57 protein-coding genes, 2 pseudogenes and 2 riboswitches (2 of these 61 running past the window's edge) are annotated in these 54,406 nt (G+C 73.2%); of the genes and pseudogenes, 25 read left to right on the top strand and 34 right to left on the bottom strand.

Annotated features, from left to right (window positions below; all coding sequences use genetic code 11):
• From AC3RJ8_RS00560 to AC3RJ8_RS00550, 3 genes are all read left to right on the top strand, one after another.
• Positions 1–286 carry the 3' end of a LacI family DNA-binding transcriptional regulator gene (locus AC3RJ8_RS00560; RefSeq protein ID WP_489714032.1) on the top strand. 884 nt of this gene lie to the left of the window's left edge, so the window shows 286 of its 1,170 coding nt (coding positions 885–1,170); its start codon lies off the left edge, out of view; the stop codon is at positions 284–286.
• Between the two features lie 53 nt (positions 287–339).
• Positions 340–861 (top strand): O-acetyl-ADP-ribose deacetylase, encoded by a 522-nt coding sequence (locus tag AC3RJ8_RS00555; RefSeq protein WP_489714031.1) that lies wholly within the window; start codon positions 340–342, stop codon positions 859–861.
• Positions 862–979: 118 nt separating this feature from the next.
• Positions 980–2,179 (top strand): beta-ketoacyl-[acyl-carrier-protein] synthase family protein, encoded by a 1,200-nt coding sequence (locus AC3RJ8_RS00550; RefSeq protein WP_489714030.1) that lies wholly within the window; start codon positions 980–982, stop codon positions 2,177–2,179.
• A 114-nt stretch (positions 2,180–2,293) separates the two neighbouring features.
• On the opposite strand, the gene AC3RJ8_RS00545 is transcribed toward AC3RJ8_RS00550, so the two are convergent.
• The 8 genes from AC3RJ8_RS00545 to AC3RJ8_RS00510 form a co-directional block, all read right to left on the bottom strand.
• Positions 2,294–5,341: a carbohydrate-binding protein gene (locus AC3RJ8_RS00545; protein ID WP_489714029.1), complete on the bottom strand. Its 3,048-nt coding sequence runs from the start codon at positions 5,339–5,341 to the stop codon at positions 2,294–2,296.
• Positions 5,263–6,234, bottom strand: a complete 972-nt coding sequence (locus AC3RJ8_RS00540; protein ID WP_489714028.1) for a LamG-like jellyroll fold domain-containing protein — start codon at positions 6,232–6,234, stop codon at positions 5,263–5,265. The genes AC3RJ8_RS00545 and AC3RJ8_RS00540 overlap by 79 nt, the downstream gene beginning before the upstream one ends.
• 175 nt (positions 6,235–6,409) lie before the next feature.
• Positions 6,410–8,503 carry a glycoside hydrolase family 31 protein gene (locus AC3RJ8_RS00535; protein ID WP_489714027.1) on the bottom strand — a complete coding sequence of 698 codons (2,094 nt, stop codon included), beginning with the start codon at positions 8,501–8,503 and terminating at the stop codon, positions 6,410–6,412.
• Entirely contained in the window at positions 8,500–10,512 is a 2,013-nt protein-coding gene (locus AC3RJ8_RS00530) for a glycoside hydrolase family 127 protein (protein ID WP_489714026.1), read from the bottom strand. Before AC3RJ8_RS00530 ends, AC3RJ8_RS00535 begins: the two co-directional genes overlap by 4 nt.
• A gap of 11 nt (positions 10,513–10,523) precedes the next feature.
• Positions 10,524–11,342, bottom strand: coding sequence for a carbohydrate ABC transporter permease (locus tag AC3RJ8_RS00525; protein WP_489714025.1), 819 nt, complete (start codon positions 11,340–11,342; stop codon positions 10,524–10,526).
• On the bottom strand, positions 11,339–12,322 hold the full coding sequence (locus AC3RJ8_RS00520; protein ID WP_489714024.1) for a carbohydrate ABC transporter permease: 984 nt from the start codon (positions 12,320–12,322) through the stop codon (positions 11,339–11,341). Before AC3RJ8_RS00520 ends, AC3RJ8_RS00525 begins: the two co-directional genes overlap by 4 nt.
• Before the next feature lie 67 nt (positions 12,323–12,389).
• Entirely contained in the window at positions 12,390–13,670 is a 1,281-nt protein-coding gene (locus AC3RJ8_RS00515; RefSeq protein WP_489714023.1) for a sugar ABC transporter substrate-binding protein, read from the bottom strand.
• Between the two features lie 84 nt (positions 13,671–13,754).
• The gene (locus AC3RJ8_RS00510; RefSeq protein ID WP_489714022.1) at positions 13,755–14,777 is read right to left on the bottom strand and encodes a LacI family DNA-binding transcriptional regulator; all 1,023 of its coding nucleotides are present in this window, start codon (positions 14,775–14,777) and stop codon (positions 13,755–13,757) included.
• A 265-nt stretch (positions 14,778–15,042) separates the two neighbouring features.
• Between AC3RJ8_RS00510 and AC3RJ8_RS00505 the strand changes: the two genes are divergently transcribed.
• The gene (locus AC3RJ8_RS00505; protein WP_489714021.1) at positions 15,043–15,633 is read left to right on the top strand and encodes a DNA-3-methyladenine glycosylase I; all 591 of its coding nucleotides are present in this window, start codon (positions 15,043–15,045) and stop codon (positions 15,631–15,633) included.
• 124 nt (positions 15,634–15,757) lie between these two features.
• Here AC3RJ8_RS00505 and AC3RJ8_RS00500 read toward each other — a convergent pair.
• A pseudogene (locus AC3RJ8_RS00500) lies at positions 15,758–16,276 on the bottom strand (D-alanyl-D-alanine carboxypeptidase family protein); the annotation flags it as partial.
• Positions 16,277–16,363: 87 nt separating this feature from the next.
• Between AC3RJ8_RS00500 and AC3RJ8_RS00495 the strand changes: the two are divergent.
• Positions 16,364–17,059, top strand: coding sequence for a response regulator transcription factor (locus tag AC3RJ8_RS00495; protein ID WP_489714020.1), 696 nt, complete (start codon positions 16,364–16,366; stop codon positions 17,057–17,059).
• Positions 17,052–18,158 (top strand): sensor histidine kinase, encoded by a 1,107-nt coding sequence (locus tag AC3RJ8_RS00490; RefSeq protein ID WP_489714019.1) that lies wholly within the window; start codon positions 17,052–17,054, stop codon positions 18,156–18,158. The genes AC3RJ8_RS00495 and AC3RJ8_RS00490 overlap by 8 nt, the downstream gene beginning before the upstream one ends.
• Here the strand turns inward: AC3RJ8_RS00490 and AC3RJ8_RS00485 are convergent.
• Entirely contained in the window at positions 18,155–18,604 is a 450-nt protein-coding gene (locus AC3RJ8_RS00485) for a hypothetical protein (protein ID WP_489714018.1), read from the bottom strand. The two genes, AC3RJ8_RS00490 and AC3RJ8_RS00485, sit on opposite strands and share 4 nt — an antisense overlap.
• 30 nt (positions 18,605–18,634) lie before the next feature.
• The gene (locus AC3RJ8_RS00480) at positions 18,635–19,096 is read right to left on the bottom strand and encodes a DoxX family protein (RefSeq protein ID WP_489714017.1); all 462 of its coding nucleotides are present in this window, start codon (positions 19,094–19,096) and stop codon (positions 18,635–18,637) included.
• Between the two features lie 53 nt (positions 19,097–19,149).
• Here AC3RJ8_RS00480 and AC3RJ8_RS00475 point away from each other — a divergent pair, with 53 nt between their 5' ends.
• The 3 genes from AC3RJ8_RS00475 to AC3RJ8_RS00465 are packed head-to-tail and all read left to right on the top strand — an operon-like array spanning position 19,150 to position 21,436.
• The gene (locus AC3RJ8_RS00475; RefSeq protein ID WP_489714016.1) at positions 19,150–19,875 is read left to right on the top strand and encodes a ZIP family metal transporter; all 726 of its coding nucleotides are present in this window, start codon (positions 19,150–19,152) and stop codon (positions 19,873–19,875) included.
• 38 nt (positions 19,876–19,913) lie between these two features.
• Entirely contained in the window at positions 19,914–20,996 is a 1,083-nt protein-coding gene (locus tag AC3RJ8_RS00470; RefSeq protein WP_489714015.1) for an App1 family protein phosphatidate phosphatase, read from the top strand.
• Positions 20,997–21,037: 41 nt separating this feature from the next.
• A complete protein-coding gene (locus tag AC3RJ8_RS00465; protein ID WP_489714014.1) occupies positions 21,038–21,436 on the top strand; it encodes a nuclear transport factor 2 family protein in 399 nt (132 codons plus the stop codon).
• Here the strand turns inward: AC3RJ8_RS00465 and AC3RJ8_RS00460 are convergent.
• The 8 genes from AC3RJ8_RS00460 to AC3RJ8_RS00425 all read right to left on the bottom strand — a co-directional run bounded on the left by AC3RJ8_RS00460 (position 21,421) and on the right by AC3RJ8_RS00425 (position 27,847).
• Positions 21,421–22,044: a class I SAM-dependent methyltransferase gene (locus AC3RJ8_RS00460; RefSeq protein WP_489714013.1), complete on the bottom strand. Its 624-nt coding sequence runs from the start codon at positions 22,042–22,044 to the stop codon at positions 21,421–21,423. The two genes, AC3RJ8_RS00465 and AC3RJ8_RS00460, sit on opposite strands and share 16 nt — an antisense overlap.
• Positions 22,041–22,460, bottom strand: coding sequence for a hypothetical protein (locus AC3RJ8_RS00455; RefSeq protein ID WP_489714012.1), 420 nt, complete (start codon positions 22,458–22,460; stop codon positions 22,041–22,043). The genes AC3RJ8_RS00460 and AC3RJ8_RS00455 overlap by 4 nt, the downstream gene beginning before the upstream one ends.
• Before the next feature lie 78 nt (positions 22,461–22,538).
• Positions 22,539–23,087 (bottom strand): DUF488 domain-containing protein, encoded by a 549-nt coding sequence (locus tag AC3RJ8_RS00450; RefSeq protein WP_489714011.1) that lies wholly within the window; start codon positions 23,085–23,087, stop codon positions 22,539–22,541.
• Between the two features lie 85 nt (positions 23,088–23,172).
• The gene (locus tag AC3RJ8_RS00445) at positions 23,173–24,114 is read right to left on the bottom strand and encodes a hypothetical protein (protein WP_489714010.1); all 942 of its coding nucleotides are present in this window, start codon (positions 24,112–24,114) and stop codon (positions 23,173–23,175) included.
• Between the two features lie 231 nt (positions 24,115–24,345).
• A complete protein-coding gene (locus AC3RJ8_RS00440; protein ID WP_489715543.1) occupies positions 24,346–24,507 on the bottom strand; it encodes a response regulator transcription factor in 162 nt (53 codons plus the stop codon).
• A 13-nt stretch (positions 24,508–24,520) separates the two neighbouring features.
• Positions 24,521–25,873, bottom strand: a complete 1,353-nt coding sequence (locus tag AC3RJ8_RS00435) for a sensor histidine kinase (RefSeq protein WP_489714009.1) — start codon at positions 25,871–25,873, stop codon at positions 24,521–24,523.
• A 79-nt stretch (positions 25,874–25,952) separates the two neighbouring features.
• The gene (locus tag AC3RJ8_RS00430; protein WP_489714008.1) at positions 25,953–26,600 is read right to left on the bottom strand and encodes a lysophospholipid acyltransferase family protein; all 648 of its coding nucleotides are present in this window, start codon (positions 26,598–26,600) and stop codon (positions 25,953–25,955) included.
• Positions 26,601–26,614: 14 nt separating this feature from the next.
• Positions 26,615–27,847, bottom strand: a complete 1,233-nt coding sequence (locus AC3RJ8_RS00425; RefSeq protein ID WP_489714007.1) for an NYN domain-containing protein — start codon at positions 27,845–27,847, stop codon at positions 26,615–26,617.
• A gap of 171 nt (positions 27,848–28,018) precedes the next feature.
• Between AC3RJ8_RS00425 and AC3RJ8_RS00420 the strand changes: the two genes are divergently transcribed.
• Together AC3RJ8_RS00420 and AC3RJ8_RS00415 are read left to right on the top strand one after the other, a co-directional pair.
• On the top strand, positions 28,019–28,192 hold the full coding sequence (locus AC3RJ8_RS00420; RefSeq protein WP_489714006.1) for a hypothetical protein: 174 nt from the start codon (positions 28,019–28,021) through the stop codon (positions 28,190–28,192).
• Positions 28,193–28,227: 35 nt separating this feature from the next.
• Complete coding sequence (locus AC3RJ8_RS00415) at positions 28,228–29,250, top strand: glycosyltransferase family 2 protein (protein ID WP_489714005.1); 1,023 nt, start codon at positions 28,228–28,230, stop codon at positions 29,248–29,250.
• A 19-nt stretch (positions 29,251–29,269) separates the two neighbouring features.
• Here the strand turns inward: AC3RJ8_RS00415 and AC3RJ8_RS00410 are convergent, their stop codons facing one another.
• A complete protein-coding gene (locus AC3RJ8_RS00410; protein ID WP_489714004.1) occupies positions 29,270–29,953 on the bottom strand; it encodes a LuxR C-terminal-related transcriptional regulator in 684 nt (227 codons plus the stop codon).
• A 119-nt stretch (positions 29,954–30,072) separates the two neighbouring features.
• On the opposite strand from AC3RJ8_RS00410, the gene AC3RJ8_RS00405 reads away from it, so the two are divergent.
• From AC3RJ8_RS00405 to AC3RJ8_RS00380, 6 genes and pseudogenes are all read left to right on the top strand, one after another.
• Positions 30,073–31,080 (top strand): hypothetical protein, encoded by a 1,008-nt coding sequence (locus AC3RJ8_RS00405; RefSeq protein WP_489714003.1) that lies wholly within the window; start codon positions 30,073–30,075, stop codon positions 31,078–31,080.
• Between the two features lie 11 nt (positions 31,081–31,091).
• Positions 31,092–31,199, top strand: a riboswitch (SAM riboswitch).
• Between the two features lie 5 nt (positions 31,200–31,204).
• Positions 31,205–32,212, top strand: coding sequence for a methylenetetrahydrofolate reductase (locus AC3RJ8_RS00400; protein WP_489714002.1), 1,008 nt, complete (start codon positions 31,205–31,207; stop codon positions 32,210–32,212).
• 102 nt (positions 32,213–32,314) lie between these two features.
• Positions 32,315–34,780: a 5-methyltetrahydropteroyltriglutamate--homocysteine S-methyltransferase gene (gene metE, locus AC3RJ8_RS00395; RefSeq protein WP_489714001.1), complete on the top strand. Its 2,466-nt coding sequence runs from the start codon at positions 32,315–32,317 to the stop codon at positions 34,778–34,780.
• 277 nt (positions 34,781–35,057) lie between these two features.
• Positions 35,058–35,558, top strand: coding sequence for an FBP domain-containing protein (locus tag AC3RJ8_RS00390; RefSeq protein ID WP_489714000.1), 501 nt, complete (start codon positions 35,058–35,060; stop codon positions 35,556–35,558).
• A gap of 223 nt (positions 35,559–35,781) precedes the next feature.
• Positions 35,782–35,871 (top strand): annotated as a pseudogene (locus AC3RJ8_RS00385) (RICIN domain-containing protein); the annotation flags it as partial.
• 164 nt (positions 35,872–36,035) lie between these two features.
• Entirely contained in the window at positions 36,036–36,455 is a 420-nt protein-coding gene (locus AC3RJ8_RS00380; RefSeq protein WP_489713999.1) for an Hsp20/alpha crystallin family protein, read from the top strand.
• Positions 36,456–36,503: 48 nt separating this feature from the next.
• Here the strand turns inward: AC3RJ8_RS00380 and AC3RJ8_RS00375 are convergent, their stop codons facing one another.
• Both AC3RJ8_RS00375 and AC3RJ8_RS00370 read right to left on the bottom strand, forming a co-directional pair.
• Positions 36,504–36,722, bottom strand: coding sequence for a hypothetical protein (locus tag AC3RJ8_RS00375; protein ID WP_489713998.1), 219 nt, complete (start codon positions 36,720–36,722; stop codon positions 36,504–36,506).
• A gap of 23 nt (positions 36,723–36,745) precedes the next feature.
• Positions 36,746–37,309, bottom strand: a complete 564-nt coding sequence (locus AC3RJ8_RS00370; RefSeq protein WP_489713997.1) for an MOSC domain-containing protein — start codon at positions 37,307–37,309, stop codon at positions 36,746–36,748.
• A 42-nt stretch (positions 37,310–37,351) separates the two neighbouring features.
• Here AC3RJ8_RS00370 and AC3RJ8_RS00365 point away from each other — a divergent pair, with 42 nt between their 5' ends.
• Positions 37,352–37,960, top strand: coding sequence for a P-loop NTPase family protein (locus AC3RJ8_RS00365; RefSeq protein ID WP_489713996.1), 609 nt, complete (start codon positions 37,352–37,354; stop codon positions 37,958–37,960).
• Here AC3RJ8_RS00365 and AC3RJ8_RS00360 read toward each other — a convergent pair.
• The 6 genes from AC3RJ8_RS00360 to AC3RJ8_RS00335 form a co-directional block, all read right to left on the bottom strand.
• Positions 37,957–38,376: a (deoxy)nucleoside triphosphate pyrophosphohydrolase gene (locus AC3RJ8_RS00360; RefSeq protein ID WP_489713995.1), complete on the bottom strand. Its 420-nt coding sequence runs from the start codon at positions 38,374–38,376 to the stop codon at positions 37,957–37,959. The genes AC3RJ8_RS00365 and AC3RJ8_RS00360 overlap by 4 nt on opposite strands.
• Positions 38,377–38,491: 115 nt before the next feature.
• Positions 38,492–38,725, bottom strand: a complete 234-nt coding sequence (locus tag AC3RJ8_RS00355; RefSeq protein ID WP_407320004.1) for a LuxR C-terminal-related transcriptional regulator — start codon at positions 38,723–38,725, stop codon at positions 38,492–38,494.
• Positions 38,726–38,970: 245 nt separating this feature from the next.
• Complete coding sequence (gene gcvH / locus AC3RJ8_RS00350) at positions 38,971–39,339, bottom strand: glycine cleavage system protein GcvH (RefSeq protein WP_489713994.1); 369 nt, start codon at positions 39,337–39,339, stop codon at positions 38,971–38,973.
• A gap of 67 nt (positions 39,340–39,406) precedes the next feature.
• On the bottom strand, positions 39,407–40,567 hold the full coding sequence (gene gcvT / locus AC3RJ8_RS00345; RefSeq protein ID WP_489713993.1) for a glycine cleavage system aminomethyltransferase GcvT: 1,161 nt from the start codon (positions 40,565–40,567) through the stop codon (positions 39,407–39,409).
• 7 nt (positions 40,568–40,574) lie between these two features.
• Positions 40,575–43,487 (bottom strand): aminomethyl-transferring glycine dehydrogenase, encoded by a 2,913-nt coding sequence (gene gcvP, locus AC3RJ8_RS00340; RefSeq protein WP_489713992.1) that lies wholly within the window; start codon positions 43,485–43,487, stop codon positions 40,575–40,577.
• Positions 43,488–43,636: 149 nt separating this feature from the next.
• A riboswitch (glycine riboswitch) is annotated at positions 43,637–43,728 on the bottom strand.
• A 139-nt stretch (positions 43,729–43,867) separates the two neighbouring features.
• Positions 43,868–44,776 (bottom strand): LysR family transcriptional regulator, encoded by a 909-nt coding sequence (locus AC3RJ8_RS00335; protein ID WP_489713991.1) that lies wholly within the window; start codon positions 44,774–44,776, stop codon positions 43,868–43,870.
• A gap of 141 nt (positions 44,777–44,917) precedes the next feature.
• Here AC3RJ8_RS00335 and AC3RJ8_RS00330 point away from each other — a divergent pair, with 141 nt between their 5' ends.
• Entirely contained in the window at positions 44,918–45,352 is a 435-nt protein-coding gene (locus AC3RJ8_RS00330) for a CBU_0592 family membrane protein (protein ID WP_489713990.1), read from the top strand.
• Positions 45,353–45,364: 12 nt separating this feature from the next.
• On the opposite strand, the gene AC3RJ8_RS00325 is transcribed toward AC3RJ8_RS00330, so the two are convergent.
• Entirely contained in the window at positions 45,365–46,534 is a 1,170-nt protein-coding gene (locus AC3RJ8_RS00325; protein ID WP_489713989.1) for a pyridoxal phosphate-dependent aminotransferase, read from the bottom strand.
• 18 nt (positions 46,535–46,552) lie between these two features.
• Between AC3RJ8_RS00325 and AC3RJ8_RS00320 the strand changes: the two genes are divergently transcribed.
• Positions 46,553–46,966, top strand: coding sequence for a hypothetical protein (locus AC3RJ8_RS00320; protein WP_489713988.1), 414 nt, complete (start codon positions 46,553–46,555; stop codon positions 46,964–46,966).
• Here the strand turns inward: AC3RJ8_RS00320 and AC3RJ8_RS00315 are convergent.
• Complete coding sequence (locus AC3RJ8_RS00315) at positions 46,958–47,317, bottom strand: MerR family transcriptional regulator (RefSeq protein ID WP_489713987.1); 360 nt, start codon at positions 47,315–47,317, stop codon at positions 46,958–46,960. The two genes, AC3RJ8_RS00320 and AC3RJ8_RS00315, sit on opposite strands and share 9 nt — an antisense overlap.
• Before the next feature lie 71 nt (positions 47,318–47,388).
• Between AC3RJ8_RS00315 and AC3RJ8_RS00310 the strand changes: the two genes are divergently transcribed.
• Genes AC3RJ8_RS00310 through AC3RJ8_RS00295 form a run of 4 tightly spaced genes read left to right on the top strand, consistent with a single transcriptional unit; the run spans position 47,389 to position 50,356 of the window.
• Entirely contained in the window at positions 47,389–47,727 is a 339-nt protein-coding gene (locus tag AC3RJ8_RS00310) for a hypothetical protein (RefSeq protein ID WP_489713986.1), read from the top strand.
• Positions 47,728–47,785: 58 nt separating this feature from the next.
• Entirely contained in the window at positions 47,786–48,370 is a 585-nt protein-coding gene (locus tag AC3RJ8_RS00305; RefSeq protein ID WP_489713985.1) for a DnaJ family domain-containing protein, read from the top strand.
• Positions 48,371–48,380: 10 nt separating this feature from the next.
• Positions 48,381–49,184, top strand: coding sequence for a Nif3-like dinuclear metal center hexameric protein (locus AC3RJ8_RS00300; RefSeq protein WP_489713984.1), 804 nt, complete (start codon positions 48,381–48,383; stop codon positions 49,182–49,184).
• A 50-nt stretch (positions 49,185–49,234) separates the two neighbouring features.
• Positions 49,235–50,356 (top strand): alpha/beta hydrolase, encoded by a 1,122-nt coding sequence (locus AC3RJ8_RS00295; protein ID WP_489713983.1) that lies wholly within the window; start codon positions 49,235–49,237, stop codon positions 50,354–50,356.
• On the opposite strand, the gene AC3RJ8_RS00290 is transcribed toward AC3RJ8_RS00295, so the two are convergent.
• A complete protein-coding gene (locus AC3RJ8_RS00290) occupies positions 50,353–50,847 on the bottom strand; it encodes a low molecular weight protein-tyrosine-phosphatase (protein WP_489715669.1) in 495 nt (164 codons plus the stop codon). The two genes, AC3RJ8_RS00295 and AC3RJ8_RS00290, sit on opposite strands and share 4 nt — an antisense overlap.
• A 130-nt stretch (positions 50,848–50,977) precedes the next feature.
• Between AC3RJ8_RS00290 and AC3RJ8_RS00285 the strand changes: the two genes are divergently transcribed.
• Positions 50,978–51,904: an SDR family oxidoreductase gene (locus AC3RJ8_RS00285; protein WP_489713982.1), complete on the top strand. Its 927-nt coding sequence runs from the start codon at positions 50,978–50,980 to the stop codon at positions 51,902–51,904.
• A 196-nt stretch (positions 51,905–52,100) separates the two neighbouring features.
• Here the strand turns inward: AC3RJ8_RS00285 and AC3RJ8_RS00280 are convergent, their stop codons facing one another.
• The 3 genes from AC3RJ8_RS00280 to AC3RJ8_RS00270 form a co-directional block, all read right to left on the bottom strand.
• Entirely contained in the window at positions 52,101–52,718 is a 618-nt protein-coding gene (locus tag AC3RJ8_RS00280) for a hypothetical protein (protein ID WP_489713981.1), read from the bottom strand.
• A gap of 125 nt (positions 52,719–52,843) precedes the next feature.
• Complete coding sequence (locus tag AC3RJ8_RS00275; protein WP_489713980.1) at positions 52,844–53,803, bottom strand: carbohydrate ABC transporter permease; 960 nt, start codon at positions 53,801–53,803, stop codon at positions 52,844–52,846.
• Positions 53,793–54,406, bottom strand: the 3' portion of a protein-coding gene (locus AC3RJ8_RS00270; protein ID WP_489713979.1) for a carbohydrate ABC transporter permease. 319 nt of this gene lie beyond the right edge of the window; only the last 614 of its 933 coding nucleotides appear in the window; its start codon lies beyond the right edge, outside the window; its stop codon occupies positions 53,793–53,795. The genes AC3RJ8_RS00275 and AC3RJ8_RS00270 overlap by 11 nt, the downstream gene beginning before the upstream one ends.

Below are 54,406 nucleotides of genomic sequence, written 5' to 3'. Positions count from 1 at the left end.
TGCGGACCCGGAGGCGTCGATCGTCGCCCAGCGGGCCATGGAGAGCGGCCTGGCCGTCCCGGGCGACCTGTCCGTCGTCGCCTACGACGACGAGGTCGCCGGCTTGTTCAGCCCGGCCATGACCGCCGTGCGGCCGCCACGGGACGCCGTCGGACGCGCCGCCGTGGACCTGCTCGCCAAGCGCCTCGCCGACCCCGGCCGCCCCGTGCACCGCACCGCGATCAGCCCGCAGCTCATCGTCCGCGAGTCGACCGGGCCGGCGCCGGGGGAACGCGTGAGCCGCTAACGTCGGAGGGGAACGCGCAGGACGCACCCGCCGACCACCGCGAGGAGCACCCGATGGACATCGACCTCGAACACGGCGACCTCACCGCCTCCACGACCGACGCGATCGTCAACGCCGCGAACTCCACGTTGCTCGGCGGCGGCGGGGTCGACGGCGCCATCCATGCCGCCGCCGGCCCGCGGCTGCTCGACGCCTGCCGCCAGCTGCGCCGGACCACCCTGCCGGACGGCCTCGGGGTCGGTGACGCCGTCGTCACCCCCGGCTTCGACCTCCCGGCGGCGTGGGTCGTGCACACCGTCGGCCCGGACCGGCGCCGGGGCGAGACCGACCCGGCGCTGCTGGCCTCGTGCTTCACGGCCTCGCTCGCGGCCGCGGCGGACGCGAAGGCGCGCAGCGTCGCGTTCCCGGCGGTGAGCGCGGGGGCGTACGGCTGGGCCGTCGAGGACGTCGCCCGCGTGGCGGTCGACGCCGTCCGGGCCTGGGACGCGGAGAACCCGGCCGCGGTCGACGAGGTCCGGTTCGTGCTGTTCAGCGCTCCGGCGCTGGCGGCGTTCGAGGAGGCGCGCGGGCGCTGATCGTTGCCCCGAGCAGACCGCGGTCCGCCCGGGGACGCGGCGCTGTGGCGCCGTCCTGTTGCCCGTGAAAACATGCGCACCATCGCGCAGGGGGCACCTGACGAGAGATGGAGCACACGTGCGACGAGCAGTCATCACCGGGATCGGGGCGGTCTCGCCCCTCGGACTGACGGCAACCGAGACTTGGACGAGCATGCGCCGCGGGGTCGACGGGGTGACAGCACTCAAGGAACCCTGGGCGGAGGGGCTGCCCGTGCACGTCGCCGCCCGCGTCGACGACGCCTTCGCGGACGCCCTGACCGTGCGCGAGGTGCGCCGGATGGACCGCGTCGCCCAGCTCACCCTCGTCGCCGGCCGTGCGGCCTGGGCCGACGCCGGCAGCCCGGAGATCGAGCCGGAGCGCCTCGGCGTCGCCGTCGGCACCGCGAACGGGGGGTACGGCACCACGCTGGCCCAGCACGCGCTGCTGGACGAGCGCGGGCACCGGGCGGTGTCCCCGCACGCGGTGACCATGGTGATGGCGAACAGCCCGGCGGCCTGGCTGTCGATCGACCTCGCCGCGAAGGCGGGGGCGCGGGCACCGGTGACGGCGTGCGCGGCGGGCTCCGAGGCGATCGGGATGGGCCGGCAGGCGATCCTCGCCGGCGAGGCCGACATGTACGTGTGCGGCGGGGTGGAGGCCAGCGTCCTCGACCTGGTGGTCTCGGCGTTCTCGCGGGCCCGGGCGATGTCCACGCAGACCGACCCCGCGTCGGCGTCGCGTCCCTTCGACGCCGAGCGGGACGGCTTCGTCATGGGCGAGGGCAGCGCGATGGTCGTCCTGGAGGAGGAGTCGCACGCCCGCGCCCGCGGCGCACGGATTCTCGGGGCGGTCGAGGGCTTCTCCCTCACCTCCGACGCGCACGACATCGTCGGCGGCGAGCCCCGGAACCAGGCCCGCACCATCGAGCTGGCGCTGCGCTCGGCCGGGCTGACGCCGTCGGACGTCGGGCTGGTGCACGCCCACGCGACCTCGACGCCGGCCGGCGACCTCAACGAGGTCCGGGCGCTGCGCTCGGTAGGGGTGAGTGCCCCCGTGACGGCGACGAAGGCCTCGACCGGGCACCTGCTCGGCGGGTCGGGCCCGCTCGGGGTGCTGGCGGCGCTGGGGACCATGCGCGACGGCGTCGTGCCGCCGACGCTGCACACGTCCACGCTGGACCCGGAGGCAGACCTGGACGTCGTCACCGAGGCGCGGCCGACGACGGCGGAGGTCGCCCTGGTCGACGCGTTCGGTTTCGGGGGTCACTCGGCCGCGCTGGTGCTGACCCGCACCTGAGCTCCCCGGAACGCCCGTGCCGCTGTGGGTATGAGATCTCCGAAGATCTCGCCTCGAGATCCGGAGATTTCATACCCACAGCGGCACGGGTGGCGCTTCAGGGGTCAGAGCGCGTCAGCCGGTGGTCAGCTCCCACGGACCCCACGCCGAGGCGCCGGGCTCCTGGTTCCGCGTCCACCACCGCGCCGTGTACCTCTCCCCCTCGTGGGAGACCACGTCACCCTCGACGAAGATCCTCGACGCCGTCCACACGGCCGTGCCGTCCGAGGTCTCGGCGATCTCCTGCCACGACCCCCACGGCGACGACCCCGGCTCCTGGTCCCGCGTCCACCAGGTCGCCTCGAACACCGCGCCCTCGTGCGTCACCCGGTCACCCGCGGTGTACACCACCGAGGCGTCCCACGCCGGGTGATCCGGGGCGACCTCGACCGCCGCCGCGAGCGGCGAGACGGTGATCCGGTCGACGATCGGCGCCCACTGCGAGCGCAGCAGGTAGTCGGCCGGCCAGATCTCGGAGGCGTAGGACCCGCCGTCCCAGTTCGGCATCTCCTCGGCGCGCAGGCTGATTGTGTTCTCGCCCTCGGAGAGGTCGAGCACGATCGTGCGCTCCCAGAAGTTGTTCTCGTGGAACGTCGGGACGAACGCCACCCGCTGTGCCTCGCCGCCGTTCACCGAGATGTCGGCGAGCCGGGCGACGGGGTTGGGGTTGTAGTGGGTGCCGTCGACCTGCTCCGGGTTGGAGTAGCGCACCACGACGGCGTGCTTCCCGGCCTCGGCGGCGTCCACCCGGAACGTGAGCGTGTTGCCGTTGCCGGGCTCGCCGCCCACACCGGTGACGGCGGAACCGCCCTCGGCCAGGGAGTACTCGGCCACGGCCGCGTCGCCCGCGAGCTCGGCGTCCTCGGCCTGGTACTCGGTGGCGCCCAGCACGTCCTCGCCGGGTGCCACCGTCAGGCGGTCCAGCACGAGGCCGTCGGCCCCGCCGGTGACGACGACCTTGTTGACGCCTCCGGCCAGGTGGGCCGCGACCTGCTGGGACGCGCCCAGGTCGAGCACGTCCTCGTCGTTGACGGTCAAGGTGCCGTCGCCGGCGGCGCCGATGACGTCCGCCCCGAGGAGCGCCTCGCCGTCGACGGGCGAGTAGACCCAGAAGGTCGCGGAGTCACCCTCCGCGAGCTCGACGGCCCCCGGCCCGGAGACGTCCGTCGCCTCGTACGTGGTGGTCCCGCCGTCGAGGACGGCGGTCTCGGCCTCGTACACCGAGGTCTCGGCGTCCGGGTTCGGCAGCGCCAGCGTGATGCGGTCGATGAGCGCGTCACCCTGGGTGGCACCGGACCCGTCGAGGCTCTCGGCCGCGAGCGAGATGGTGTGCGTGCCCTCGGTGAGCTCGACCGTGGTGTCGGCGTGGTCCCAGACCACCCACTTGTAGCCGAGCGGCAGGAAGATCTCCTGCTCGTCCTGGCCGTCGACGCGCAGGAACACGTTGGTCGGGCCCTGCTCGGCCACGAGGTCGTAGGTGTTGAGGCTGGAGGCGAAGACCGACAGGTCGTAGGTGCCGTCCTGCGGCACGGTGACCTCGAAGTCGAGGACGCCATCCGAGCCCGTGCGCAGCCCACCGACGTTGTAGCCGCCGGACGTGTAGAACTTGCCGACGTCCTGCGGCGAGCCCTCCGGACCGTTGAGGGAGTAGCCCGAACCGGTGTACTCGGCGTCCTCGGCCTCGTAGCTGCCCTGCCACAGCGTCGGGTCCGACGCGGTGGTCTCACCGGCACCCACGGGCGTGACGATCAGCTCGTACGCGCTGGACTCGTCCAGCTCGGGCAGCTGGTCGCCGTCGAAGCTCACCGTGGCGGTGCCGTCGGTGACCGGGACGGTGAGGTCGGCCAGGTGCCGCGGCTGGGCGGAATCACCGAGCTGACCGGTCCATGGGATCTCGCGGACCGCGACCCGCACCTCGTCGCCGAAGACGTCGGACGGGACGTTCACCAGGTCGATCGGCGCCGTGCCGTCCTGGCCGCCGAGGATGACGCGTGCCTGGCGCTGCTCCTCGTCCAGCGTGGCCACGCCCTGCAGGCTGTAGTTCTGGCCCGGGTAGGGCGGGGTGACCTCGACGGTGTGGCCGGTCATCCGGCTGTAGGCGTTGTACAGCCACCACTGCCCGTTGCCTCGGTTGGTCTGCACCGCGGAGTCGGACAGGTTGCCGTTGATGTTCCAGAACGCGATCATCGCCTGGACCTTGGCGTCCTCGATGGCCGACATCCACTGCACCATCTGGCCGGGGACCGAGGTGTGGTAATTGAACGCGTACTCGTTGACGTTGACCGGCAGCTCGGTGCCCTCGAAGGAACTGCCGGCGAAGATGTCGGCCTCCCACTCGCGGTACTCGGCGACGGACTCGCGGATGGCCTGCGGGTGCGTCAGCTCGTGCCAGGTGATGATGTCCGGCACGGTGCCCTCGGCCAGCGTGTGCTCGAGGAAGCCCTGGACCTGGTCGTAGAGCACGCTGGTGCCGGGCCCGGCGATCCGCATGTCCGGGAAGCGGTCCTTGATGGTGCGGTAGGTCTCGTCCCACGCGGCGAAGTAGTCGGTGGGGTCGTTCAGCCACGACGTGCGGTCGTAGCTCCACTGCCCGGTGCCGAACATGTTGCCCTCGGGCTCGTTGTACGGCTCGATGACCAGGTGCTCGCGCGTGTCGGCGTCGAGGGTCTCGATCATGTCGAGCTGCTCGTCCAGCACCGCGCGGTAGCTGTCGAGCTTGGCCTCGGGCGAGGCATTCGGCTCGTCGGGCGACGGCCACTGGTACGGGAAGCCGCGGTACCAGTCGGTGACGCGCAGGTACACGTCCCCGCCGGTGGTGCGGGCCAGCGGCTCGAGCACCTCGAGGGCGTCGGAGCCGGGGTGCTGGGCACCGTCCTGGGCCTTGGTCGCCACGGACTGCACGCCCATGCCCTCGACCAGGTTGTCGGTCGGCATGCCCTCGCCGTACAGCCCGTACAGGAGCCCGGACGCGCCGCCCTCGAAGGCACCGGTGTCGGTGCCGAGGTCGACCTTCAGCTCACCGCGGGTGACGGTGACCTCGGCGGTCACCGGGTTCCCGGCGGCGTCACCGGCGACCGTGAAGGAGCCGGAGGTCTCGTACTGGGCAGGTCGACGTCGTCCCACGCGATCGGCACGTCGCGATCGTAGCCGTCGGACCACGACGCGCGGACGGCCGCGGGAAGCTCCGGCGCGGACCCGGCCGACGTGCGCACCTCGAACGTGTCGGTGCTCAGCGACCCGAGCGTCGGGACCGTGCCGCCGAGCTCTTCGGTCAGCTCGCCCACCTGCTCGGCGGTCAGCGCCGAGCGGTAGATCCGGAAGTCGTCCACGGCCCCGTCGAACGCGGGGTCCGGGTAGAACGACTTGCCGATGTAGCCGGCCTGCGCGGCGGCGTCGGTGAGCAGGTCGGTGCCCGCCACCGAGGTCTCGGCCGAGCCCACGGCGACCCCGTCGAGGTAGGTGGTGAGCGCTCCGGCCGCGGTGTCGAGCGTGACGGTCAGCGTGACCCAGTCACCGGCCGCGAGCGGGCCATGGCCGGTCACCTGGGCCTCGCCGCTGGCGCCTCCACCGGTGAGCGCGATGCGCAGGTCGCCGCCGTTCGACGGTGTGGTGAACAGGTAGCGGCTGGTGTCGGTGCCGAGGTCGAAGACCCGCTGCCAGGGTCCGCCCGCGCCGTCCCAGCGCACCTGGGTGGAGACGGTCAGGTCCGCGGCGCCGTCGATGGCGTGGCGCGGGATGGTGACGTGCCCGCCGAGCAGGTCGAGGGCACCGGTACCACCGGAGCCGTCGACGACCGCGGTGTCGCCGGAGATCGTGCCGTCCAGACCGTTGCCGGAGGCGTCCGGCACGGTGCCGTCGGCGACGTCGTCCATCGTGTAGTGCAGGTCGGGCTCGGGGGTGGCTGCGGCTGCCGGGGCCGCGACGGCCCCGCCGAGCGCACCGGCAGCGAGCACCGTGGCCGCGGTCAGCGCCGCGGTCGTGCGCCGCGGCGAGCGCCGCGGTGGTGTCGTCCTCATCAGTGAGTCCTCTCGTCGTCGCGCGCTGCGTCACGCGCTTCTCGAACCTCGTCGTACGAGTGCCCGCCGGTGGCGGGTGGTGCTCTCCCTCCTCTCGTGCTCGGTCGGGCCAGTCGACCCGAGGTGTCGAACCGGTTCGACGGTACGGACGACCGGACCGCCTCCGGTGGTCAGGTCACGGGCGCGCCGCTCCGGCCGCGAGCGCCCCGTCGGCGACGCCGGCGGTCCGGCCCACCAGGTGGGTGAGCGCTCCGTCACGCAGGAACACGGGCACGACGTCCAGCGGCGCGTCGACGACGACGGTGGTCCCGCCGTCGTGCACCTCGCCGGTCGCGGCGTCGGTCCAGGACGCGCAGGCCGGCAGGTGCACGGGGCGCTGCCGCGCGCCGGGGGCCAGCACGGGGGCGACGAGCAGGTCGGGCCCGAGCAGGAACTGGTCGTCGACCTCCCACGCCCGGGGGTCGTCGGGGAACTCGTGGAAGAGCCCGCGCATCGCGGGCTGGCCGTCGAGGTGCGCGGCCCGCATCACCTCGCGGACGTAGGGGCGCAGCACCTCACGCAGGTGCACGTAGCGTTCCAGGACGCCGTACACCTCGTCGCCGAAGCTCCACAGCTCGTTCGGCCCGCCGGAGCGGAGCCGCCGGGACCCGTCGGCCGCGGTGACGTCCTCGTACGGGAGCCGGTCGCCGTGCAGGCGCATGACCGGGCTGAAGGCACCGAGCTGGAACCAGCGCACCAGCAGCTCGTGGAAGGCCGGGTCGCTCACGTCCCCGGCGTGGAAGCCGCCGATGTCCGTGGTGAACCACGGGATGCCGGCCACGCCCATGTGGATGCCCGCGGTGACCTGGCGTGCCAGGTCCTGCCAGGTCGAGGAGATGTCGCCGGACCACACGAGCGCGCCGTACCGCTGGCTGCCGGCCCACGCGCACCGCAGCAGGTTGACCACGTCGGTCTCGCCGTCGGCGGCCTGGCCCTCGAAGAACGCCCGGGCGAAGGCCTGCGGGTAGAGGTTGCCGACCTGCTGGTAGGACCCCAGATGGGTCCGGTAGGCGTCGTAGTCGTAGACGCCGAGCTCCGGCTCCGCCTCGTCCAGCCAGAACGTGCGGATCCCGTACTCACCGTAGTTGCGTCGGCACGTCTCCCACAGCCACTGCCGCGCCTCGGGGTTCGTGACGTCGAGGAACGCGCTCGGGCCCTCGAAGGACATCTGGACGTCGAGGCCACGATCGGCGCGCACCAGCATGTTGTGCTGCCGCAGGAACGCGAAGTTCTCCGAGGACAGCGCGACCTGCGGCCACACCGACACCATGAGCTCGACGCCGAGCTCGTCCAGCTCGGCCACCATCGCGGCCGGGTCCGGCCAGAACTCCTCCTCGAACCGGTAGTCGCCCATGTGCGGCCAGTGGAAGAAGTCCGCGACGATCACGTCGAGCGGCAGCCCCCGACGACGGTGCTCGCGCGCCACCTCGAGCAGCTGCTCCTGGTTCCAGTAGCGCAGCTTGCACTGCCAGAACCCGAGCCCGCGCTCCGGCATCATCGGGGCGTGCCCGGTGACGTCGGCATAGTTCCGCGCGATCGCGCCCGGCGTGGCACCCGCCGTCACCCAGTAGTCGAGCTGCCGCGTGGACTCCGCGTGCCACTCGGTGCGGTTGCGGGCGAACGTCGCCCGCCCGATCGCCGGGTCGTGCCACAGGAACCCGTACCCCGCGCTGGAGACGACGAACGGCACGGACGCCTGGGAGTTGCGGTGCGCCAGCTCGAACGTGGAGCCCTTGAGGTCGAGGACGTGCTGCTGGTACTGCCCCATCCCGGCCAGGTGCTCGTCCGGGTCCGCCTCGAACGCCGCGGTCAGGGCGTACCCGTCGCCGCCGAGATGCGGCCGGAAAGCCCGCGCGCGCAGGTCGAGCGAGCCGCCGCGGCCCAGCTCGCGGAACAGCAGCCGCCCCTCGGCGTCGTAGAACGCCAGGTCGCAGCGGAACACCTCGTAGCCGACCGGGTCGTGGAACCACGACGACGCCGTGAGCTCGACCCGGATCCCGCCGTTGACGAGGGTGGCGCCGTCCGGGCGGAGCTCGACCCGCGCGTCGTCGTGCGCCTCCGGGTCCGGGGGCAGCAGCGCCCAGTCGGTATCCTCGACGTCGCCCATGACCGTGGCGCGCACCCGCACGGAGTCACGTCCCCACGGCTCGACGACGAGGACCTCGCCGCCGCCACGCCAGACGAGCCGGTCGCCGTCGGCCCGGACGGGAGGTGCGGGGTGGGTGGTCACTGGGAGCCTCCTTCAGGCACGCGAGCCTCTTCGGGCACGAAGACGCGCATGGTCGACGGGCCGCGCTCGGCCCAGCGGTGGTACGGCACGAGCGGGAGCTCGGGCAGCTCCGCCCCGGGCTCCGCCGACCCCGGCGGGCCGGAGGTGAAGGGCGGGCGTCCGGAACCGCCGTCGGGCAGCGGTGCGGTGCGGGCGTGCACGATCGCCCCGTCCGCGTGCGCGCGCGGCGCGACGCTGGTGTCGAGACGGACGCTCTCCACCGGGACCCCGCCCGGCAGGTCCACCGACTCCAGGCACAGCACGAGCGGGCCGCGCTCGACGGCGACCGTGCCGCGGGCGGCGTCCACGCGCGGGTCCGGCCAGGTCAGCCGCGGCCCGACGGGCAGGTCGAGGACGACCACGTCGCCCACCGCGAGCGCCGCGGGGGCCGCCACCCAGCCCGGGGCCGCGGGACGTGCCGCGCCCTCGCTCCCGGTCGACGACGCGCCCGACGACGTCGCGAGCGTCGCGCCGTCGGCCCAGTGCGGGACCCGCAGGCGCAGCGTCACGGGGGTCGCCGGGACGCCCACGACCTCGACGCGCACCGTCCCCGTCGTCGGGTAGCCGGTGTCGACGCGCAGCGCGAGCTCGCCGTCGCCGACCGCGACGCGGACGTCGCCCGCCGCGTACTGGGCCAGGGTGACGACCGCCGCGCCGTCGTCCGGGCCGCCGACGTCGTCGACGAACGCCGCGTACGTGTGCCACGAGGCGAGGGTGCGGGCCACGTTGGTGGGGCAGCACGACACGTCGAACCACGGCGCCCGGGCACCGCCCTCGGCGCGCGGGTTCACCGCGTCGGGCTGCATGGGCGCGCCCTCCTCGCGCTGCTGCAACGGGTTGGCGTAGAAGAACGCGCGGCCGTCCGTCCGTGGCGAGGTGGCGACCACGTTGAAGAAGGTTCGCTCGATGAGGTCGGCGTACCGCACGTCGTCGGTGGCCAGCAGGAGGCGCCACGAGACCATGACGGACGCGATGCCCGCGCACGTCTCGCAGTAGGCCCGGTCGGGCGGCAGCTCGAAGTCGTCGCCGAACCCCTCGTCCTGGTGGCGCGATCCCATGCCCCCGGTGAGGTACGTGCGGCGCTCCACCGTGCGCGTCCACTGCCGCTCGACGGCGGCACGCAGCTCGGCGTCACCGGTGTCGACGGCGACGTCGACCGCCCCGGCCGCGAGGTACAGCGCGCGCACCGCGTGGCCGCGCCACACGTCGGCCTGGCGCACCGGGACGTCGTCCTGGAAGTACGCGGGGCTGAGCAGCGCGATCGGGGCGAGGGTGCCGTGCCCGCGCCGCTCGACGAACAGGCGGGCCTGCTCGGTGTACCGCGGTTCGCCGAGCGCACGGCCCAGCTCGGCGAGCCCGACCTCGATCTCGGGGTGCCCGCAGATGCCCTGGCGGCCGTCCGGGCCGAACTCCCGGCAGACCTGGTCGGCGGCGCGGCGGGCGACCTCGACCAGCAGGTCCTCGCCGTGGGTCCGCACCCGGGCGACGGCCGCCTGCAGGAGGTGGCCGGCGCAGTACAGCTCGTGGCCGGCCGACAGGTCGGACCAGCGCGCGGGCTGGGCCCTGTGCCCGTAACAGGTGTTGAGGTAGCCGTCGTCGTCCTGGGCCGCGGCCACCCGCGCCACGACCTGCGTCCACAGGGCCTCGACGGCAGGGTCGCCGGTGCGGCCCAGCTCCCAGGCCGCCGCCTCGAGCAGCTTGTAGACCTCGGAGTCGGAGAACTGCCAGCCGGGCCGGGTGACGCCGGGCGTCCCGGCTGTTCCGTCAGTGACTCGGTCGAAGTTGGCGAGCCAGCCGAGCCGTTCCATCCAGTCGAGGCAGTGCTGCAGGGTGGCGCGCGCGTTGGTCTCCTGGAGCTCGCCCCAGAATCCGCCGTCCAGCGCCAGCTCGCCGATCCCGAGGCCACGGCGGCTCCCGCCGGGCGCCACCGGGCGGGCGAGCACGCCGCTGCTGATGAGGGTGTCTGTCACGTCGATGTCCTTCAGTCCTTGACGGCACCGGCGGTCACACCGGCCGCCACGTAGCGCTGGGCGACGACGAGCAGGATCGACGCCGGGATCGAGGCGACGACGGCGGTCGCCATGATCGCGTTCCACTGCGTGGTGTTGTTGCCGATGTAGTTGTAGATGCTGAGCGTGATCGGGATGAGGTCGCCGTTGCGGTTGAGCGTCGAGGCGAAGATGAAGTCCGACCAGGCCCACAGGAACGCGAACAGCGACACGGTGAGGATCGAGTTGCGGCTCATGGGCAGCACGATCGCCACGAACGTCCGCCACGCCCCGGCGCCGTCCACGCGGGCGGCCTGGAGCAGCTCGCGCGGGATGCCGGACATGAACGCCGTGAAGAGCAGCACCCCGAACGGCACCGCGATCGTGGAGTCCGCCACGATGAGCCCCGGGACCGTGTTGAGGAGCCCCAGGTTGTTGTAGACCGCGTAGAAGCCCATCGCCATGACGACCGCGGGGATCATCTGGGCGACCAGCAGCAGGAAGTTGAGGGTGCGCCCGCCCCGCAGGTGCAGCAGCGCCAGCGCGTACCCGGCCGGGGCGGCGATCACCACGGTGAGCACGACCGAGCCGAGCCCGATGAGGAGGCTGGTGCCCAGGGCCGGGAGCTGCTGGTCGAACACCGCCTCGTACCCCTCGAACGTGGGGTTCCAGGGGAACCAGTGCGGGGGGTCGGCCCGCAGGTCACGCGTCTGCGTGAAGGAGACGTTCACCATCCAGTAGACGGGGAACAGCATCAACGCGGTGAAGACGAGGCCCAGGAGCGTCTTCCACCAGATCTTGCGCTCGGTCATGACGAGGCCTCCTGGCGCTGCTGGAGGCGCAGGTGCAGGAAGCCGAACACCAGCGCGATGACGATGAGCAGGTTGCCGACGGCGGCCGCCGGCGAGAAGTCCGGCTGTCCGGTGCCGAAGGCCTCGCGGTAGGACCAGATGGCGAGCGTCGTGGAGGCGTCGCCGGGCCCGCCGGTGGTCATCACCCAGATCACGTCGACGACCTTCAGGGTGTAGATCAGCCCCAGCAGGATCGTGATGGCCGAGACCGGGCGCAGCAGGGGGAACGTGATGGACCAGAACTGCCGCCAGGCGCCGGCGCCGTCGAGCGACGCGGCCTCGTAGACCTCGCCGGGGATGTTCTGCAGCCCCGAGTACAGGATCACGAGGTTGAACGGGATGCCCAGCCAGATGTTGGCGATCGTCACCGACAGCAGCGCCGTGTCCGGCGAGGTGAGCCAGTTGATCTGCTCGCCGCCGAACGCGGTGATCGCCGAGTTGACGATGCCGTTCTCGCTGTTGAGCATCCAGGCCCAGGTCGAGGCCGACACGATCAGCGGCAGCAGCCACGGGACGAGGAACATCGCGCGCAGGGTGCTGGACAGCCGGAAGCTCGACCGGAAGAACACGGCCAGTGCGAGGCCGATCGTGAACTGGAAGGCGATCGACCCGAACGTGAACACGAAGGTGTTCCACAGGGCCGTGGGGAACGTCGAGGAGCTGAAGACGTCGACGTAGTTCTGCAGCCCGACGAACTCGGCGTCGCCCTGCACGAACGCACGGATCGTGTAGTCGTGCACGGACAGGTCGATGTTGCGCCACAACGGGTAGGCGTAGAAGAGCACGAGGTACACCAGGAGCGGTGCGGCGAAGCCCACCGCGGCCCACTGGCTCGAGCTCAGCGTCCGTCGGCGCCGGCCGCCGGGCGGCGCGGCGGGCGTGGTGCCCGCCGCGCCGCGCGGCGCTCCGCGCGACCCGACGTCTGCCGGGGTGCTGGTCATGAGAGGTCCTTCTCGACGGTCGCGCTCAGGACGAGCGCGGGTGGTGTGGCTGAGGGGCGGAGGCCCGTCAGCTCGTGGCGGCCTCGGCCTCGGACTGCGCGGTCTCGAGCGCCTCCTGCGGGGTGGCCGCGCCGGACAGCGCGTTCTGCACGGCGGTCCACAGCGCTTCGGAGATCAGCGGGTAGTCGGTCCCGAGACCGTCGCTGGTGCGGCCCTTGGCGCTCTGCACGGCCTCGACCCAGGGGGTAAGGTCCGGGTCCCCAGAGTCTTCAGTGAGCAGCTGCTCCTGGCCCTCCGCCGTCGGCGGGATGTAGTACGCGAACGTGTTCGCCGTCTCGACGAATCCCTCCGGCGTGGTCATGCACTCGACGATCTCGCGCGTCACGTCGTAGCGAGCCGTGTCCTCCTGGACCGGGGCGACGATGAACTCGCCGCCGGTCGGCGCGGGGGCCACGCCGCCGTCCTTGCCCGGGAGCTGGACGAGGCCGGTCTCGAACTCGGCCTCGGCCGCGCTGTTGACCTGCCAGGTGCCGTTCTCGGCGAAGGCGAAGTCACCGGTGAGGAACTCCTCCCACACCGTGTTCTGCGAGTTGTTGATGACGGTGTTGGGCGCGTAGCCCTCGTCCAGCCAGCCCTTCCACAGCTCGAGGGCCTCGACGGCCTCCGGGGAGGACAGGTCGGTGAGGTCGGCGCCGGAGCCCCAGAACCACGGGAGGAACTGGAACGAGCCCTCCTCGGTGCCGATGCCCGCGAACGTGATGCCCTTGTGGCCGGCGTCGGTGACCTGCGCGAGCGCGGCGGTCAGCGAGTCCCAGTCGGTGATCGACGCCGGGTCGACGCCGGCGTCCTCGAGGACCTCGGCGTTGTAGTACAGCGAGAGCGTGTTGGCGCCGATGGGGATGCCGTACGCGCTGCCGTCCACGACGCCTGCGTCGAGCAGGTTCTGGTCGATCGCGGACGTGTCCAGGCCGAACTCCTCGACCGTGGTCAGCATGCCGGTGTCGGCGAGCGTGGACACGGCGGGGTTGTCGATGAGGATGACGTCGGGCGACGTACCCTCCTGGGCCGACAGCAGCGCCTGGTTGGTCAGCGCCGTCGTGTCGTAGGCGGTGCGCTCGATGGTGACGCCCGCGTCCTCGCCGCAGGCCTGGACGCGCGCCTCCCAGTCGGACGAGCCGTCGTGCTGGGGGTACGGGTCCCACCAGGTGTAGGTGCCGCCGGCGGCGTCTCCGGATGCTCCGTCGGAGCTGCCGGACCCGTCGTCGGACGAGCAGGCGCCGAGGACTCCGACGAGGGCGAGGGCCGCTGTGGCCGAGAGGGCGGTGCGGCGGCGGGTGACGGGAATCATGTGTTCCTCCTTGAACGGAAATGCGTGTCGAACCGGTTCGATGATGGGCGGCGAGAGAGCCACCCCGGAAGGTGGTGCAGAGAATCAGTCCCCTCGCGGGGGCGCTGTGCTCCCCCGGTCGACCAGCTCGGGCGAGACGAACCGGACGACGTGCGGTTCGTCGGGGCCTGCCTGCCCCTCGATGCGCCGGACCAGCTCACGCACGGCCATGCGGCCGAGCCGGTCGGGCGCACTCTCGATCGAGGAGTACGGCAGGGAGAACGTGCGGGCGAACTCGTCCGAGTAACGCCCGACGACGGACAGGTCAGCCGGCGCCGTGAGCGTGCGCTCGTGGAGCACGGTCGGCAGCGCGGCGGCGGCGGCCTCGTTGTTGACGAGCAGCCCGGTGGCGTGGGGGTAGGCGTCCAGCAGACCGTGCAGGTCGCGCCCGACCTCCGGCTGGTGCGCCGAGCCGAACTCGGCGTGCAGCGTGATGCCCCGGGCGCGCGCCGCCTCGACGGCGGCGTTCTGCAGGCGCCACACGTAGGCACCGCCCCGCTCGACGACGTGCTCGGGCTGCGAGACGAGCAACAGCTCGCGGTGCCCGAGCCGGTGCAGGTGGTCCACCATGAGCCGGCCCGCGTCCTCGAAGTCGAGGTCGAAGACGTCGACGCCGGTGCAGTCGGCGGGCAGGCCGACGAGCGCGCCCGGCTGGGGCGCCTCGCGCAGGATCGGCAGGCGGTCGTCGTGCTCGGCGACGTTGAGCAGCACGATCCCGTCGACCATGCGGGAGTTCGTCATCCGCCGCAGGGCGTTGCGGCCGTCGGCCTCCGTGGACAGCAGGATGTCGTAGCCGAGCTCGCGCGCCGTGTTGGAGACGCCGAGCATGTACTGCAGCATGGCCGGGGCGAACTCGTCCTCGAGGAACTGGGCCAGCAGCCCGACGACGCGGGTCTGGGAGGTGGCGAGGGCACGGGCACCGGCGTTCGGCGTGTACCCGAGGTCGCGGACGGCGGCCTCGACTCGGCGACGGACGTCGGCCGAGATGGTGCGCTTGCCGGACAGCGCGTACGACGCCGTGCTGCGCGACACCCCCGCCACGCGAGCGACGTCCCCGATGGTGGCCACCGTGCCTCCAGATCTCCGTTGAACTTTGCGAACCGGTTCGACAGTACATCGCCCTCCCGCGGTCACGCAAGGGTGAGAATCTGGCTTGTTTCCGGCAGCAATCGTTCTCCGTCGTCGAACCGATTCGCGCCTCCCCTTCCGTTGTGGGTGCACGACACGCCGGTGGGCCGGTCGGCCCGACCGCGTGTCGTGCACCCACAACGGGAGGGGGTCGGCCTGTGGACAACCGGCGGCGCGTGTCGGTCCCCTCCGTCAGGCTGTGGGCATGACCCAGGAGACGACGACCCCCGGCGCCCGATGCTTCGGCGACGGCATCCCGCTCTACGCCGAGTACCACGACACCGAGTGGGGACATCCCGTGCACGGCGAGGCGGAGCTGCTCGAGCGGATCGCCCTCGAGGGGTTCCAGTCCGGCCTGTCGTGGCTGACGATCCTGCGCAAGCGCGACGCGTTCCGCGAGGTCTTCGAAGGGTTCGAGCCGGAGCGCGTGGCCGCCATGACGCCCGACGACGTCGAGCGGCTCCTGGGCGACGCGCGCATCGTGCGCAACCGCGCCAAGATCGAGGCCACGGTCGCGAACGGGCGCGCCGTCCTGGCGCTGCACGAGTCCGGACGCACCCTCGACGAGCTCTTCTGGTCCTTCGCTCCCCCGGCCCGTGCCGAGCGGGTCGCCACCTGGCAGGACGTCCCCGCCGTCACGGACGAGTCGAAGGCGCTCGCCAAGGCGCTGAAGAAGGAGGGCTTCCGGTTCTTCGGCCCGACGACGGCGTACGCGGCCATGCAGGCGTGCGGTCTGGTCGACGACCACCTCGCCACGTGCCCGTCCGTCGCAGGGAGCTCACCGGCCGGCTCCTGACGGCGTCACTGCTGCTCGTGCGTCGCGTCCGGGTACGTCGGCGGGGGCACCCGTCCTCGGCAGCCTCGGGGCGCAGCTCGAAGTGCCAGGACTCGTTGCCGTAGACCTGGCACAGGCCGTAGGCGTCACCATGGCGGGACAGCCAGTCGATGGCGTCGTAGGGCGCGATGTCGACCGCTTCGCCGGTCACGTGCGAGGACGACTCCGCCGTGGCCACCCACCGGGCAGCCTCCTCCTCGGAGCCGTGCTCGTCGATCGCCTGCTCGAGGAGGTGGCTCTGGAAGCCGGCGGAGCGCCATCCGCTGTTGATCTGGATCTCGTACTCGTCGTCCGCGGCGTCCGCCGTCGCCCGACGCAGGGCGGCGAGAAGGTCCGCGTCGAGCCCCGCGATGCCCGGCAGCTCCTCGTCGAGGACCGTCGCGCCGTGCGGGAGGACGCCGTCGGCCTCGCCCGGCTCAGTGGTCTCGCCCTGGGCGCTGTCGAGGAACCGGACGGCGTCCGGCAACGCGTCGCCTGCGGACGGCGACGTCGAGAGGGCCACGGCGAGGCCGCCGAGGGCGCCCACCGCCAGGCAGGAGATCGCCAGGGTGACGAGGCCGCTCGTGCTGCGCTTCGACGTCCGTGCGTGCGTGGTGCTGGTCATGCGTCCAGCCAAGGAGGCCGGACGTTGCCAGGGCGTATCCACTTTTCGATAGGCCGGCGATATGCCCTTCCTCGTACCATCGACCGGGTGCGCGCGTTGATCGTCGAGGACGAGCCCTACCTGGCGGAGGCCATCCGTGACGGCCTGCGGCTGGAGGCGATCGCCGCGGACATCGCCGGTGACGGCGACATCGCCCTGGAGATGCTCTCCGTCAGCTCGTACGACGTCGCGGTCCTCGACCGCGACATCCCCGGCCCTTCCGGTGACGAGGTCGCCCGGCACATCGTGTCGTCGGCGAGCGGCATGCCGATCCTCCTGCTCACGGCGGCCGACCGGCTCGACGACAAGGCCTCCGGCTTCGAGCTCGGCGCCGACGACTACCTCACCAAACCCTTCGAGCTGAGAGAGCTCGTGCTCCGTCTCCGGGCGCTCGATCGCCGGCGTGCCCACCACCGACCGCCGGTGCAGGAGATCGCGGGCCTGCGCGTGGACCCGTTCCGCCGCGAGGTCTACCGCGACGGACGCTACGTCCCGCTCACCCGCAAGCAGTTCGCCGTGCTCGAGGTGCTCGTCGCCGCCGAGGGTGGCGTCGTCAGTGCCGAGGAGCTCCTGGAGCGGGCGTGGGACCAGCACGCCGACCCCTTCACCAACGCCGTGCGCATCACCGTCTCGGCGCTGCGCAAGCGTCTCGGCGAGCCGTGGGTCATCTCGACCGTGCCGGGAACGGGGTACCGCATCGAACCCGGCCCGGAGCCGGGCGGGGACAGCGACGTCGATGGCTAGGGCGCCCGGGACGAGCGTCCGCCTCAAGCTCACCCTCAGCTATGCCGGCTTCCTCCTGATCGCCGGCACGCTGCTGCTGACGGTGGTGTGGGTGTTCCTCCTGCGCTACGTGCCCGACGGCGCGATCCCCACCCGGGGCGGCTTCGTCCCCGACCGCTCGGACCTGGTCGACGCGTTCGTCCCCCGCGCCGTGCTCGCGCTGCTCCTGCTCCTGGCGCTCGGCCTCGTCGGAGGGTGGTTCCTCGCGGGGCGGATGCTCTCGCCGTTGGCCCGGCTCACGGAGGGCACGCGGATCGCCGCGACGGGAAGGCTCTCGCACCGCGTCCGCCTGGAGGGACGGCAGGACGAGTTCCGCCAGCTCGCCGACGCGTTCGACTCGATGCTCGCCCGGATCGAGGCGCACATGGCCGAGCAGCGGAGGTTCGCCGCCAACGCCTCCCACGAGCTCCGCACACCCCTGGCGACCACCCAGGCCCTGCTCGACGTCGCCCGCGACGACCCGGACCACAACCACGTCGAGCTCGTGGGACGACTCCGCACCGTCAACGCCCGGGCGATCGAGCTCACCGAGGCGCTGCTGCTGCTCAGCCGCGCCGACCAGCGCTCGTTCACCCCTGCACGGTTGGACCTCTCGCTGCTGGCCGAGGAGGCCACCGAGACGCTGCTCCCGCTGGCGGAGAGGCGCGGTGTCGCGCTGGAGACGTCCGGCGACGTCGCTCCCGTGGCCGGTTCCCGCACGCTCCTGCTCCAGCTGACCGTCAACCTCCTGCACAACGCGATCGTGCACAACAGCCCCGGGCAGGGGACGGTCTGGACCACCACCACCGCCCACCAGGACTCCGTGGCGCTGACGGTCGAGAACACCGGCGACGAGCTCGACCCGCACCTGGTCGCGACTCTCGCCGAGCCGTTCCAGCGCGGCGCGCGGCGTACCCGCACCGGCGACCACGCGGGTGTCGGACTCGGCCTCGCCATCGTCCGGAGCATCGTCGATGCCCACGACGGGACGCTGTCGATCGACCCGCGCCCCTCCGGCGGCCTGCGCGTCGTGGTCCTGCTGCCCGCCGTCCCAGCGCCGGGTGCGGTCCCCGCTCCCTAGCCGCCGACGTCTCCGGGCGACGCCTCGTGACCGGCACGGCCGTGGGTGCGGCGCTCCTGCTTCATCCGCGCCTCGGCCAGGTGCCGCACGCCACCGGCCAGCTCGTCCCGCGCGGCCTTCTCGTGCTCGCGGAACGCGTGCCAGTACCCGTCGTCGTAGTCCTCGACGATCTGGAACGTCCACCGACCGGCGATGACGTTGCGGCCGACGAGGTCCTCGGCGATCCGCCGGGCGACGTCGTCGTGGCCCGCCTCCCGCAGCTTGTCCACCGCGTCGCCCAGGGCGAGGTCGGCTTCCCCGGTGAGCTGGTGGAACGTGTAGAGGTGACCGCGGGCGCGCTCGACGGTCTCGAGCGCCTCGCTCAGCATGCCGAGCGCCTCGACGGTCGCGTCCGACACCCCGTCGGGGGTGGTGTGCCGGCCGTCGGGCAGGTCGGTGTCACTCATCGGAAGCATGCTGGCACGCCGCCGGTCTGCTCACCCGTCGGAGCGGTCGTCCGCCCGTCCGGCCCGGCGCAGCGCCGACCAGGCGCCCGTCGACCACAGCGCGGCGGCGACCAGCACGGCCTGGAACGGCAGGCGCGCCAGCCGCTTGGCGTCGGTGTCCAGCCCGAACCCGTCCTTGCCCTCGAGCCACTGCGCCACGTTGCCGGGGAAGATCACCACGAAGAACGCCGCGGCGACCAGGCCCACGGCCACCTTCCACCGCGAGAGCACCACCAGCGAGCCGCCGATGACAATCTCGACCACGCCGGACGCCAGCACGGTGACGTCCTCGTCGACGGGGAACCAGCCGGGCACCTGGGCCTGGAACTCCTCCCGCGCCACGGTGAGGTGCGTGGCGCCAGCACCCGCGAGCGCCAGCCCGAGCACGATCCGCGTCAGTGTGCGCGGCACGGACGTGCGAGGTGCGGGCCGGGTCAGCACGGAGAGGTCCATGCCGGCGATCGTCGCACCGTGCGGCCGGGGTCGCGACCTGGTCTGATGGGCAGGTGGAGGGCTTCTGGTGGGGACTGCTGGGCAGCTCGTCGCTGGTCGTCGGCGCGCTGCTGGTGCTGTGGCGGACACCGAGCAGGCGGCTCACCGGGCTGATCATGGCCTTCGGCGCGGGTGTCCTCATCAGTGCGGTCGCCTACGACCTCGTCCAGGACGCGGCCGAGTCGGCGAGCGGCTGGCTCCTGCTCGCCGGCCTCGCGGCCGGGTCGCTGACGTTCTTCGTCGGCGACCTCCTGATCGACCGCTCCGGCGGCGACCACCGCAAGCGCTCGTCGGGCGCCCAGAGCCAGGGCTCCGGCGGGGCCATCGCGCTCGGCACCGTGCTCGACGGCGTCCCGGAGTCCGTGGTGCTGGGCTCCACGCTCGTCGGGGGCGGTGGGGTGAGCGTCGCCGTGCTCGTCGCCGTGTTCGTCTCCAACCTCCCGGAGGCCATGGCCGCGACGGTGGGGCTGCGCGAGGCCGGCATGTCGAGGGGGCGCCTGCTCCTGCTGTGGGGCGGCACGACGCTCGTGTCGGCGGTGGCCGCCGGGGTCGGCTACGCAGCCCTGGCCGGCGCACCCCCGGAGATCCTCGCCGTCGTGCAGGCGTTCGCCGCCGGGGCGCTGCTGACGATGCTCGTCGACACCATGATCCCCGAGGCGACCGAGCACGGCGGGCCGGTGACCGGCCTGGTGACGGTGCTCGGGTTCGCGGCCACCTTCGGGCTCTCGGCGGTCGGGTGACAGGTCGCGACATCCGTCAGGACGTGGACAATCGGGGCATGGTCACCCACACGCCGCACCCGTCGCAGCGGCCGCACCTGGCGGCGGTGGTCGAGGACCGCTTCTACGCGGCCGCCGGTTGGTTGCTCGCCCGGGCGGGCTGGCGGCCACGCATCGAGGCGTACACCGGCTACGGCACCGAGCATCGCGTACGGGTGCTGGCCCGGGTCCTGCTCGCGCCGCCGGGCCGGGACGCCGCCGACCACGCCTACCGGGCCGGGCGCCGAGGGTTCCGGCACTTCCTCACCGTGCCGGCGCCCCGCCGTCGCGTCCGGGTCGAGGTGGGTGGCACCCGCGAGACCGTGCGCACCGACCGCGCGGGCTACATCGACGTGCAGGTGGACGTCCCCGCCGACCGGCCGTTGCCCGCGGGGTGGCAGCACGCACGGTTGGTCGACACCGACGTGCTCCCGACGTCGGACGGCTCCCGTCGTCCGGAGCACGAGCCGGCCATCGACGCCCCGCTGCTCGTCATCGACACCACCACCCGGTTCGGCGTGGTCAGCGACATCGACGACACGACGATGGTCACCTCCGTGCCGCGCCCGCTCCTGGCGGCGTGGAACACGTTCGTGCGGCACTCCAGCAAGCGACGCGCGGTCGCCGGGATGCCCGAGCTCTTCCGCGCGCTGCAGACGGCGCACCCGCAGGGTGCCTTCGTCTACGTCTCCACGGGTGCGTGGAACACCGCGGCGACGCTCCGGGCGTTCCTCGCCCGCCACGCCTACCCGCCCGGCCCGTTGCTGCTCACCGACTGGGGTCCGACGATGACCGGGTGGTTCCGCAGCGGCGAGGCGCACAAGAACGCCAGCCTCGACCTGCTGATGTCCTGGTTCCCGCACGTGCGGTGGCTCCTCGTCGGGGACGACAGCCAGCACGATGTCGGCGTCTACGCCCGCGCCGTCGAGCGTCGGCCGGGCCAGGTGGCGGCGGTCGCGATCCGTCAGGTCGGGCACGCCGGGCCGCACCCGGCAGACGGGCCCGCGACGGGGGCGCCGGCCGGCGTGCCGACGGTCACCGGACCCGACGGCGCGGAGCTGGCCCGTCGGCTCGCCGAGGTCCCCGGGGTGCTCGGCCCATGAGCCCCGCGAGGCGTGTCGGACCCGGCTGGCACACTCGCCCCATGTCACCGAGAGAGATGATCGAACGCCTCGCCGCGGTCATCGACGGTCATCGCTGGGACGAGCTGCCGGGCCTGCTCCATGCGGACTTCACGTGCCGGCTGGTCCACACCGGCGAGACGTTCGACCGCGACGCGTGGGTCAGGCTGAACGCCGACTACCCGGGGTTCGAGCGCTTCGAGCTCCTCGACTGCGTCGCCGAGGGAGACCGCGCGGTCTCGCGTGCCCATGTCACCGGGACCACAGCGGGCGAGCGGCAGCACTTCGAGGTCGCGACGTTCGTCACGGTACGTGACGGCCTCCTCGCCGACATGACTGAGGTCTGGACGGACGTCGACCAGACGCCGCCGGAGGGCGCACGGCCGCAGCAGGCGGCGGGCGCGGCTCAGCGCAGCTCGTAGAAGCGCCAGAAGCCGAAGTCCTCGATCGGCAGCTCCTCGGTGCTGGCGAACCCGGCCTCGCGGGCGTACCGCTCCACGACGTCGCGCCGCACGACCGTGCCGGTACCGATACTGCCCGGGTGGCTGAGACTGTCCGGCAGGCAGCACAGCACGCTGAACCCGTAGAGCGCCCGCTGGACGAGGTCGGCCGGTGCGGTGAGCTCGTCGTCGGCGGCCTCGTCCATGACGACGACGGTTCCGCCGTCGGTCAGCGAGGCCCGGACGGCGGAGAGCACCTCGACCGGGTACGGCATGTCGTGCAGGCACTCGAAGAGGAAGACGACGTCGTACGGTCCGCCCTCGACGTCCTCACCGGCGCTGTGCACGAGCTCGACGTTGTGGACACGCGCCGCCACCGCGTTGGCGCGCGCCCGCTCGACCGACGGGGCGTCGATGTCGATGCCCACCACCCTCGCGTCGGGATAGGCGCGGCCCAGCGCGATCGTCGACCAGCCGTACCCGCAGCCGACGTCGGCGACCACCGCGCCCGGTCGGCCCAGCGCGGCGTGCAGGTGCGCCACCTCGGCCAGCCTGCCCGGCAGCACGTGCTCGAACCACGGCCGGTTCATGTCGGCCTGCCCGCTCCGCGCGTCGTCGCCGAGCTGCTGCCACGAGACGCCGCCGCCGCGACGAGCCGGACGAACGGTGCCAGGTAGTCCGTGGAGGTCGTGCCGGTGAAGACGGCGACGCCCTCGGCATCGAGCTCGAACCGACGGTCGTCCACCGCACGCCCGCCCGCGCCGTCGCCGGCGTCGTCGGCCGGGCCGCGCACGGTGAGGAACCCGGCCGCCGCCTGCTGCTCGCACCACTCGCGCGCGTAGCGGTGCTGCGAGTGCGTCCGGTCGGCGAGCTCGGCCGGCGTGAGCGGGCCGCCCGCGGCCAGCTCGCGGTACCAGCCGAGCCGGTCGCCGAGGTAGATCGACAGGCCCTCCATCATCGCGACGCCGGTCTCGAAGACGCGATCCGCCAGGAGTGGTGTGGTCATCTCTCGATGGTGCGCCCGGGACGGGCGGACGTGATCGCGACCAGCGGGTGAGAACCGGTCGTCCGCCGTTCTCACCCGTCAGACCGGGTAGGTCACCACACCGCCCGGGCCCACCGACGGCGTCGCGCCCCAGCGCCCCAGCTCGTGCGGCTGCGGGCGGCCGCCGTTCAGGAGGTGCACCACCCGCCAGCCGCGCGCCGTCAACGTGTTGGCGACGAGCAGGCGGTGGCAGCGCCAGGGCATCGGCTCGCCGCACAGGACGGCGACGCGGCGCTCACGGGCCAGGGCGGCGAGACGGGCCAGGCCGGACTCGTACTCGGGCGTCAGGGTGTGGTCGGCGTAGTTCTTGAAGCTGACGTTCTGCCAGCCGGCGTTGAGGTCCGGGTCGACGTCCCGCTGCTTCGGCCGGCGTCCGGCCAGCTCGGTGAGGTACTCGTAGCCGATGCCCGCGGCCGCGAGCCAGTCGGTCATCTCCTCGGCGTCGAACTGCGGGCTGCGGCGCGACCCGGGCATCCGGCGCACGTCGGCCACCAGCTCCACGCCGGCGGTCCCCAGGGTCTCGAGGAACTCCTCGCGCGGGCAGGTCCAGTGCCCGACCGTCCAGATCTCGCCCGGCGACGCGTCCATCGACGACCTCCTCACGCTGCGGCCACCTCATCGTAGGTCGGTGCCGGGCGCCGGCCCGGCACCCGGCAACCCGGCGCGAACTCGTTCAGGCCTGCCCGCACGCCGGGCAGGTGCCGCGGCGGCGCAGCCAGTAGGCGAAGGTCGCCGCTCCGAGCGCGAGCGACCACAGCGGCCACAGGAACGCGGGGCCCACGGCGCCCCACGTCTCGGCGTCCAGCCCCAGCAGCCCCTCGGACAGGCCGAGGACGATCATCGAGATCCCGGCGGGCAGCACGGCCACGGCCACGACGGTCGCGGGGACGACGGCGAGGCCGACGGGGACCCGCTTGCCGGCGAGGCCGAGCGTCCAGCGCGGGAAGACGTCGCCCCCGCGCTGGTACAGGCCGAGGGTGAGCGCTGCGCCGAGCAGGGCGAACGAGCCGAGCCCGACGGGCCCGATGAGGTCGATCCCACGCATCGACTCGACGGACTCCCGGGAGAAGCCCAGCGGGATCCCGAACGCCCACGCGATGCGGGTCAGGCCGTAGAAGGCCGGGATCGCGGCGGCCACGAGCGCCGCCACCCTGCCCCAGCGCGCCGCCGCCGCCGGCGTCGTCCACATCGGGCCCGGGCCGTCGTGCCGACGGCCGCAGCGCTCGCACTCCCGCCGACTGCGTCGGGCGGAGCGCACGGCGGCGACGGCGAGGAGCACCGCGCCGCACAGCACGGCCGTCTGGAACAGGAAGTCGGGCGCCACGTAGTGGTCGAGGGAGGCACGCACCTCGGCGTTGAACAGCGACATCACGAGGATCGCGGGCAGGTAGCCGAGTCCGGCCAGGACGGTGGCGTCGACCAGCAGGACGGCGCACAGCAGCACAACGCCGGTACCGACGGCCACGGCGACCCGCGGTCCGCGCGCGGTGGACCGGCTCCAGCGCATCCAGGCCGCGAGCGCGGCACCGACGGCCGCGAACGCAGCGACACCGGTGGCCAGCCTCTCGACCGGGACGTCCCGGAGCAGGCCGTGGTTGAGCGCCTCGGGTGCCATCGCGGCCGAGCCCACGGCCCGGAGGTGGAGGAGCGCGAGGACGAGACCGGCCGCCCACCCGACGGCGGCGAGGGTCTCGGCACGGCGGGGTGCCCGGTCGCGACGTGACGTGCGGCCGGCCGGGGGTGAAGACTGCGGAGCTTCGCGTGTGGTCATGCCACGAGCCTCGTGGCCCGCGGCGGCGGCCGGATCCCCCGCCGCGACCAGGTGCCTCACCCGTGCGGGGGAACCTCAGCCGGCGCGCACGAACCCCGACGTGTAGGCGCGCACCACGGCTTGCGTCCGATCGCGCACCCCCAGCTTGCCCAGCACGTTGCCCACGTGCGTCCGCACCGTCTCGACGCCGACGTACAGCTCACCGGCGATCTCGGCGTTCGACATCCCGTCCGCCATGAGCCGCAACACCTCACCCTCGCGCTGGGTGAGCCGCGCGGAGGCCAGGGCTTCGCCCGACGGCGGACGGCCGGCGGCGAGCCGGCGCACCGCGTCCGGGAACAGCAGCGAGTCGCCCCGTGCGACGACGCGCACGGCCTGCGCGATCTCCTCCGGCCTCGCCCGTTTGAGCAGGAACCCCTGGGCGCCGGCCTGCAGGGCGTCGAGCACGTGGTCGTCGTTCTCGAACGTCGTCAGGACGAGCACCCGGGGCGTCGGGCGCGTGCCGGACGGCGTTGGTGAGCGCCTCCTGCACGATGCGGTACGCCTCGCGGGACACGGCCGCCGGGACGACCGGCCGGAGCGCGTCCGGGTCGGTCGACAGGGTGACCTCCGTGCCCGCGTGCCGCGCGTCCTCCACCAGGTCGGCCACGTGGCGCAGGTCTCTGACGGGGCCCGCGGGAGCAGCAGGTGCCGACGGTGCCGACGTCGGCCCGCCGACGGCCGGCCCGCCCGGCGCCCCGGCGGCCTCGCGCAGCAGGCCGAGCACGTGGTCGAGGTCGGCCATCGCCGCGCGCCCGGTCTCCTCCACGGCGGCGAGCGCGCGGCGGGCCGCCGCGGGGTCGGTGTCGACCTGTCGCGCAGCCGCGGCCGCCTGCAGCGTGGTGATGGTCAGAGCGTGCCCCACCGAGTCGTGGAGCTCGCGAGCGAGCCGCCCCCGCTCCGCGGCGCGGCGGGCGTCGGCCTCGAGCTCGGCGATGCGGTCCGACTGGTCCGGGCCGAGCAGCGGGACGGCAGCCTGTCGCAGCACCCCGCGGGCGAGCGCCACGAGGTACGGCAGGGCGAGCAGCAGGACGACGGCGAGGGCCAGCCAGGCGACCGGGCTGTCGCTGATCGGCGCCACGCCGCGCAGGATCGAGCGGTCCGCCCCGGCCGCGGACAGCACGAGCTGGGTGGCCACCGGGACGGCGACGAGGAGCCCCACGGCGACGGCGGCGCCCAGCGCCAGGTGGAGCGCGAACCAGGCGGCCCCGCGCCACCGCGTCGCGGCGCTCGGCGGGCCGGACGGTTCCGGCAGGTCGCGCGGGTCCACGTCGAGGAACGTGCGCACGGCCAGCACCTGGAGCGTGCGCACCGACGCGAGGAACGGCGGCGCACCGACGATGGCGAGGGTCACGAGCGCCAGCACCACCACGGCCGCGCGCGGGACGTCCGTCGAGGCGAACATCTGCACGAACCCGGCCACCAGCGTCAGGTACGCCCCGGCGAGGACACCCCCGATGACGAGGTAGATCCCGGCACGCACGGTGGACCCGGCCACGAGCGGTCCGACGGCGCGTCGCACGCCGGGGTGCCGCCGTCGGCCCCTCGCTGTCCCCACCACCATGCCCGCCAGTCTGCCGAGCGGACCGCCGCCGCGCCTCCCCCGCCCGGGGGAACCGCCGCACGTCAGGTCCGGCGTGCCGTCAGGCGGCGAGCTCCTGGCCGCTCATGCGGTGGATCGAGGTCATGACCTCGTCGGTGAGCCGGCGCCGCGCCTGGGCCGGCCGGGTGCCGGTCTCGATCTGCCGGGAGGGGTCGATGGGCGGGCCGAAGTCGACGCGGATGCCGCGCGCCGGGCGGGGCAGCCGCTTGCCGACGGGCTGGACCTTGTCGGTCCCCCGCAGCGCGACGGGCACGACGGGAGCCGTCCCGGCCAGCGCGAGCCACGCGACCCCGGTGTGCCCCTTCTGCAGGCGCCCGTCGCGCGACCGGGTGCCCTCCGGGTAGATGCCGAACGCGTCACCGCGCTGGAGCACGTGCAGGGCGTCCTCGAGGGAGCGCTGGCCGGCCCGCGGGTCGTCGCGGTCGACGGGGATGTGCCCCATGGTGGTGAAGAACCAGCGCGACACCCGCCCCTTGAGGCCGCGGCCGGTCCAGTATTCCGCCTTGGCGATGAAGGTGACGTGCCGCGGCACCACGAGCGGCAGGATGATCGAGTCGATGAACGACAGGTGGTTGCTCGCGATGATGACCGGACCGCGCCGGGGGACGTTGTGCAGGCCGCTGACCTGGGGACGCAGGAACACGTAGACCAGGAGCGACAGCACGAGCTTGAGGATGCGGTACGTCACCGGCTCATCATCCCTCAGGAGAGGGTGACGAGGTAGTCCTCGGCGTCGTCGTCCCAGGCGAGGCTGACGGCGTCGGCGGCCGCGGCGGCCTTGCAGAACTGCAGGAACCCGCCGTACCCGAGGGCCTTCTCCGAGAAGTCGGGGCGGCGCTTGCGCACGTGGTTCTTCAGGCCGGACAGCGCGGCAGTGCCACCCGCCTCCTGCACCACGGCGCGCAGCAGGTCGAACGCCTTGGCGCTGTCGGGCTGCTCGGGCAGCTCGACGACGGGGTCGCCGGACGACGGCCCCTCGGTGAGGACGACGACGTCACGGTCGGCGAGGTAGCGCAGGAACTCCCCGAAGGTGCGGAAGCCGTAGTCGGACTCGCTGAACGTGGGCTCCTTGCGCACGAGGGTGCGCTTGAGCTGGGAGGCCGTCACCGATCCGGACGCCGAACCCTGGAGGCCGGCGAGGGTCTGGGCGACCTTGACCTCCATGGTGGGCGGCTCGCCGGTGGGGGCGTCCTCGTCCTCGTCGTTCGCCGGCTCCGGCGCACGGTCGGGCACGTCGACGGGCTCGGGGAGGGTGATCTCGGGCTTCTTGCGGCGGGTCCTGCCGCCCGTCGTGCCCGACGTCGTGGCGGGGGCGGCCTCCTCGGCGGGCGGCAGCTCCTCCGCGACGGCCGCGGCGGCCTTGCTCCGGCCGGTGGTGGCACGCGAGCTGGTCGACCGGCCGGAGCCGGACCGCTTCGTCGTGCTGCGCTTGGGACGCGCCTCGCTCTCGTCCGGGACGTCGACGCCCTCAAGACGGTCGTAGAAGAGGAACTCGTCGCAGGCGGACGGCAGCAGCCGGGAGGTGGACTTCTCGACCCCGACGCCGATGACGCGCTTGTCGAGCTCGCGCAGCTTGTGCACCAGCGGGGAGAAGTCCGAGTCACCTGTACACATGACGAAGGTCGAGATGTACTCGCGCTCGAACGCCATCTCGATCGCGTCGACGACCATCTTGATGTCGGCGGCGTTCTTGCGGGACGCGCCCATGCGCTGGGGCATCTCGATGAGCTCGACCTGGTGGCGCGTCAGCATCCGGCGGTCCTCGTCGAAGTACGACCAGTCCGCGTACGCGCGACGCGTCACCACCCGGCCGCGCACCGCGAGGGCGTCCGCGATCGGCTGGAAGTCGAACTGCATCCCGCCCAGGTGCTCCCGGGCGCCGAGCGCGAGGTTCTCGTAGTCGAGGAAGACGGCAAGGCGCTCTTCGGTGTCCATGCCGCCACCCTACGGGTGCACCGCTCGCCGTGCGTGCCGCCGCGACCGCCCAACGCGTCACCCTGCTCCACCCACGGCGGCCGCCATCACCGCCCAGACGCCTCCCTGGACCGGATGGAGGGCCGTCGCCCCGCCGGAACCTGTGGTCATACCACAACGGAGGGAGATCTCATGTACCAGGGAGCCACCATCGGGTCGGGCGGGGCGCTGGCCGTGACCGGCGCGACCGCTGCGGCCTACGGGATCATCGGAGCCTGGACGCTCGTCGTCGCGGGGCTCGCGCTGCTGACGATCGTGCGGGTCATGGCCCAGCGTCGCCGTGCTGCCGTCGAGCTCGGCCGCTGAGCCACCGATCATCCACGGGCACCGTCACCTACCGGGTGACGGTGCTCGTCCCCGCCCACGAGGAGGCGGCGCTGCCGCGGACCCTCGCCGCCGTCGCGGCCCAGACCGTACGCCCCGCGCGGGTCGTCGTCGTGGCCGACAACTGCACCGACCGGACGGCTGACGTCGCCTCAGCAGCCGGTGCCGAGGTCCTGACGACACGGCACAACACCGACCGCAAGGCGGGAGCGCTCAACCAGGCCCTGCGGCAGGTTGACACCGAGCTCGTCCTGGTGCTCGACGCCGACACCACGATCGTCCCCACCTTCGTCGAGGAGGGCCTGGCCCTCCTCGACGCCCATCCTCGTGTCGGGGCCGTCGGTGGCGTCTACACGGGCGACCGACCGCGGGGCTACCTGCGGCGGTGCCAGGCCGACGAGTACGAGAGGTACGCCACCCAGATCGACGTGACCCGGCGGACGTCGGTGCTCACCGGGACCGCCGCGCTCCTGCGTGACGACGCGCTCGACGCCGTGGCCCGCGCACGCGGTGACCGCCTGCCCGGGACCCGCGGCGACGTCTACGACCGCACGGCGATCACGGAGGACAGCGAGCTGACCCTCGCCCTGCGCACGCTGGGCTTCGACCTCGCGTCGCCGTCGTCGATGCGGTGCACGACCGAGCTGATGCCGACGTGGCGCGACCTGCACCGCCAACGGGTGCGCTGGTACAAGGGCATGCTCGACAACCTCGCCTCCTACGGGGTCACCCGGACGACGCTGCGGTACCACGGGCAGCAGCTCATGCTCGTGATCAGCACCCTGATGCTCACCGCGCTGGTCGTCCTGACCCTGCTCGCGGTGGTCACGCAGACCTTCCACCTGGTCCCGTTCTGGCTCGCCGTCGGCGGGTGTTCCTCGTCGAACGGGTGGTCACGGCATGGGACGCGGGACCGCGGGGCAGGTTGCTCGCCGCACTGGTCCTGCCCGAGCTGTTCTACGACCTGGCGCTCCAGCGAGCGTTCATCCAGGCCGTCGTGCTGCACGCCACCGGTCGCGACACGTCCTGGCACCACGTGACACCTCACGACGAGGCAGCTCAGCGACGGCCGCTCCTCGCCACGAGGGCGTCCCGGCCGGCGACGCCCAGCTTGCGGTAGGCGCGGTGCAGATGGTTCTCGACCGTCGAGACGGCGATCCCCAGCCGGTGGGCCACCTGCTGGTTCGACAGGCCCGCCTCGACGAGCTCGACCAGCTGGCGCTCGCGAGCGCTGAGGCGGGACTCCGGATCGTCGCCCACCAGCCCCCGCAGGGCCTCGGGCAGCCGGTCGCTCTCGGCACGCAGACGGTCTGCGCCGCGGTCGTCTCCCGCCGTCCGCAGCAGCCGCACCGCATGACCCAGGGCCCGGGCCGCCAGGAGCGGCACCCCGCGCCGCAGGCTGTCGCGGTAGAGGGCGAGCGCCGGCTCCGGCGACAGGGAGACCGCCGCCGCGGCGAGCGCCGCGAGGTCCCGGGGCCCGGCCCCCTGAGCACCGTCGAGCAGCCGGCGCACATGCTCCGCGCGGTCGGCGTCGGGGACGGCCTCCACCGCGATCACACCCATGACGGCGGCGGCGACCGTGTAGCCCCGGACCTCGAGCCGGGAGGCCTCGTCCCAGAAGGCGTCGGCCTGCACCCGTGGGCGGTCCGCCTCGAGACCCGCCATCGCGCCGTCGAACCAGCCGACCGATGTGAAGGGCCAGGGACCGGGCACCGGGGCGACGGCCTCGGCCTGTCCGGCCAACGAGCGCGCGGCACCCCACCTGCCCTCCTGCAGGGCGACGTAGGCGCCGAGCGCCAGGGTGCCGGCGGCCAGATGCGCCCATCGGGCCGGATCAGGCCGACGGCGAGGATGACGCCGACGTGGTCGCGGAGCTCGGCGAACCGCCCCAGCAGGGCGAGCGCGACGGAGCGGACGTACCCGTGGGCCCAGATCCCCTCGACGTCGTGGGCGGCGATCGCCTCGTCGAGGTGGCTGGCCGACCAGGCGAGCGCAGCCTCGACCTGGCCGTCCAGGACGAGGGTGATCCCTCGGTCGACGGCCGCGGAGCGGGCGGTGCGCCCGTCCTGCGCCATCGCCTGGTTCCCGGGCCGGGCGGCGTCGTCCTCGTCGGCCGGCCGTGCGGCGACGGACCGGAGCAGTGCCGTCGCGTCGTCCGTCCGCCCCGCGACGAGGAGAGTCTCGGCCACCGCCACGCCGACGATGGTGCGCGCCGGTCCGTCGGCCGGCACGGTGAGACGGCCGTCGGGTCGATGGTCGATCGTCAGGACGAGCCGTTGCTCCATGGCGCGCAGCACGTCGTCGAGACCGGCCCCGACCATCTCCGGTGGCATCGGCCGGCGCAGCACCGTCCGGGCGGCGTCGAGGTCGGAGGTCGTGATGCCGAGGCGGACGGCGTCGAGACCTCGCAGGTGCGCGACGGCGAGCGGGTCACCGTGCTCCGGGGTCCCCGCGACCACCCGTTCGGCCTCGGCAGGGTCGAAGCCGACCATGAGGAGCGTCTCGAGGTAGCGCGCGGCGGTCGTCGGTGTGGGGTCCTACTCCCACTCGACCCGCCGCAGCACACGCTGCCGCACGAGATGGTCGCTCAGGTAGCGGTCGAGGACCGTCGCGCGCTCACGCCCGACGGCCGTGCACACCTCCTGCGCGAACAGTCGGCTCCGCTCGGATCCCTCGAAGTCCGCTCCGGCCACGGGGTCCGCCGCTCCGAGGGTGGCCCGGATCTCCTCGCCGGCCCGTCGCTGGAGGATCCCCCCGTCGCCGTGGCGGAACTGCTCGCTCAGCAGCGGCGGATACAGGCCCACCAGCGACGACGCACTCGCACATCTCACGATACGGTCGCGCTTGTCCATAGGATGAACCGTGCGTAGAGTCGATGCCGAAGCCATCCAGAGCGGCCGAGAGTCCTGGCTCGACGACGCCGCAGCAACCCGTTCTCCGACGGAAGCCTCCCGAGGACGAAGGTGCTCAACTCCAGGCCCGATGGAGTGACGCATGGTCGCAGAGGCACCCCTGCACGTCCCGGCACGACGCCACCGCCCGACGGTGAGCTTCGAGCTCATGCCGCCGCGCCGGCCCGACGCGGCGCCGAGGTTCTGGGAGACGGCGCGCCGACTGGTCGCCGCGAGCCCCGAGTTCATCTCGGTGACCTACGGCGCCGGCGGCGGGGACCGCGCCACCGCTCGCCAGGTCGTCGCGACCCTGCTGGCAGGCACCCCGGTGCTGCCCGTGGCGCACCTGACCTGCGTGGGAGCCTCGCGCGAGGACGTGTCCGCCGTCGTCGACGAGTTCCTCGAGGCCGGGGTCCGCTCGTTCCTCGCCCTGCGAGGCGACCCGCCGCGGGACCAGCCCGACTGGCGCCCGCCGGCGGACGGCGTGCACTCGTCCATCGAGCTCGTCGCCCTGCTGCGCGAGGTCGAGGCGCAGCGGTGCGCCGCCGACCCGGCCGCCGCCGTCCGCGGCGCGGCACGGCCCCTGACCGTCGCGGTCGCCACCTTCCCCGACGGCAACCGCCAGGCGGGGACCACGCGCACCCAGGAGGTGCAGCGGCTGCTGGAGAAGCAGCAGGCGGGTGCGTCGTTCGCCATCACCCAGCTGTTCTACGCCGCGGACAGCTACACCGACTTCGTCGCCGAGGCCCGTGCGGCCGGCGTGACGATCCCGATCCTCGCCGGGCTGATGCCCACGACCGAGCCCCGCCGGCTCCGTCGTGTCGAGGAGCTCACCGGCGTCCCCGCGCCCCAGCACCTGCTGGACGCGCTGGACGCCCTGCCGAACCCCGAGGCGCAGCACGCCTACGGGACCGCGTACGCCGTCGAGCTCGCCCAGCGTGTGCTCGACGCGGGCGCGCCCGGCCTGCACGTGTACACGTTCAACAAGTACCGACCCGCTCTGGACCTGCTCGAGGGTGTTCACCTCGGCGGTCGGACGTCGCACGACGTCCCCGACCTGGCCAGAAGGCCGCTGGTACCGGGCATCCCGACCGAGGCTCCCGCCGTCTGACACGCTGCCGAGCAGGACGTTGCGCCCGCTATGCCTGACGAATACGGGCACAACCTCCTGGTCGGCGACGAGCGACGCGGGAAACCGACACCTGGAGTGCTCATGACCACCACGACCGACCTTCCGAACCCCGCCTTCCCCGGTGGCACCATCCTCGGCTACCCCCGCATCGGCCGGCGGCGCGAGCTCAAGCGCGCCGTCGAGGCGTTCTGGGCCGGCCGCACCGACGCCGTCGACCTCGAGGTCGCGGCCGGCGCGCTGCGCCGCGAGACCCTGCAGCGACTGGTCGCGCTCGGGCTGAACCCCGAGGACGGCTCCGTCCCGGGCTCCTTCTCGTTCTACGACCAGGTCCTGGACGTGGTCGCGCTGCTCGGTGCCGTCCCGGCCCGCTTCCGCGACCTGATCGACGGCGAGGACGGCTCGCTCGACCTGGACGGCTACTTCACCGTCGCCCGCGGGCGCGGCGAGGACGCGCCGCTGGAGATGACCAAGTGGTTCGACACGAACTACCACTACCTGGTCCCGGAGATCAGCGAGTCCACCCCGATCTCGTTCGCGGACCACCGGATCGTGCGGGAGTTCGCCGAGGCCAAGGAGGCCGGCGTCACGACGCGCCCGGTGCTCGTGGGGCCGGTGACCTTCCTCGCCCTCTCCAAGGCGGCAGACGACGCGGGCGAGGGTTTCCACCCCCTCGACCGGCTCGACGACGTCGTCGCCGCGTACGCCGAGCTGCTCCGGGCGCTGGCCGCCGTCGGCGTGCCGTGGGTGCAGCTGGACGAGCCCGTCCTCGTCTCGGACACCGTCGACGCGCCGGCCGAGCGGGTCGACGCAGCGATCACGACCGCGTACCGCGCGCTGGCGACCGACCTCGCTGCCCGGTCCGCCGACGACGCCCTCGACACCGTGGCAGAGCGCCCGGCCATCCTGGTGGCCACCCCCTTCGGCGGGCTGACGACCGGCGGCTCCGAGGACGCCTCCGCCGGCGCGACGACCGCCCGTGACGGCCTGGCCCTGCTCGCCGCCACGGACGTGGACGCCATCGCGATCGACCTGGTCAAGGGCGCCGTGCCCGAGGGTTCCGGACCGGGCGGGACCGTTCCCGGTCTGGAGACGAAGACCCTCGTGGCGGGCGTCGTCGACGGGCACAACGTGTGGCGCGCCGACCTCGCCGCCCGGTTCGACCGCCTCGTCTCGTTGCGTCCCCTGGGTGCCGGTGCGCTCACCGTCGGCACCTCGACGTCGCTGCTGCACGTGCCGCACGACGTGGACGACGAGACGTGGTCCGACGCCGCGGCGGACCGGGCGGGGCGGACCCCCGAGCTGCGCCGCTGGCTCGCCTTCGCCGACCAGAAGGTCCGCGAGGTGACCGTGCTGGCCCGTGCCGTGACCGACGGCCCGGACGCGGTGCGCGAGGAGCTCGACGCGGCGCGTGCGGCGGTGGCCGAGCGCGCGGCCGCGCCAGGCGTCGTCGTCCCCGAGGTCCGGGACCGTCTGACCGCGCTCGCCGAGGGCGACTTCGCCCGCGGCGCGCACGACGAGCGGGTCGCCGCGCAGCGCGAGCGGCTCGGCCTGCCCCCGCTGCCGACCACGACGATCGGATCGTTCCCGCAGACGTCGGACATCCGCAAGGCACGGTCCGCCTGGGCGAAGGGAGAGCTCGACGACGCGGCGTACACGGCGGCGATGCAGGCGGAGATCGCGCGGGTCGTCGCGCTGCAGGAGGAGATCGGGCTGGACGTGCTGGTGCACGGCGAGCCGGAACGCAACGACATGGTCCAGTACTTCGCGGAGCTGCTGGACGGGTTCGCGACGACGGACCTGGGCTGGGTGCAGTCGTACGGTTCGCGCTGCGTGCGCCCGCCGATCCTGTGGGGCGACGTCACCCGGCCGGCGCTGATGACGGTGGAGTGGACCCGCTACGCGCAGTCGCTCACCGCCAAGCCGGTCAAGGGCATGCTGACCGGCCCGGTGACGATCCTCGCGTGGTCGTTCGTGCGGGACGACCAGCCGCTGGCGGACACCGCGAACCAGGTGGCGCTCGCCCTGCGCGACGAGGTGCGTGACCTCGAGGCCGCGGGGACCGCCGTCGTGCAGGTGGACGAGCCGGCCCTGCGCGAGCTGCTGCCGCTGCGCCGGGTCGACCAGCCGGCGTACCTGGCGTGGTCGGTCGGCTCGTTCCGGCTGGCGACGGCCGGTGCGGCGGCCTCGACGCAGGTGCACACGCACCTGTGCTACTCGGAGTTCGGTGAGGTCATCGGGGCGATCGACGGCCTCGACGCGGACGTGACGTCCATCGAGGCGGCACGCTCGCGCATGGAGGTCGTCCCGGAGCTGCACGCCGCGGGATACGCGCGGGGCGTCGGGCCGGGCGTCTACGACATCCACTCCCCCCGCGTGCCGTCCGTGGACGAGGTCACCGAGCTGCTCCGGCTCGCGGTCGGCGCGATCGACCCGGCCGTGGTGTGGGTGAACCCCGACTGCGGGCTCAAGACCCGCGGGTACGCCGAGGTGGAGCCGTCGCTCCGGCACCTCGTCGAGGCGGCCCGGACGGTGCGCGCCGGCCTCTGAGCCGCGTGAGCACGGCCGTGGCCCCGAGCGGTGAGCGACATCTCATCGCTCGGGGCAACGGCCGTGTGCCACCATGGTGGGTGGTCCTGCCGCACGGCGGACCAGCAGATCGGAACGAGGAGCGAGAGATGCAGCGCGTCGTCGCGGGGAGCGGGGTGGCCGTCGAGGCCTGCTCAGGCAACCCGTCGAACCCGGCCGCCTGCCGCTGATCCGACGTCGGACCGCGTGAGGGTGGCCGGGCTCTGCCCTGCCCACCCTCGCTCCAGGAAGCCGACCCATGAACCCCCTCACCGAACAGCAGATCCGCGCGTCCCTCGTCAACGCCACCCGCAGCGAGCGGCAGCGGATGATCGTCCCCGACCTGGCGGAGCTCCGCTGGGACCGCCTCGACTACCTCGGCTGGCGCGACCGCAAGCAGCCGCTCGCGGCGTACGTGGTCGTCGAGCTCGACGACGCGCCCGTCGGGATCATCCTGCGGGCCCCTGGGACCAGCAGCCGCCGGGCGGCGATGTGCGCCTGGTGCGAGGAGGTCGGCGACGGCAACGACACGTCGCTCTACGTCGCTCGCCGCGCCGGCGCACCCGGCCGCCAGGGCAACACCATCGGCACCCTGGTCTGCAGCGACTTCCGCTGCTCGCGCAACGTCCGGCGCCGGCCCACCCTGGCCGAGTCGGGGTCCGACGACGACGCCGTGCGCGCCGCTGTCGTCGAGCGCCGGGTCCTGGGGCTGCGTGAGCGCGGCCACCGGTTCGTCGAGCAGGTGCGCAGCACCGCCTGACCGATGCCCGCCACCGCCGTCTGGCCGGGGCCACGGCCCCGGCCCCGGCCCCGGCCCCGGCCCCGGCCCCGGCCAGATAGTGATCGAAAGTGTTTGTTTCGGGGCCCGGCGTCCGGGACCCGTACCGGAACGATCACCTGTGCACTAGCGTGCGTCACCAGTCGACCCGGGCGCGTGATCACGAGCCCGGTCGACACGAGCACCCCGGGGTCGCGGCAAGTGCCTCGACCTGCCGAGCAGGTCGACGGCGAACGGCACCCGGTTGCAGCAGTACGACTGCTGGGGTGCCGCCAACCAGCGCTGGGACGTGTGACATCGGGCGCGAACGGATGTTCGCCCAGAGCGAAACGACACCTCTTGGCACTCCGGGTCCGAGAGTGCTAAATCAGAGGTGTAGCCAGGCGACGCCGGACGGACCGGCGCGCTGATCGCGCTCGGGGCCGCAGGCTGCGGCCCTCGTCGAGGAGGTGATGCGCGATGGCTACCTACTGGGACCCGTTCCAGGAGATGGATCGACTCTTCGGGTCGCTCGCCACGTCGAGGAACGCCCCGGCCATGCCGATGGACCTGTTCCGCGAGGGTGACCACTACGTCCTCGCCGCCGACCTGCCTGGTATCGACCCCGGCAGCATCGACGTCTCGTGCGAGGACCGCACGCTGACCATCCGGGCCGAGCGCACGCCGCGGTCGGGCGAGGGGCAGTGGCTCCTGCGCGAGCGCACCTCCGGGACCGTGGCACGCCAGCTCACGCTGGGGCGCGGGCTGGCGCTCGACCAGATCAGCGCCTCGTACGCCGACGGCGTCCTGACGCTGACGATCCCCGTGGCCGAGGACGCGAAGCCGCGGCGGATCGAGGTCAGCCACAAGTCCGGCCGTGAGGCGATCGAGGCCGGCTGATCCACGCCGCGTCGCCGCGACACCCGGCAGGTCGGCGCCGGTGGGGGCTCAGCCCCTGCTGGCGCCGACCATCGGCAGGCCGAACGCGAGCGACGCGGCCACGATGCCCCCGCCGAACACGTACGGCGCGATCGCCGGGTCGGCCGTGGCGCCGATACCGATGAGGACCAGGCCACCGAGGAACAGCACGAACGAGACGATCACGCGGCCGAGCATCGCGCCCGGGGCGTCGTTCTGCGGGGCCGGGTTCACCTTGAAGTCGCTCATGAGGCCAGCCTAGCCCGAGCGGCTCACGGCAGCCGCGGGCGCCGGACGGCGGCGCCGGCCCGCGCCGGGTCGAGCTCGACCGGGCTCACGAGCACCGCCGGGCCGCGCCGCAGCAGCCCGTCGGTCAGCGGCATGCAGCGCACCCCGCCCCGTCCCCGCATTGCAGCGTGCACGCCCGGGGCCAGCATCCGGTCCATCCAGGCGCACGGGTGCGCGGGACGACCGGCGTGCAGCGTCACGGAGTCGTCCCCGGCCCGGACGGTCAGGTCGTGCCCGACCAGAGGGGCCAGCTCGGCACCGCGCAGCACGACGTTGCGCCGCGTGAGCACCGGGTCGAGCGGTCCCGTGCCGAGCTCGCGCGCGATCTCCTCCAGCGCCTCGGCCGCGAAGAGGGTGACCGCGGCGTCCATGTGGGCCGCCTTGCCGAAGAACCGGTCGCCCACCAGCCCCTTGCCCGCCACGACCTCGACCGTGCCGGGGAACGACGTCGGCACGTCCGCCGCGCCGTCCCGGGGACGGCCGAAGTAGGCGTGCTCCGGCGACACGAGCAGGTGCTCGATCTCGACCGGGTACTCGAACGTGGCCATCCCCCGAGTCTGGCACCCCGACGCGCTCGCTAGGATCGCGGGATGCCTGGACCCGGACTCCCCCGCCGCGTGCTGGTCGCCGGCACGTCCGGCGCCGGCAAGACGACGCTGGCCGCGCGGCTGGCCGCACTCCTCGACCTCCCGCACACGGAGATCGACGGGCTCTTCCACGGCCCGGGATGGACGCCTCGCCCGGAGTTCCTCGACGACGTCCGCACCCTGGTCGCCGGCGAGCGGTGGGTGACCGAGTGGCAGTACCGGACGGCCAGGCCGCTGCTGCTCGAGCGGGCCGAGCTGCTGGTCTGGCTCGACCTGCCGCCGCGGGTCCGGATGACGCAGGTGGGGCGCCGCACGGTGCGCCGCCGTCGTCGTCGCACCGTGCTGTGGAACGGCAACGTGGAGCCGCCGCTGCGCACCGTCTGGACCGACGCCGACCACATCGTCCGATGGGCGTGGCGGACGCGCCGCACGCTCGACGGCCTCGACGAGCTGCTGGCCGAGCAGGCGCCGCACCTGGAGGTCGTCCGCGTGCGCAGCCATGCCGAGGTCGAGGAGTGGCTCACCACCCTCCCTCGCTGTGGGTGCACGACACGCCGCGTGGCCGAAGGCCCGGTCGGCGTGTCGTGCACCCACAGCGAGGGGGTCGGCTAGCGAGGGGTGAGCCCGGCGGCGAGCGTCTCGACGATGCGGACGTCACCGTCGAGCCAGTCGACGTCCCACAGGGTGCCGGCGTCCAGCCAGCGGAGCTCGTCGTGCTCGACGAGAGGCTCCGGCTCTCCGGAGCGCAGCGTGGCGTACCAGAGCCGCAGGACGTGGCGTTCGGTGATGATCCACCCGCCGTCGGCCGGACCGCGCAGCTCCTCGCCGAGCGTGACCGCGACGCCCAGCTCCTCGTGCAGCTCCCGGTGCAGCGCCTCGTGGGGCTCCTCACCCGGCTCGGCCTTGCCGCCGGGAAACTCCCACCGGCGCGCGATCTCGACCGGACGGGAACGACGGGCGGCGAGAAGCCGCGTGGGCCGTTCGAGCGAGTCGACGATGGCGGCGGCCACGACAAGGCGACGGGTCATGGCCGTGAGTCTGCCATCCGGCCCGACGGCGCGGCCTTCCGTCCGGCCCTGAAGAGACGTGTGCCCCGCCACCAACATCCCCCGAGTGGTGGCGGGGCCAGAGGTCGTCAACCGGTCAGGGCGTGCGCATCCCAGCGGTCCGGGCCCAGGCGACGGCGTCCGCCCGGGTCGAGACCCCGAGCTTGCGGTAGACGCTGCGCACCTGCGACTTGACCGTGTTCCGCGTGACGAACAACTTGCTCGCGATCTGCTCGAGGGTGACTTCCTCGGACAGGTTGGACAGCACGACCTGCTCTCGGATCGTCAGGCCTGGGTCGAGGACCGGACGGTCCATCTCGATTGCACTCATCGCTCTTCCTCCATGACGGCCGCCGATCGCCACGATCGACTTGGGGATCTGCCGTCACGTATGGAGAGTGGGGACGAGCGGTTTCATGACGCGCACCACACGAAGCGGGTGAGGGCAACCTGAGCTGGAGCGCTCCCGCGACCCCTGCGGACGCTCTGTCGCCGGGGTATCGCCGCAGGCCAGCACGCCGCGGCGAGGTTGCGCAAGGCAACCGACACCCCTATGTCACGATTCGGTCACGGTTGTCATCCGGCGTGCTGGGAGTACTCCTCCGCGGACAGCAGCTGCCCGGTCCCGGTGACCTCGACCTTGAACAGCCACCCGTCCGTGAAGGGCGCCGAGTTCACCACCGCCGGGTCGTCGACCGCGGCCTGGTTCACCTCGACGACCGTCCCGGAGACGGGCGAGTACAGCTCGGAGACGGACTTGGTGGACTCGATCTCGCCGACGACGGTGCCCGCCTCGATGGTCGCGCCCACCTCGGGCAGCTCGAGGTAGACGACGTCGCCGAGCGCGTCGGCGGCGACGGAGGTGACGCCCACCGTCGCAGGGGTCGCGTCGTCGACCCACTCGTGCTCGACGGAGTAGCGCAGGTTGTCGGGGAAGTCGGCCATGGTGGTGCTCCTGTCGTGGGTTGGGGGCTCGCTAGATTCTGTCGGACGACGGCGCGGCGCGCCCGGCTCAGCCGCGGTCGCGGCGGTAGAAGGGCAGGGGGACGACGACGAACGGTTCGGCCCGCCCCCGCACGTCGACCGCCAGCTCGGTCCCCTCGGCGGAGACCTCCGGCGTCACGTAGGCCATGGCGACCGGGTGCCCCAGGGTCGGTGACGGCGCGCCGGACGTCACGGTGCCCACCTGAGCACCCGGGGCACCGTCGGCGCCGGGACGCACGACGGCGTACGCCGCCCGGGCGGGCCGCCGCGCCGTCCCGCGCAGCCCCACCAGCACGCGGGCCGGCGCGCTCTCCCGCCGGGCCTCGAGCGCGGCGCGGCCCACGAACTCGACCGGGGTGCCGTCGTCGGACGCCTTGTCGAGCTTGACGACGCGCCCCATCCCCGCGTCGTACGGCGTGGTGGTGGTGTCGAGCTCGTGGCCGTAGAGGGGCATCCCTGCCTCGAGGCGCAGCGAGTCCCGGGCGGAGAGCCCGGCCGGCACCAGGCCGTGGTGCTCGCCCGCCGTCAGCAGGGCCCGCCACAGCGACACGGCCCGCGGCGCGTCGACCCAGATCTCGAAGCCGTCCTCCCCGGTGTAGCCGGTGCGGGCCACGAGCACGCGCTCGTCGCCGAACCGCATCCCCAGGCACGCGTAGTACCTCAGCTCGTCGAACGCGGTGCCGCCGGAGATCTCGGCGTCCTCCGCGAGGACCTCCCGGACGATCTCCTCGGCGCGCGGGCCCTGCACGGCGACCAGCGCCTGCTCCGCCGAGACGTCACGCACCTGCGCGTCGAACCCGGCAGCCCGCTCGAGCAGCGCGACGAGCACCGTCGCGGCGTTCGCGGCGTTCGCCACGACGAAGAACTCCTCGTCACCGGTGCGGTAGACGATCAGGTCGTCGAGCACTCCCCCGTCGGCGGCGCAGATCATCGTGTAGCGGGCGCGCATCCGACGCAGCGCGGAGAAGCTGCCGACGAGGGCGTGGTCCAGGAGGCGGGCCGCCTCGGGACCGGCGACGCTGATCCCGCCCATGTGCGACAGGTCGAACAGACCGGCAGCCTCCCGCACGGCGCGGTGCTCGGCCAGGTCCGACGTGTACCGCAGCGGCATGAGCCAGCCGCCGAAGTCCGTCATCGACGCTCCGAGCGCCTCGTGCTCGGCGTGCAGCGGTGTCTTCTTCTCTGTCATGGGGTCCTCAGCTCTCACCGAGAGTCTCGGCGTAGGCGTCGATCGGCGGGCAGGAGCACTGCAGGTTGCGGTCACCGTGGGCCTGGTCGATCCGGCGCACCGGGGGCCAGTACTTCGCGCGGCGCAGGCTCGCCACGGGATAGGCGCCCTGCTCGCGGCTGTAGGGGCGGTCCCAGTCGCCGCCGAGCAGCGAGGCCGCGGTGTGGGGCGCGTGCCGCAGCAGGGAGTCCTCGACCGCCCAGCGCCCGGCGGCGACGGCGTCGATCTCGCCGCGGATGGCGACCATCGCCTCCACGAACCGGTCGAGCTCGGCGAGGTCCTCGGACTCGGTGGGCTCCACCATGAGGGTCCCCGGCACCGGGAACGCCATCGTGGGGGCGTGGAAGCCGAAGTCGACGAGGCGCTTGGCCACGTCGTCGACGGTGACGCCGGTCTCCGCGGTGATCTGACGCAGGTCGAGGATGCACTCGTGGGCCACCAGGCCGTCCGCACCGGTGTAGAGCACCGGGTAGTGGCCGGCGAGCCGGGAGGCGACGTAGTTCGCGGTGAGCACGGCGTGCTGCGTGGCCGCCGTGAGCCCGTCGGGCCCCATGAGCGCGAGGTAGGCGTACGAGATCGGCAGGATGCCGGCCGAGCCGTGCGGGGCCGCCGAGACCGGCGGCACTCCCCCGGACCGGCTCGCGCCGCCCGTGCCCGACGGCGTGGGGTCGCCCGGCAGGAACGGCGCCAGGTGCTCGGCGACGGCCACCGGCCCGACGCCGGGACCACCACCGCCGTGCGGGATGCAGAACGTCTTGTGCAGGTTGAGGTGCGAGACGTCGCCGCCGAACCGGCCCGGCCGGGCCAGACCGACGAGCGCGTTGAGGTTCGCACCGTCGATGTACACCTGACCGCCCGCATCATGTACGGCGGCGCACACCTCGCGGACGTGCTCCTCGTACACACCGTGCGTGGACGGGTAGGTGATCATGATCCCCGCCACCTGCTCGCCGTGCTGCGCCAGCTTCGCGTGCAGGTCGTCGAGCTCGATCTCGCCGTCGTCCGCGGTGGCCACGACCACGACCCGCAGCCCGGCCAGCGCGGCGGAGGCGGCGTTGGTGCCGTGGGCCGAGGCGGGGATGAGCACCAGGTCTCGCGACTCCTGCCCCTTCGAGGCGTGGTACGCCCGGATGGCGAGCAGGCCGGCGAGCTCACCCTGCGAGCCGGCGTTGGGCTGGACCGACACCGCGGCGTACCCGGTGATCTCGGCGAGCTGCGCCTCGAGGGTCCCGACCAGCTCCACGTAGCCCTGCGCCTGGTCGACGGGCACGTACGGGTGCAGGTCCGCGAAGCCCGGCCAGCTGATGGGCTCCATCTCCGCGGTCGCGTTGAGCTTCATGGTGCACGAGCCCAGCGGGATCATGGTGCGGTCCAGCGCCAGGTCCTTGTCGCTCAGGGCGCGCAGGTAGCGCAGCATCGCCGTCTCCGACCGGTGCTGGTGGAACACGGGGTGCTGCAGGTAGTCCGTGCCGCGCAGGAGCGCGTCGCCGAGCCCGATGTCCTCGGCCGCGTCCGCCGGCGCCGCGTCGAGCAGACGCAGCAGGGTCGCGACGTCCGCCTCGGTCGTCGTCTCGTCGCAGGCGATCTGTACATGATCACCGTCCGCCACGTACAGGTTGTAGCCCGCGTCGGCCGCCGCCACACCGACCGCCTCCGCGCGCCCCGGCACCGCGACGCGCACGGTGTCGAAGAACGCCTCGTGGACCACCGGGACGCCGGCGGCGCGGAGACCACCGGCGAGCGCCACGGCCCGGCCGTGCACCCGCTCGCCGATCGCGCGCAGGCCCTCGGGTCCGTGGTAGACCGCGTACATCGACGCCACGATGGCCAGCAGGGCCTGCGCCGTGCAGATGTTCGACGTCGCCCGCTCGCGGCGGATGTGCTGCTCCCGCGTCGCCAGAGCGAGCCGGTATCCCACCGCGCCGTCCGCGTCGACGGAGACGCCGACGAGCCGCCCGGGCAGCTGGCGCTCCAGCCCCTTGCGCACCGCCATGTACGCCGCGTGCGGCCCGCCGTAGAACAGGGGCACCCCGAACCGCTGCGCCGACCCCACGGCGATGTCGGCACCGAGCTCGCCGGGGGAGACGAGCATCGTCAGCGCCAGCAGGTCGGTGGCCATCGTGACCAGCGCACCGCGGTCCTTGGCCTCCGCGACGACCCCCCGCGCGTCGAGCACCCTGCCCGAGGCTCCCGTCTGCTGCACCACCACGCCGACGAGGTCACCCGCCGGCAGGACGCCGCCGGCGGCCTCGAACGCGGCGAGACCCGCGTCCAGGCCGCCGTCGAGCGGGACGACGACGACGGGCAGGCCGACCGCCTCGGCACGACCCCGCGTCACCTCGAGCGACTGGCCGAACAGCTCGGCGTCCAGCACCACGTACCCCTGCTTGGCGCGCGAGGCCCGCCACATCAGGGCCACGGCCTCGGCGACGGCGGTCGCCTCGTCCAGCAGGGAGGCACCCGCGATCTCGAGGCCGGTGAGGTCCTCGACGACCTGCTGGAAGTTGAGCAGCGCCTCCAGGCGGCCCTGGGAGATCTCCGGCTGGTACGGCGTGTACGCGGTGTACCACGCGGGCGACTCGAGCACGTTGCGGCGGATGACCGGGGGAGTGATGGTCGGGTAGTACCCGAGGCCGATCATCTGGCGCTTGACCTGGTTCTTCGCGGCGATCGCGCGCAGGTGGTCCAGCACCTCCGCCTCGCTGCGGGCGGGCGGCAGGTCGAGCGGCTCCCGCTCGCGGATCGACGCGGGGACGGCGGCGTCGACCAGGGCGTCGAGGTCGGCGTACCCGAGCTGGTCGAGCATCGCCGTCGTCTCGGACCCGCGCGGGCCGATGTGCCGGTCGGCGAAGACGTCCGGGTCGAAGGGGGAGTGGGTCACGAGGAGCGCTCCGAGGGTCGGTGGACGAGGACCCTCCCCGCTCTGTCATGGGACCTGAGAGTTTTGCCGGTCCGCCTGTACGGGGCGCGCCGACTTGCACCGTCGGTGGGCCGCCCGCCCGCAGGCGTCCGGCCACTTTTCAGAGTTGCCTCGCCGTGACGGTACAGGGGGCCTGAGAGATTCCCGGGGAGGGTTTGCTCCTTCGGCGCCGGCCTGGGCCGGGCTCTCCCGTCGCGGTTCGAGCGGCTATGCGATTGTCCGCGCAGTCTACCGCCGAGGTGGAGCGCACCCGAGCGCGCGTTAGCGCTACCTCGGCCGGACGTGCGCTACCTCGGCCGGACGAGCGCTACCTCGGCCGGACGGGCGCTACCTCGGCCGGGTCAGCTGAGCTCGAGCTGGCGGGCGACGTCGACCATCGCGTCCACGACGGCCCGCACGGCCGGGCCGGGCTCGTGCCGGGTGGCCCGGTGGCGCACGATGACCCGGCGTGAGCCGAGACCGGGCATCGCCACGACGTCGACGCCGTCGGGCACCTCGCCGCTCTCGACGGCGAGCGCCGGGAGCATGGCGATGCCCTGGCCCGAGGCGACGAGCGCCAGCGCGGTGTCGAAGTCGAAGTAGGCGTGGCGGGCCTCGATGGTCGTCCCCAGCGTGCGCCCGAGCCGGCGCAGGGCGCGGTCGGCGGCCGTCCCGCCGAGGGCCCCGACCCAGGGCATGTCCCGCAGGTCGTCGAGCCGTTCGGGGGTCGGCAGGGACACCGGCACCACGAGCCGCCAGGGCTCGTCGAGCAGCGGGACGTCATGGGCGCCTCGAGGTGCGGGAGCGTCGACGTCGCCGTCGTGCTCGAGCAGGACGACATCGAGGTCGCCGGCGCGCAGCATCCGCACGGACTCGGCCGGCTCGTGCTCGCGGACGTCGATGGTGACGCCGGGGTGCTCCTCGGCGAGCGGCGCGAGCAGGGGGGCGACGACCGCGCGGATCGCCGACTGGAAGGCGCCGACCTTCACCGTCCCGGTGACGCCCTCGCCGAGGTTCGCGATCTCCTGGCGGGCCTCCAGGAGCTCGGCCTCGATGCGTTCGGCGACATCGGCGAGCACGCGGCCCGCGGGCGTCAGGGTGACGCCGCGCGGCCCTCTGTCCAGCACCGGGAAGCCTTCCTCAGCCTCCAGACGAGCGATTTGCTGGGACACGGCAGAGGGCGTCACATGCAAAAGATCCGCCGCGGCGAGGACGCCGCCGGCGCGGTGCACGGCAAGGAGGAAGGCAAGCCTTCGTGGGTCGGTGGCCATGTAGCGATGCTAAGCGCCATCTGCAGAAAGATTCAATTGTGCTGAACGTGTTTCGTGTCGCAGCATTGACCCCGGCGCCCGTCAGAGTCACTGGTCCGAGGCCGGCGCCATCCCACCTGAATCCCCCGTGAGGAGGCTCGTATGTTGCCGTACCTGTTGTCCGTGGTCACCGCTCTCGGTTGGGTCGGCGCCATCGTCGGCCTCGTCGCCTACTTCCAGGTGTCCCGCGGTCGCTGGGCACCCAACTCCATCCAGTTCCAGGCCGCCAACCTCTGTGCGACCTCGATGCTGTTCCTCGTCGCCGCCGTCCACGGCGTGTGGCCGTCGGTCGCCGCGAACGTCGCCTGGATGGTCATCGGGGCGCAGGCCGTCCTCATGATCGTCCGCGCACGCCGCGACACCCGCCGGCGGGCCCGGTACGCGGAGCAGGCGTACACCGAGCCGACGTACACCGACGGCGGCTTCGCGGAGGGAGCCTTCGCCGAGACCGCGGCCGCCGCGGTCCTCGCCGAGCCGACCGCGTCGGCGGAGCCCGTCGACCACCTCACGGTGCGCACGCCGCTCGCCGTCCGCTGACCCTCCGCCCGCTCAGAGGGTCGCCTGCCAGGCCACGATCCGGTCGACGGCGCGCGTCACGACGTCGGGGGCCGCGGCGAAGGACAACCGCACCCAGTCGCGGCCCCGCTCGCCGTCGAAGTCCGTCCCCGGCGTGATCGCGACGTCGGCCTCGGCCAGCAGGCGCGAGCAGTACGTCACCGAGTCCAGGCCGAACCGGGACACGTTCCCGTACAGGTAGAACGCGCCGTCGGCCGGGGCCACCGGTCGCCACCCGAGCTCGTCCACCCGGTCGAGCAGCGCGGTGCGCGACGTCGCGTAGCGCTCGACGTTCTCGGCCGCGGCCGCGTACCCCGCGGCCGAGAACGCGGCGATCCCCGCGTGCTGCGCCAGGGCCGGGGGAGAGAGGGCGACGTTCCCGGCCAGGGCGTCGACCGGCCCGACCAGCTCGTCGGGCAGCACCAGCCATCCGAGCCGCCAGCCCGTCATCGCCCAGTACTTCGAGAAGGAGTTGACGACGACGGCGCCGCGGTCGGTGTGCACGGCCGCGGTCGCCTGCTGGACGTCCTGGCTGTAGGCGATGCCGTGGTAGATCTCGTCGCTGATGAGCCGCACCTCGTGCTCGTGGCACCAGCGCGCGACGGCGTCGAGCTCGGCCGGGGCGATCATCGTCCCGGTCGGGTTCGCCGGGGAGGCCACCATCACGCCGTCGAGCCCGCCCCCGTAGTACGCCTCCATGAGCTGCGACACGGTGGGCTGGTAGCGGGTCTCCGGCCCGCAGTCGAGCTCGACCACCTCACAGCCGAGCGCGGCGAGGATGTTCTTGTAGGCGGGATAGCCGGGGCGGGCCAGCGCGACACGGTCGCCGACGTCGAACGCCGCGAGGAACGCGAGCACGAACCCGCCGCTCGACCCGGTCGTCACGGCGATCCGGGCCGGGTCCACCTCGACGTCGTACCAGCGCGCGTAGTGCCCGGCGATCTCGGCGCGCAACGCCGGGACACCGCGGGCCTCGGTGTACCCGAGGTCCGCCCGGCGCAGCAGGTCCGCCGCCCGTTCGCGCACCACGTCGGCGGCGCCCGTGGACGGCTCGCCGGCGCACAGGTTGAGCACGTCGTGGCCGGCGGCCCGGCGCGCGTTGGCCGCGGCGAGCACCTCCATCACGGCGAACGGCGGGACGTGGCTGCGGCGCGAGACCTTCATGGGGACCATGATGCCGTGATGACCACGCTGACGACGCCGCCCGTCGCCCGGCTCGCCGAGATCGCCACGACGCTGAGCGGGTGGCAGACGGCCGGCTGGCCGGGGTTCCTGCATCCAGGAGACCTCGGGTGGCACTCGATGGTCGGCGCCGAGAGGTCGGCCGCGGACCTGCGCTGCTGGACGGTCGACGGATCGATCGTCGCGATCGGCATGTTCGACGGCGACGACCTCCTCCGCCTGGCGATGAACCCCTCGGCCCTCGACGACGACCGGGTCGCCCACCAGATCGAGGCCGACCTCACGAGCGGTCGCGTGCTTCCTCCCGGGGCGGTGACCGTCGAGGCCCGCGGCGCGCTCGCCACCTACCTCGCCGCCGGATTCACCGCGGGCGAACCCGTCGCCGACCTGACGCGCACCCAGAGCTCACGCTGAGGACGAGCAGTCCTTCGCGATCTGGCGGTCGAGGTATCGGTCGATCTCGCACAGCTCGTCGATGCGCTCGCGCACCAGCGCCCGCTGAGCACGGAGCGCCTGCTTCTTCTCCTCGGCCGTCATCGTGCCGTCGTCCCAGTGCCGCAGCCGGCCGGCCATCTCCCGCAGGCCGAACCCCACGAGCCGGCCCAGCCGGATCAGCCGCAGCCTCTCGGAGGCGAGCGGGCTGAACACGCGGTACCCGTTCGGCCGCCGAGCGACATGGCGGTGATCGAGGAGCCCGAGCTTCTCGTAGTGACGGATCGTCGCCGGGGTCAGCCCGTGACCCGTGGCGAGCTCGTTGATCGACATGGTTGACCCTGCAGCAGCTGCATGGTTCATGGTCGTCAGTGTCACACGATGCCTTCCTCCCAGGAGCCCCCATGCACGAGCTCGTCGCGACCCGGACCGTGGCGGTCGCCCTCAGCCTCGTCACCTTCGCCTTCTTCTTCGTCCACGGCACGTTCCGGACGGACAACATCTTCCTCGTCCCCGACCTGCTGCTGTGCGTCGGGCTCGTCGTCAGCGCCCTGCTGCCGCGCCGGCTCGCCCGGCCGGCGCTCCTCGCGAGCTTCGCCGCTGCCGCCGGGATCTTCGGCGTGTCCGTGGCGTCCTACGCCGTGCGCGGCGAGCTCGGCCTCGCGAGCCTCGCCGGCGTGCTGCTCAGCCTGACCATGGTGGCGCTGCTGGCCCGGACCCTCTCGGTCGAACCGGCGCGGTGACGGCGGGGGCGCGGCGCACGACCTGCCCGACCACGGTGCTCTCGGTACCGTGAAACCCATGGATGCCCACTTCCGTGAGCGCCCGGACACCGGCACTCGCCCGGCCGAGCAGGATCCCGCGCGCCGGGCCGCGCAGTACCGCATCGACCGCGAGGTCGCCCGCGAACAGGCCGGGCCGGCCGACGAGTCGAAGACCGGCGCGGCGCAGGCCGGCGATGCGTCGACCGATCAGGACGCTGCCGCCGAGGCACAGCCCCGACGCCGGATGGACGACCGCGCCCTGTGGGTGGACACGGTCGTCGACCAGGCGATCCGCCGCGGCGAGTTCGACGACCTGCCGCTGCAGGGCAAGCCGCTGCCCGGCATCGGGGGGACGCAGGACCCCGACTGGTGGCTGAAGAACCTGGTCGAGCGGGAGCAGATCACCGGTGTCCTGCCCGCGGCGCAGCTCCGCGCGGAGCACTCGGCCATGGACGAGACCCTGGACCACGAGCACGACGAGCAGCGCGTCCGCGAGATCGTCGCCGACTTCAACGCGCGGGTGATCGACGCGCGTCGGCAGCTCACCGGCGGCCCGCCGGTCGTGACGCCCACGCGCGACGTCGAACGGGAGGTCTCCCGCTGGCGTCAGCGCCGTCGGTAGCCTCACCCCCATGACCTGCACCGTCGCCGACCTCATGGCCCGCACGGAGTCGACCCTCGGCCTGCGGGCCCGCCCGACGACGGTGGACGGCCTCGACGCGGGCGACCCGTCCGCCGTCGTGCGCGGCATCGCCGTGACGACCCTCGCGACGCTCGACGTCCTCGACCGTGCCGTGGCGGCCGGCGCGAACGTCGTCGTGACGCACGAACCGCTCTTCTACGACCACCAGGGCGCCGCGACGCCGGAGCTGTTGCGCGAGGAGGACCCCGTGCACGCCGCGAAGGCCGCCCTGCTCGCCGAGCACGGCCTGGTCGTGTGGCGCGTGCACGACGCCTGGCACGACCGCCGTCCCGACGGCATCGACGAGGGCACCGCCCGCGCGCTCGGCTGGACGCTGGACGCCGAGGCCGCGTCCCGCGGGCTGGCGTGCTGCGTCGTCGGCCCGACGACGGTGTCCGCGCTGGCCGGGCACGTGGCCGCGGCGCTCGGTTCGACGCAGGCGCGGTACCTGGGCGACCCGCACCGCACGGTCCGGCGGGTTGGGCTCGACCTGGGTTTCCGCGGGTTCGCCCGCAACCGTGCGCTGCTGCGGGCCGCGGAGGTGGACGCCGTCGTGGTGGGCGAGGCGCACGAGTGGGAGACCGGTGCCTATGCCACGGACCTCGCACGCCTCGACGGCACGGGGCTCGTCGTCGCCGGGCACCTGCCCAGCGAGCAGGCCGGGATGCGCCTCTTCGCCGAGCGGCTGCGTGACGTCGTGCCGGGGCTGCCGGTGACGTTCCTCCCGACCCCGGACCTCTTCGCCACGGTGTGAGACGGGTCCGCCCGGTCGCGCCGCGTCGGCGCGGGGCCTACGTTTCCGGCATGCACCCTGCCGTTCCCGCACCCGGGCCGACGCCCTCCGGGCCGACGCCGACCGGGCCCGCCCCGACCGGGTCCGCCCCGGTCGAGGGCTGGGTGCCCGACGTCCTGGACGGCTTCGAGCAACGCTCCCTCGCCCTGGACCCGGACTTCGAGGGCGAGGTCGTCGCGACGCTGGTCCGACGGCGCCGCGAGGCCCCCCTGCCGGACGACGCGGGCGTGGACGTGCTGTACGTCCACGGCTGGACGGACTACTTCTTCCAGACGCACCTCGCCGACTTCTGGGAAGGGCTCGGTGTCCGGTTCCACGCGCTCGACCTGCGCAAGTACGGGCGGAGCCTGCGGCCGCACCACACCCCCGGGTTCGTCACCAGCCTGCGCACGTACGACGAGGACATCGAGGCGGCCCTGGCCGAGATGGGGCACGGACCGCAGCGGAGCACCGGCCGCCGCCTGGTCCTCATGGGCCACTCCACCGGCGGGCTCGTCCTCAGCCTCTGGGCGCACCACCGCCCGGGCCGCGCCGACGCGCTCGTCCTGAACAGCCCGTGGCTCGAGTTTCAGACGCGCAAGGTCGGTCGGCTGGTGCTCGAGCCGAGCATCCGGGCCCAGGCCGCGATCGCCCCGCGCAGCCAGCTCGTGAACCTCGACCTCGGGTTCTACGCGCGGTCCATCTCGGCGCGGCACGACGGCGCGTGGCCGATCGACAGCGCGTGGCGGCCCGACGCGGGGTGGCGCGCCACGCCGGCCTGGCTGGCGGCGATCTTCTCCGGGCACGACCGGGTCGCGCGCGGCCTGTCGATCGACGTGCCGATCCTCGTGCTGCTCTCGGCCCGCTCGACGCCACCGGTGCGCTGGAGCGAGGACATGATGCGCACGGACACGGTGCTCGACGTGGTCGGCATCGCCGCCCGGGTGCCGCAGCTCGGCCGGGTCACCACGCTCGCCCGCGTCGAGGGGGCGTTGCACGACGTGACGCTGTCGGCTCCCGAGGTGCGGGACGTCGTCTGGTTCGAGACGGAGCGCTGGTTCCGCGCCTACGTGCCCCCTCGCCGTGCCCCGGAGCCGGCACCGGAGCCGCGCGGCTGGCGGCGCTGGTTCCCCGGGCGCCGCGGTCGCACCTAGCGAGGGCGGAGGGCGGCGCGGACGTGGTCGACGACGCCGTCGGCGGCCGCCTCGATCTCGGCGAGGCAGACCTCGAAGCCGTCCTGGTCGCCGTACCAGGGGTCGTCGACGTCGAGCACGGACTCGTCGCCGCCCGCGGGGACGGCGGGAGCGGCGGGGTCGAAGGACCTGTACATCCGGATGTCGACATCTGTACCGTCCGCGAGCATCCGCAGCGCCTGGGCGTGCCGAGTGGTCATGGCCAGCACCAGGTCCCGCTCGGCGAGCTGGTCCGCACGGACCTGACGGGCGCGGTGACCGTCGCCGGTCGGATAGCCGTGCGCCGCGAGGACCCGACGCGCCCGGGGGTCGACGGGGTTGCCGTCCTCCTCGTCACTGACGCCGGTCGAGTCGACCACGACACGCTCGTCGAGGCCCGCGGCCGCGAGCCGGTCGCGCAGCACGACCTGGGCCATGGGGGAGCGGCAGATGTTGCCGGTGCAGACGGTCATCACGCGCAAGGTCTCGGAGCTCACGGCCACATGCTCGCAGACTCACCGGCGCGGTTCGCCCTCGTGGCTCGCCCTTCCGTGGCTCGCCTCAGATCGCGCGGCACGGCGGGCACGCACGTAGCGTTGCTGCATGAGGTGGTCTGCAGACGGTCTGATCGCGGTGACCGGTGCCTCCGGGCGGCTGGGCTCTCGCCTCGCGTTCCGGCTGGCGGCCGAGGGTGCCCACCAGCGGCTGGTGCTCCGCGACCGCTCGCGCGTGCCGCGGCTCGGTGACGGCCGCCCGCTGCCGGAGTGCGAGATCGCGACGGCCGACGGCTACGAGGACGCCGCAGGGATGCGCGCGGCGTTCGACGGGGTGCAGACGGTGTTCCTCGTCAGCGCCCGCGAGTCCGCCGACCGGGTCGCCCTGCACACCGCGACCATCGACGCCGCCGTCGCCGCCGGTGTCGAACGGCTGGTGTACATCTCGTTCGTCGGCGCCGCACCGGACGCCACGTTCACGTTCGCCCGGGACCACTGGGCCACCGAGCAGCACCTGCGCCGCAGCGGGCTGCGATGGACGGTGCTGCGCGACAACCTGTACCACCAGGCGCTGGCGAGCTTCGTGGGCGACGACGACGTCATCCGCGGCCCGGCGGGCGACGGACGCGTGGCCTCGGTGGCGCACGACGACGTCGCGGACGTCGCGACCGCCGTCCTGCTCGACGAGGACCCGCGCCGGCACGACGGCGTCACGTACGACGTGACGGGGCCGATCGCGCTGAGCCTGACGGAGGTGGCGGCCCTGCTCACCCTGGCGACCGGGCGGCAGATCACCTACCACTCCGAGTCGGTCGAGGAGGCGTACGCGTCCCGGGCGGGGCTCGGCGCCTCGGACGTCGAGCTCGCCGGCTGGGTGTCGTCGTACACGGCCATCGCGGCGGGTGAGCTCGCGCACGTGTCGTACGACGTCTCCCGGCTGGTCGGCCGACCGGCGCGCTCCTTCGAGCAGTGGATCGACGACTACCCGCGCGAGTGGCAGCACCTCCTGCGGGACGATCAGGCCGGGCCGGGGTGATCGCGGCCCGGAAATTCCCTTGGCACGTCCCGTCGTCGGGCATAGCGTCGGGGTACGTCGAAAGGAGGTGATCCGAGAAGTGAAGACTCTTCGGACCAGCGAGGTGGTCACGGGCTGAGACCCGTGACCACCGGGACCCGCGGGTGCCGTGCCATCGTCCAGCACGGCGGGAGACCACTCCACCCCGCGGGTTCTTCTACGCCCGGTCGCAGTAGTCGATGGCGTCGGCCGCGACGTACTCGGTGACGGGGTCGGGCGAGGCGGCGCAGTCCGCCGCCCCGACCTCGACCTCCTCGAAAGAGGTGACGGAAGCGTCGACCGCGTCGCTGCCGTCGCCGCAGGTGAGCGTGACGGTCTCGGTGGACCGTTCGGCGAACGCGTAGAGCACGTACGTGCCCTTCTCGACGTCTGCCAGCAGCTCCTCGGGCGCGTCGAACTGCGGCGCCTCGGCGACGTCGAGGAGCCCGCCCTCGACGGCGTCGCGCACCATCGCCTGCTGGTTCTCCGTCGCCCCGGACGCCGCGACCGCACCGGCGGCCTCCCCGCGGCCCCACTCGTCGCGCACCGTCGCGGCACCGTCGGCGGCGACGCGGACGACCGCCACCGCCGTGTAGATGTCCTCGGAGTCCGCCGACCCCTCGGCCGTGACGGCCACACCGTCACCGCAGCTGCTCTCCGCGGCCGGCACGGTGTCGGCCACCGCGCTCGGGGAGGCCTCGCCCCCCGCCCCGGGCTCGTCGGCACCCGCGCAGCCCGCCAGCAGCAGTGCCGCGCAGCCCGCCGTCGTCATCGCCCACCGTCGTCGGCTGATCATGAAACCTCCCGCGTCGTCGCGTGTCGCAGCGCAACCTACCGGACGGAAAGCGTTTCACGACAGGATGAAGTCGTCCCGGGCGGGCAACGATTCGGCAACGGTGTGACACCTGTCACCGACACCTGTCACCCCTTGAGTCCCGAGTGCGCCAGCCCCTGCACGAACTGGCGCTGCGCGACGAGGAACACCACCAGCACCGGGATCACCGTGAGCGTCGTCGCGGCGAGCTGGACGTTCCACATCGGCCCGCCGTACGCGTCCACGTACTGCGTCAGCGCCTGCGGCAGCGTGAAGTTCTCCCGGCTGGACAGGTACACGATCGGCTCGAGGTACAGGTTCCAGGACTTGAGGAACGTGAAGATCGCGACGGCGGCCACGGCCGGCCGGGCGAGCGGGAACGCGATCCGCCAGAAGATCCCCCACCGGCCCAGCCCGTCCATGCGGCCCGCCTCCTCGAGCTCGCGCGGCAGCCCGAGGAAGAACTGCCGCATGATGAACGTGGCGAGCACGCTCGGTGCCCCGAAGATCGGCACCACGATCAGCGGCCAGTGCGTGTCGATCAGCCCCAGGGAGTTGACCATGCGGAACAGCGGCACGATCGTCACCTCGGCCGGCACCAGCATCCCCGCCAGCACCAGGACGAACAGCGCGTTGGCGCCGGGGAACGAGATCCGGGCGAACGCGTAGCCCGCCAGCGCCGCCACCAGGATCGTCCCGGCGGTCACCAGCGCCGCGATGTACAGGCTGTTCCAGTACTGCTGCGCGAACGGCTGCAGCGCGAACACGTCGCCGTAGGCGCCCCACGACACGTCCTGCGGCCACAGCGTGGGCGGGACGCGCAGGATCTCGCTCATCGGCTTCAGGCTCGACGTCGCCATCCACCAGGTGGGGAAGACGAACGGGACGCTCAGCACCACCAGCAGCGCGACGAGCAGACCCCGGACCAGACGCGGCCGACGACGGCGGCGCGCGACCGGCAGGTCGCCCACGGCCGGCAGACCGCCCCGTCTCGGCAGCCCCCCGCCGTCCGGGGGGTCGTCGGTCGCCGGGCCGGCGACCGGGGCGGACGTGACGTCAGACCTCATCGTGGACCCACCTCTTCCGCGTGCGCCACTGGATCAGGGTCAGCACCAGGACGATGACGAACAGGAGCACGGAGACCGCGCTCGCATAACCGAACTCGTTGAACTGGAAGGCCTGCTGGTACAGGTAGTAGACGAGCACCGTGGTGGAGGTGCCGGGCCCGCCGCCGGTGAGCACGTCGATCTGGGCGAACACCTCGAGCGACCCCACGACGGTGAGGATCGACACCAGCAGCACGGTCGGGCTGATGAGCGGCAGCGTGATCGAGCGGAACCGCCGCCACGCCCCGGCGCCGTCGATGCGGGCCGCCTCCTGGACCTCCTCCGGGACGCTCTGCAGCGCGGCGAGGAACAGGATCATGTTGAGGCCCACGTTCTTGAAGACCTGCACCACGATCACGGCGAGCATCGCCGTCGGCCCGCTGCGCAGCCAGTTCGGGCCGTCGACACCGAGCATCGCGAGGAACCCGTTGATGCCGCCGTCGTCCTGCAGCAGGAAGCTCCACACGATCGTCCAGGCCACCAGCGACACCACGACGGGCGAGAAGAAGAACGTGCGGAACGTCGTCGTGCCCGGCAGCTTCTGGTCGAGGAGCACCGCCAGGA

Source organism: Isoptericola sp. MSGPD8_1_ISO-PGPR-S23-394, from assembly GCF_058072785.1.
Note: the sequence above shows the minus strand (reverse complement) of the source record. Positions and strands in the feature narration are given on the sequence as shown.

Coding starts and splice junctions, on each gene's coding strand:
- AC3RJ8_RS00325 (WP_489713989.1), bottom strand. CDS start 46,534: ATGAAGGTCTCGCGCCGCAGCCACGTCCCGCCGTTCGCCGTGATGGAG.
- AC3RJ8_RS00435 (WP_489714009.1), bottom strand. CDS start 25,873: ATGGTGGTGGGGACAGCGAGGGGCCGACGGCGGCACCCCGGCGTGCGA.
- AC3RJ8_RS00285 (WP_489713982.1), top strand. CDS start 50,978: ATGAGGTGGTCTGCAGACGGTCTGATCGCGGTGACCGGTGCCTCCGGG.
- AC3RJ8_RS00360 (WP_489713995.1), bottom strand. CDS start 38,376: ATGACCCGTCGCCTTGTCGTGGCCGCCGCCATCGTCGACTCGCTCGAA.
- AC3RJ8_RS00370 (WP_489713997.1), bottom strand. CDS start 37,309: ATGGCCACGTTCGAGTACCCGGTCGAGATCGAGCACCTGCTCGTGTCG.
- AC3RJ8_RS00320 (WP_489713988.1), top strand. CDS start 46,553: ATGACCACGCTGACGACGCCGCCCGTCGCCCGGCTCGCCGAGATCGCC.
- AC3RJ8_RS00460 (WP_489714013.1), bottom strand. CDS start 22,044: ATGAACCGGCCGTGGTTCGAGCACGTGCTGCCGGGCAGGCTGGCCGAG.
- AC3RJ8_RS00310 (WP_489713986.1), top strand. CDS start 47,389: ATGCACGAGCTCGTCGCGACCCGGACCGTGGCGGTCGCCCTCAGCCTC.
- AC3RJ8_RS00295 (WP_489713983.1), top strand. CDS start 49,235: ATGCACCCTGCCGTTCCCGCACCCGGGCCGACGCCCTCCGGGCCGACG.
- AC3RJ8_RS00305 (WP_489713985.1), top strand. CDS start 47,786: ATGGATGCCCACTTCCGTGAGCGCCCGGACACCGGCACTCGCCCGGCC.
- gcvH (WP_489713994.1), bottom strand. CDS start 39,339: ATGGCCGACTTCCCCGACAACCTGCGCTACTCCGTCGAGCACGAGTGG.
- AC3RJ8_RS00450 (WP_489714011.1), bottom strand. CDS start 23,087: ATGGACGCGTCGCCGGGCGAGATCTGGACGGTCGGGCACTGGACCTGC.
- AC3RJ8_RS00470 (WP_489714015.1), top strand. CDS start 19,914: ATGGTCACCCACACGCCGCACCCGTCGCAGCGGCCGCACCTGGCGGCG.
- gcvT (WP_489713993.1), bottom strand. CDS start 40,567: ATGACAGAGAAGAAGACACCGCTGCACGCCGAGCACGAGGCGCTCGGA.
- AC3RJ8_RS00480 (WP_489714017.1), bottom strand. CDS start 19,096: ATGGACCTCTCCGTGCTGACCCGGCCCGCACCTCGCACGTCCGTGCCG.
- AC3RJ8_RS00465 (WP_489714014.1), top strand. CDS start 21,038: ATGTCACCGAGAGAGATGATCGAACGCCTCGCCGCGGTCATCGACGGT.
- AC3RJ8_RS00420 (WP_489714006.1), top strand. CDS start 28,019: ATGTACCAGGGAGCCACCATCGGGTCGGGCGGGGCGCTGGCCGTGACC.
- AC3RJ8_RS00455 (WP_489714012.1), bottom strand. CDS start 22,460: ATGACCACACCACTCCTGGCGGATCGCGTCTTCGAGACCGGCGTCGCG.
- AC3RJ8_RS00425 (WP_489714007.1), bottom strand. CDS start 27,847: ATGGACACCGAAGAGCGCCTTGCCGTCTTCCTCGACTACGAGAACCTC.
- AC3RJ8_RS00330 (WP_489713990.1), top strand. CDS start 44,918: ATGTTGCCGTACCTGTTGTCCGTGGTCACCGCTCTCGGTTGGGTCGGC.
- AC3RJ8_RS00315 (WP_489713987.1), bottom strand. CDS start 47,317: ATGTCGATCAACGAGCTCGCCACGGGTCACGGGCTGACCCCGGCGACG.
- AC3RJ8_RS00375 (WP_489713998.1), bottom strand. CDS start 36,722: ATGAGCGACTTCAAGGTGAACCCGGCCCCGCAGAACGACGCCCCGGGC.
- AC3RJ8_RS00520 (WP_489714024.1), bottom strand. CDS start 12,322: ATGACCAGCACCCCGGCAGACGTCGGGTCGCGCGGAGCGCCGCGCGGC.
- AC3RJ8_RS00300 (WP_489713984.1), top strand. CDS start 48,381: ATGACCTGCACCGTCGCCGACCTCATGGCCCGCACGGAGTCGACCCTC.
- AC3RJ8_RS00275 (WP_489713980.1), bottom strand. CDS start 53,803: ATGAGGTCTGACGTCACGTCCGCCCCGGTCGCCGGCCCGGCGACCGAC.
- AC3RJ8_RS00490 (WP_489714019.1), top strand. CDS start 17,052: ATGGCTAGGGCGCCCGGGACGAGCGTCCGCCTCAAGCTCACCCTCAGC.
- AC3RJ8_RS00380 (WP_489713999.1), top strand. CDS start 36,036: ATGGCTACCTACTGGGACCCGTTCCAGGAGATGGATCGACTCTTCGGG.
- AC3RJ8_RS00290 (WP_489715669.1), bottom strand. CDS start 50,847: ATGACCGTCTGCACCGGCAACATCTGCCGCTCCCCCATGGCCCAGGTC.
- AC3RJ8_RS00440 (WP_489715543.1), bottom strand. CDS start 24,507: ATGGCGGACGGGATGTCGAACGCCGAGATCGCCGGTGAGCTGTACGTC.
- AC3RJ8_RS00390 (WP_489714000.1), top strand. CDS start 35,058: ATGAACCCCCTCACCGAACAGCAGATCCGCGCGTCCCTCGTCAACGCC.
- AC3RJ8_RS00505 (WP_489714021.1), top strand. CDS start 15,043: ATGACCCAGGAGACGACGACCCCCGGCGCCCGATGCTTCGGCGACGGC.
- AC3RJ8_RS00515 (WP_489714023.1), bottom strand. CDS start 13,670: ATGATTCCCGTCACCCGCCGCCGCACCGCCCTCTCGGCCACAGCGGCC.
- AC3RJ8_RS00335 (WP_489713991.1), bottom strand. CDS start 44,776: ATGGCCACCGACCCACGAAGGCTTGCCTTCCTCCTTGCCGTGCACCGC.
- AC3RJ8_RS00525 (WP_489714025.1), bottom strand. CDS start 11,342: ATGACCGAGCGCAAGATCTGGTGGAAGACGCTCCTGGGCCTCGTCTTC.
- AC3RJ8_RS00355 (WP_407320004.1), bottom strand. CDS start 38,725: ATGAGTGCAATCGAGATGGACCGTCCGGTCCTCGACCCAGGCCTGACG.
- AC3RJ8_RS00555 (WP_489714031.1), top strand. CDS start 340: ATGGACATCGACCTCGAACACGGCGACCTCACCGCCTCCACGACCGAC.
- AC3RJ8_RS00400 (WP_489714002.1), top strand. CDS start 31,205: ATGGTCGCAGAGGCACCCCTGCACGTCCCGGCACGACGCCACCGCCCG.
- AC3RJ8_RS00540 (WP_489714028.1), bottom strand. CDS start 6,234: ATGAGGACGACACCACCGCGGCGCTCGCCGCGGCGCACGACCGCGGCG.
- metE (WP_489714001.1), top strand. CDS start 32,315: ATGACCACCACGACCGACCTTCCGAACCCCGCCTTCCCCGGTGGCACC.
- AC3RJ8_RS00365 (WP_489713996.1), top strand. CDS start 37,352: ATGCCTGGACCCGGACTCCCCCGCCGCGTGCTGGTCGCCGGCACGTCC.
- AC3RJ8_RS00280 (WP_489713981.1), bottom strand. CDS start 52,718: ATGATCAGCCGACGACGGTGGGCGATGACGACGGCGGGCTGCGCGGCA.
- AC3RJ8_RS00485 (WP_489714018.1), bottom strand. CDS start 18,604: ATGAGTGACACCGACCTGCCCGACGGCCGGCACACCACCCCCGACGGG.
- AC3RJ8_RS00445 (WP_489714010.1), bottom strand. CDS start 24,114: ATGGCACCCGAGGCGCTCAACCACGGCCTGCTCCGGGACGTCCCGGTC.